At 73.5% G+C, this 56740-nt stretch carries 48 protein-coding genes and 1 pseudogene (1 of these 49 running past the window's edge); 19 read left to right on the top strand and 30 right to left on the bottom strand.

What is annotated here, in order from left to right; all coding sequences use genetic code 11:
- Window positions 1–400, top strand: partial view of a response regulator transcription factor gene (locus ACFCY1_RS17100; RefSeq protein WP_049654019.1) — the 3' portion only. It extends 224 nt beyond the left edge of the window; only the last 400 of its 624 coding nucleotides appear in the window; its start codon lies off the left edge, out of view; its stop codon occupies window positions 398–400.
- Between the two features lie 33 nt (window positions 401–433).
- Here the strand turns inward: ACFCY1_RS17100 and ACFCY1_RS17095 are convergent, their stop codons facing one another.
- From ACFCY1_RS17095 to purD, 4 genes are all read right to left on the bottom strand, one after another.
- The gene (locus tag ACFCY1_RS17095; protein ID WP_049654021.1) at window positions 434–1333 is read right to left on the bottom strand and encodes a phosphoribosylaminoimidazolesuccinocarboxamide synthase; all 900 of its coding nucleotides are present in this window, start codon (window positions 1331–1333) and stop codon (window positions 434–436) included.
- A gap of 125 nt (window positions 1334–1458) precedes the next feature.
- Window positions 1459–2997: a N,N-dimethylformamidase beta subunit family domain-containing protein gene (locus tag ACFCY1_RS17090; RefSeq protein WP_049654022.1), complete on the bottom strand. Its 1539-nt coding sequence runs from the start codon at window positions 2995–2997 to the stop codon at window positions 1459–1461.
- Window positions 2998–3224: 227 nt separating this feature from the next.
- On the bottom strand, window positions 3225–4811 hold the full coding sequence (locus ACFCY1_RS17085; protein ID WP_375875056.1) for a hypothetical protein: 1587 nt from the start codon (window positions 4809–4811) through the stop codon (window positions 3225–3227).
- A 625-nt stretch (window positions 4812–5436) separates the two neighbouring features.
- On the bottom strand, window positions 5437–6684 hold the full coding sequence (purD, locus tag ACFCY1_RS17080; protein ID WP_049659445.1) for a phosphoribosylamine--glycine ligase: 1248 nt from the start codon (window positions 6682–6684) through the stop codon (window positions 5437–5439).
- Between the two features lie 367 nt (window positions 6685–7051).
- Between purD and ACFCY1_RS17075 the strand changes: the two genes are divergently transcribed.
- Entirely contained in the window at window positions 7052–7837 is a 786-nt protein-coding gene (locus tag ACFCY1_RS17075; RefSeq protein ID WP_074001872.1) for an SLATT domain-containing protein, read from the top strand.
- 42 nt (window positions 7838–7879) lie between these two features.
- Here ACFCY1_RS17075 and ACFCY1_RS17070 read toward each other — a convergent pair whose 3' ends face one another.
- The 3 genes from ACFCY1_RS17070 to ACFCY1_RS17060 all read right to left on the bottom strand — a co-directional run bounded on the left by ACFCY1_RS17070 (window position 7880) and on the right by ACFCY1_RS17060 (window position 10645).
- On the bottom strand, window positions 7880–8527 hold the full coding sequence (locus ACFCY1_RS17070) for a hypothetical protein (protein ID WP_049659440.1): 648 nt from the start codon (window positions 8525–8527) through the stop codon (window positions 7880–7882).
- Window positions 8528–8644: 117 nt separating this feature from the next.
- Window positions 8645–9661 (bottom strand): GntR family transcriptional regulator, encoded by a 1017-nt coding sequence (locus ACFCY1_RS17065; RefSeq protein WP_074001873.1) that lies wholly within the window; start codon window positions 9659–9661, stop codon window positions 8645–8647.
- A 186-nt stretch (window positions 9662–9847) separates the two neighbouring features.
- On the bottom strand, window positions 9848–10645 hold the full coding sequence (locus ACFCY1_RS17060; protein WP_375875055.1) for a carbon-nitrogen family hydrolase: 798 nt from the start codon (window positions 10643–10645) through the stop codon (window positions 9848–9850).
- A 174-nt stretch (window positions 10646–10819) separates the two neighbouring features.
- Here ACFCY1_RS17060 and ACFCY1_RS17055 point away from each other — a divergent pair, with 174 nt between their 5' ends.
- Window positions 10820–11641 carry a maleylpyruvate isomerase family mycothiol-dependent enzyme gene (locus tag ACFCY1_RS17055; RefSeq protein ID WP_375875054.1) on the top strand — a complete coding sequence of 274 codons (822 nt, stop codon included), beginning with the start codon at window positions 10820–10822 and terminating at the stop codon, window positions 11639–11641.
- Window positions 11642–11680: 39 nt separating this feature from the next.
- On the opposite strand, the gene ACFCY1_RS17050 is transcribed toward ACFCY1_RS17055, so the two are convergent.
- Window positions 11681–13087: a nitrate/nitrite transporter gene (locus tag ACFCY1_RS17050; protein ID WP_375875053.1), complete on the bottom strand. Its 1407-nt coding sequence runs from the start codon at window positions 13085–13087 to the stop codon at window positions 11681–11683.
- A gap of 60 nt (window positions 13088–13147) precedes the next feature.
- Window positions 13148–14380 (bottom strand): M64 family metallopeptidase, encoded by a 1233-nt coding sequence (locus ACFCY1_RS17045; protein ID WP_079271989.1) that lies wholly within the window; start codon window positions 14378–14380, stop codon window positions 13148–13150.
- 365 nt (window positions 14381–14745) lie between these two features.
- Here ACFCY1_RS17045 and ACFCY1_RS17040 point away from each other — a divergent pair, with 365 nt between their 5' ends.
- From ACFCY1_RS17040 to ACFCY1_RS17030, 3 genes are all read left to right on the top strand, one after another.
- Window positions 14746–15672 (top strand): LAETG motif-containing sortase-dependent surface protein, encoded by a 927-nt coding sequence (locus tag ACFCY1_RS17040; protein WP_375875052.1) that lies wholly within the window; start codon window positions 14746–14748, stop codon window positions 15670–15672.
- 212 nt (window positions 15673–15884) lie between these two features.
- On the top strand, window positions 15885–16811 hold the full coding sequence (locus ACFCY1_RS17035) for an LAETG motif-containing sortase-dependent surface protein (protein ID WP_375875051.1): 927 nt from the start codon (window positions 15885–15887) through the stop codon (window positions 16809–16811).
- A 212-nt stretch (window positions 16812–17023) separates the two neighbouring features.
- Window positions 17024–17980 carry an LAETG motif-containing sortase-dependent surface protein gene (locus ACFCY1_RS17030; protein WP_375875050.1) on the top strand — a complete coding sequence of 319 codons (957 nt, stop codon included), beginning with the start codon at window positions 17024–17026 and terminating at the stop codon, window positions 17978–17980.
- Window positions 17981–18061: 81 nt separating this feature from the next.
- Here ACFCY1_RS17030 and ACFCY1_RS17025 read toward each other — a convergent pair whose 3' ends face one another.
- The 3 genes from ACFCY1_RS17025 to pdhA are packed head-to-tail and all read right to left on the bottom strand — an operon-like array spanning window position 18062 to window position 21654.
- Window positions 18062–19510 carry a dihydrolipoamide acetyltransferase family protein gene (locus tag ACFCY1_RS17025; RefSeq protein WP_375875049.1) on the bottom strand — a complete coding sequence of 483 codons (1449 nt, stop codon included), beginning with the start codon at window positions 19508–19510 and terminating at the stop codon, window positions 18062–18064.
- A gap of 15 nt (window positions 19511–19525) precedes the next feature.
- The gene (locus tag ACFCY1_RS17020) at window positions 19526–20500 is read right to left on the bottom strand and encodes an alpha-ketoacid dehydrogenase subunit beta (protein WP_049658928.1); all 975 of its coding nucleotides are present in this window, start codon (window positions 20498–20500) and stop codon (window positions 19526–19528) included.
- Window positions 20500–21654, bottom strand: coding sequence for a pyruvate dehydrogenase (acetyl-transferring) E1 component subunit alpha (gene pdhA, locus ACFCY1_RS17015; protein ID WP_049658931.1), 1155 nt, complete (start codon window positions 21652–21654; stop codon window positions 20500–20502). The genes ACFCY1_RS17020 and pdhA overlap by 1 nt, the downstream gene beginning before the upstream one ends.
- Before the next feature lie 426 nt (window positions 21655–22080).
- Between pdhA and ACFCY1_RS17010 the strand changes: the two genes are divergently transcribed.
- Together ACFCY1_RS17010 and ACFCY1_RS17005 are read left to right on the top strand one after the other, a co-directional pair.
- Entirely contained in the window at window positions 22081–22740 is a 660-nt protein-coding gene (locus tag ACFCY1_RS17010; RefSeq protein WP_074001879.1) for a response regulator transcription factor, read from the top strand.
- 64 nt (window positions 22741–22804) lie between these two features.
- Window positions 22805–23905, top strand: coding sequence for a phosphotransferase (locus tag ACFCY1_RS17005; protein WP_234348650.1), 1101 nt, complete (start codon window positions 22805–22807; stop codon window positions 23903–23905).
- A 19-nt stretch (window positions 23906–23924) separates the two neighbouring features.
- Here the strand turns inward: ACFCY1_RS17005 and ACFCY1_RS17000 are convergent, their stop codons facing one another.
- The 10 genes and pseudogenes from ACFCY1_RS17000 to ACFCY1_RS16955 form a co-directional block, all read right to left on the bottom strand.
- On the bottom strand, window positions 23925–25643 hold the full coding sequence (locus ACFCY1_RS17000) for a protein kinase (RefSeq protein ID WP_375875048.1): 1719 nt from the start codon (window positions 25641–25643) through the stop codon (window positions 23925–23927).
- Between the two features lie 112 nt (window positions 25644–25755).
- Window positions 25756–27189, bottom strand: a complete 1434-nt coding sequence (locus ACFCY1_RS16995) for a protein kinase (protein WP_375875047.1) — start codon at window positions 27187–27189, stop codon at window positions 25756–25758.
- Between the two features lie 302 nt (window positions 27190–27491).
- The gene (locus ACFCY1_RS16990; RefSeq protein ID WP_198959330.1) at window positions 27492–28106 is read right to left on the bottom strand and encodes a bacterial proteasome activator family protein; all 615 of its coding nucleotides are present in this window, start codon (window positions 28104–28106) and stop codon (window positions 27492–27494) included.
- A 283-nt stretch (window positions 28107–28389) separates the two neighbouring features.
- Window positions 28390–29190, bottom strand: a complete 801-nt coding sequence (locus ACFCY1_RS16985) for a hypothetical protein (protein ID WP_375875046.1) — start codon at window positions 29188–29190, stop codon at window positions 28390–28392.
- A gap of 149 nt (window positions 29191–29339) precedes the next feature.
- Complete coding sequence (locus tag ACFCY1_RS16980; protein ID WP_049659602.1) at window positions 29340–30317, bottom strand: NAD(P)H-quinone oxidoreductase; 978 nt, start codon at window positions 30315–30317, stop codon at window positions 29340–29342.
- 100 nt (window positions 30318–30417) lie between these two features.
- Complete coding sequence (locus ACFCY1_RS16975; protein ID WP_117488713.1) at window positions 30418–31479, bottom strand: TrkA family potassium uptake protein; 1062 nt, start codon at window positions 31477–31479, stop codon at window positions 30418–30420.
- Window positions 31480–31534: 55 nt separating this feature from the next.
- The gene (locus ACFCY1_RS16970; RefSeq protein WP_375875045.1) at window positions 31535–32743 is read right to left on the bottom strand and encodes a molybdopterin molybdotransferase MoeA; all 1209 of its coding nucleotides are present in this window, start codon (window positions 32741–32743) and stop codon (window positions 31535–31537) included.
- Window positions 32740–33681, bottom strand: a pseudogene (locus ACFCY1_RS16965) (NTP transferase domain-containing protein). Before ACFCY1_RS16965 ends, ACFCY1_RS16970 begins: the two are co-directional and overlap by 4 nt.
- Before the next feature lie 16 nt (window positions 33682–33697).
- The gene (locus ACFCY1_RS16960) at window positions 33698–34657 is read right to left on the bottom strand and encodes an MBL fold metallo-hydrolase (RefSeq protein ID WP_049651104.1); all 960 of its coding nucleotides are present in this window, start codon (window positions 34655–34657) and stop codon (window positions 33698–33700) included.
- Window positions 34658–34766: 109 nt separating this feature from the next.
- Window positions 34767–35414: an FMN-dependent NADH-azoreductase gene (locus ACFCY1_RS16955; RefSeq protein WP_049651105.1), complete on the bottom strand. Its 648-nt coding sequence runs from the start codon at window positions 35412–35414 to the stop codon at window positions 34767–34769.
- Between the two features lie 107 nt (window positions 35415–35521).
- On the opposite strand from ACFCY1_RS16955, the gene ACFCY1_RS16950 reads away from it, so the two are divergent.
- Entirely contained in the window at window positions 35522–35929 is a 408-nt protein-coding gene (locus ACFCY1_RS16950) for a helix-turn-helix domain-containing protein (protein WP_117488718.1), read from the top strand.
- 96 nt (window positions 35930–36025) lie between these two features.
- Here the strand turns inward: ACFCY1_RS16950 and ACFCY1_RS16945 are convergent, their stop codons facing one another.
- Complete coding sequence (locus tag ACFCY1_RS16945; protein WP_074001887.1) at window positions 36026–36793, bottom strand: polyprenol monophosphomannose synthase; 768 nt, start codon at window positions 36791–36793, stop codon at window positions 36026–36028.
- 336 nt (window positions 36794–37129) lie between these two features.
- Between ACFCY1_RS16945 and manA the strand changes: the two genes are divergently transcribed.
- Window positions 37130–38308, top strand: coding sequence for a mannose-6-phosphate isomerase, class I (gene manA, locus ACFCY1_RS16940; protein WP_375875044.1), 1179 nt, complete (start codon window positions 37130–37132; stop codon window positions 38306–38308).
- Window positions 38309–38330: 22 nt separating this feature from the next.
- Here the strand turns inward: manA and dnaB are convergent, their stop codons facing one another.
- Complete coding sequence (gene dnaB / locus ACFCY1_RS16935) at window positions 38331–39935, bottom strand: replicative DNA helicase (RefSeq protein ID WP_079271991.1); 1605 nt, start codon at window positions 39933–39935, stop codon at window positions 38331–38333.
- Window positions 39936–40386: 451 nt separating this feature from the next.
- On the opposite strand from dnaB, the gene ACFCY1_RS16930 reads away from it, so the two are divergent.
- Window positions 40387–41733 (top strand): MATE family efflux transporter, encoded by a 1347-nt coding sequence (locus ACFCY1_RS16930; protein ID WP_375875043.1) that lies wholly within the window; start codon window positions 40387–40389, stop codon window positions 41731–41733.
- Between the two features lie 83 nt (window positions 41734–41816).
- On the opposite strand, the gene rplI is transcribed toward ACFCY1_RS16930, so the two are convergent.
- From rplI to rpsF, 4 genes are all read right to left on the bottom strand, one after another.
- Window positions 41817–42263: a 50S ribosomal protein L9 gene (gene rplI / locus ACFCY1_RS16925; protein WP_049651109.1), complete on the bottom strand. Its 447-nt coding sequence runs from the start codon at window positions 42261–42263 to the stop codon at window positions 41817–41819.
- Between the two features lie 17 nt (window positions 42264–42280).
- A complete protein-coding gene (gene rpsR, locus ACFCY1_RS16920) occupies window positions 42281–42517 on the bottom strand; it encodes a 30S ribosomal protein S18 (protein ID WP_030059640.1) in 237 nt (78 codons plus the stop codon).
- Window positions 42518–42596: 79 nt separating this feature from the next.
- Window positions 42597–43214 (bottom strand): single-stranded DNA-binding protein, encoded by a 618-nt coding sequence (locus ACFCY1_RS16915; RefSeq protein WP_049651110.1) that lies wholly within the window; start codon window positions 43212–43214, stop codon window positions 42597–42599.
- A gap of 96 nt (window positions 43215–43310) precedes the next feature.
- On the bottom strand, window positions 43311–43601 hold the full coding sequence (gene rpsF / locus ACFCY1_RS16910) for a 30S ribosomal protein S6 (protein WP_049651111.1): 291 nt from the start codon (window positions 43599–43601) through the stop codon (window positions 43311–43313).
- Between the two features lie 321 nt (window positions 43602–43922).
- Here rpsF and ACFCY1_RS16905 point away from each other — a divergent pair, with 321 nt between their 5' ends.
- The 3 genes from ACFCY1_RS16905 (at window position 43923) to ACFCY1_RS16895 (ending at window position 46613) form a co-directional block, all read left to right on the top strand.
- Window positions 43923–44222: a hypothetical protein gene (locus ACFCY1_RS16905; protein ID WP_074001889.1), complete on the top strand. Its 300-nt coding sequence runs from the start codon at window positions 43923–43925 to the stop codon at window positions 44220–44222.
- A 224-nt stretch (window positions 44223–44446) separates the two neighbouring features.
- Complete coding sequence (locus ACFCY1_RS16900) at window positions 44447–45565, top strand: peptidoglycan bridge formation glycyltransferase FemA/FemB family protein (protein ID WP_074001890.1); 1119 nt, start codon at window positions 44447–44449, stop codon at window positions 45563–45565.
- A gap of 13 nt (window positions 45566–45578) precedes the next feature.
- Complete coding sequence (locus tag ACFCY1_RS16895) at window positions 45579–46613, top strand: alanine racemase (protein WP_049651114.1); 1035 nt, start codon at window positions 45579–45581, stop codon at window positions 46611–46613.
- Window positions 46614–46653: 40 nt separating this feature from the next.
- Here ACFCY1_RS16895 and ACFCY1_RS16890 read toward each other — a convergent pair whose 3' ends face one another.
- Window positions 46654–48231 (bottom strand): glycosyltransferase family 87 protein, encoded by a 1578-nt coding sequence (locus ACFCY1_RS16890; protein ID WP_049651115.1) that lies wholly within the window; start codon window positions 48229–48231, stop codon window positions 46654–46656.
- Window positions 48232–48400: 169 nt separating this feature from the next.
- Entirely contained in the window at window positions 48401–50887 is a 2487-nt protein-coding gene (locus ACFCY1_RS16885) for a transglycosylase domain-containing protein (RefSeq protein WP_375875042.1), read from the bottom strand.
- Between the two features lie 518 nt (window positions 50888–51405).
- On the opposite strand from ACFCY1_RS16885, the gene ACFCY1_RS16880 reads away from it, so the two are divergent.
- The 5 genes from ACFCY1_RS16880 (at window position 51406) to ACFCY1_RS16860 (ending at window position 56634) form a co-directional block, all read left to right on the top strand.
- Window positions 51406–52104 (top strand): PadR family transcriptional regulator, encoded by a 699-nt coding sequence (locus tag ACFCY1_RS16880; RefSeq protein ID WP_049651118.1) that lies wholly within the window; start codon window positions 51406–51408, stop codon window positions 52102–52104.
- A 126-nt stretch (window positions 52105–52230) separates the two neighbouring features.
- On the top strand, window positions 52231–53313 hold the full coding sequence (locus ACFCY1_RS16875) for an inositol-3-phosphate synthase (protein WP_049651119.1): 1083 nt from the start codon (window positions 52231–52233) through the stop codon (window positions 53311–53313).
- 178 nt (window positions 53314–53491) lie between these two features.
- Window positions 53492–54814: an MFS transporter gene (locus ACFCY1_RS16870; protein WP_369808287.1), complete on the top strand. Its 1323-nt coding sequence runs from the start codon at window positions 53492–53494 to the stop codon at window positions 54812–54814.
- A 108-nt stretch (window positions 54815–54922) separates the two neighbouring features.
- Window positions 54923–55588, top strand: coding sequence for a hypothetical protein (locus tag ACFCY1_RS16865; RefSeq protein ID WP_375875041.1), 666 nt, complete (start codon window positions 54923–54925; stop codon window positions 55586–55588).
- Window positions 55589–55620: 32 nt separating this feature from the next.
- Entirely contained in the window at window positions 55621–56634 is a 1014-nt protein-coding gene (locus tag ACFCY1_RS16860; RefSeq protein WP_159028681.1) for a hypothetical protein, read from the top strand.
- Window positions 56635–56740 lie beyond the last annotated feature (106 nt).

Below are 56740 nucleotides of genomic sequence, written 5' to 3'. Positions count from 1 at the left end.
GCGGCTGCTGCTGCCGGACTGCCGCTGCATGATCGTCACCGGCCACGGCCGCCCCGGCTACCTGAAGCGGGCGCTGGAGGTCGGGGTGCGCGGCTTCCTGCCGAAGACCGTCTCGGCGGCCGACCTGGCGGGCATCATCCGGACCGTGCGCTCCGGCGGCCGGTACGTGGACCCGGAGCTGGCGGCGGACGCGATCAGCGCCGGCGAGACCCCGCTGACCCCGCGCGAGACGGACGTCCTGGAGCTGGCCGCGGACGGCACCCCGATCGCCGAGATCGCCGAGCGCGCCTCGCTCTCCCAGGGCACCGTGCGCAACTACCTGTCCTCGGCGGCCACCAAGCTGGGCGCGGAGAACCGGCACGCGGCGGTGCGGATCGCCCGCGAGCACGGCTGGATCTGAGGGATCCGGCGCCCGCGGGCGATCGTCCCGGGCTCAGGCCCAGGTGGTGCCGGTCAGCCGCTCGTACACCTCGATGTACCGGGCCCGGGTCTGCTCGACGATCTCGGTCGGCAGCGCCGGCGGCGGCTGCTCGCCGTGGCGGTCCCAGCCGGAGGCCGGGGAGACCAGCCAGTCGCGGATCAGCTGCTTGTCGAAGGACGGCTGCGAGCGGCCCGGCTGCCACTGGTCGGCGGGCCAGTAGCGGGAGGAGTCCGGGGTGAGCACCTCGTCGCCGATCAGCAGCTCGCCGTCCAGCAGGCCGAACTCGAACTTGGTGTCGGCCAGGATGATGCCGCGCTCGCGGGCGATGTCCCGGGCCCGGGCGTAGACGTCCAGGGTGGTGCGGCGCAGCTGGGCGGCGAGCTCGGCGCCGATCCGGCGGGCGGTCTCCTCGTAGGAGACGTTCTCGTCGTGCTCGCCGACCTCGGCCTTGAGCGCCGGGGTGTAGATCGGGGCGGGCAGCTCGGAGCTGTTCTCCAGGCCCTCGGGCAGCGCGATGCCGCAGACCGTGCGGCTCTCCTGGTACTCGGCCAGGCCGGAGCCGGCCAGGTAGCCGCGGGCGACCGCCTCGACCGGGACCATCTCCAGGCTGCGGCAGACCAGCGTGCGGCCCTTCCAGTCGGCCGGGGCGCCGGCCGGGACCTCGGTGGAGATCACGTGGTTGGGGACGATGTCCGCGATCCGCTCGAACCACCACAGCGACAGCTGGGTGAGGATGCGGCCCTTGTCCGGGATCTCGTTCGGCAGCACCCAGTCGTGGGCGGACGTCCGGTCGCTGGCCACCATGACCAGCTCGCCCGATCCGGTGCGGTAGAGGTCGCGCACCTTGCCGGTGTGCAGGTGGACCAGGCCGGGTACCTGGACCGGCTCGGGCTTGGTGACAAATCCGCTCAAGGTGTTCAGTCCTCAGGGGTCGTTCGCGGGTGGGGCACCGCGAAAGGGGAGGTCACTGCCCCCGCAGTCTTTCACGACCGGGTTCGCCCGCCCCGACCCGTCCCCGGCCTCGGGGGACGGAGCGCCTAGTTCTTGCACAGTCGGTCCAGCAGGTTGGCGGTGGCCCGCTGGATCCGCTCGTCGGTCAGGCCCGGGCGGCCCAGCGCGGGCGACCAGGCGAAGGTGCCCGCCGCGAAGACGTACGCGCCGCTGGGCGCCCGGTACAGCGAGGTCTCCTGGTAGCGGGTGCGGCCGCCCAGGTCCTGGTACGGCGAGTGCGCCAGCAGCACCCGCTCGATGTGCTCGGGCAGCGCCACCTTGGGGTAGTAGCGGTCGGCCTCGCCGGCGACCAGCCCGGGCAGCTCGTCGCCCTCCTGGAGGCCGGTGCCGTCCCAGAGCCAGTGCGCGGTGTGCCGGGCGACCAGCGGGACGGGCGCGGCGACCCGCCCCGAGTACTGCACCCCGAGCAGCTGCTGCTCGGGCTCCCCGGCGTCCCGCCACAGCGCGCTGGCCGCGCCGGGCGCCCCGGCGGCCGGGCTGCCGGGGCGGACCTTCTGCCGCTTGCGGCAGTTGAGCAGCCGGTTGGGCTCGCCGGAGGCGGCGGCGCTCAGCTCGACCCGCCAGTACATGGTGTTGGCGGAGAGGAACACCAGCGAGGTGCCGCCGTCCCGGGCCCGCTCGGCGGCCCGGCGCATCGGCTCGGACCAGTACTCGTCGTGGCCGGGGAAGACCAGCGCCCGGTGCCGGGACGGGTCCACCAGGCCGGCGTGCAGGTCGGTGGCGGTGGCGTAGGAGAGGTCGTAGCCGAAGCGCTCGGCCCAGCGGATGAAGTCGTACGCGTGGCCGACGTGCAGCGGCAGTCCGGCGGTGGCGTGCGGGCGGTCGAAGGAGACGGTGACGGCCGCCTCCGGCTCGCCGACCAGACCGCCCAGGCCGTCCCAGGCGTGGTAGAGGCTGGCGCCGGTGCGGCCGTCCTCGGGGAACAGGTTGTACGCCTGCCAGGTCACGTCCGGGAGCACCAGGAGCAGCTCGGCGGTGCGCGCCCGCTCGTCGAAGTCCCGGACGGTGAAGGGGATGTGGCTGCGGTGCAGCATGTCCGCGGTGGTCAGCACGGCGACGTACGAGCCGGGCTTCCAGTGCGCCGGGATCTGGAGCCGCCAGGAGTGCCACCAGTGGTGGCAGGAGACCGTCCGGTCGACCACCAGCGGGGCGGGCTGGGCGAGGCCGGAGATCAGCGGGCTGGAGGTCATGTGGCGGGCGCCGTCGCCGCCGTAGTGGCCGATCCGGAAGACGTCCACGGTGAACTCGCGGGGCGGGTTGACGGTGACCCGGAAGTCCACCGAGCCGCCGGGGCGGATCACCCCGGCCGAGGCGAAGCCCTTGATCTGCTGGTCCACGTCGTTGGCGCCCTGCGGGCTGCCGACCGACGGCTTGGGCCGGGTGCCCGCGGCCAGCGGCTGCTGGCCGGGCGCGTCCACCGAGACGTACCAGGGGACGGCGCCCTCCGCCCCCGCCAGGTACTGGTCCGGGCTGCGCAGCCAGGGCAGCGGCCCCTGACCGAAGGGGTCGGAGACGCTGTAGGCGTGCGTCCCCGACTCCCAGCGGCGGTTGAGTTCGGTCCCCACGCGCCCCTCCCAGGTGCACTTCCGCCCGGTGGCACGTGCCCCCCGGATGTGCGTGCGGTCTAATACACCACAGAGTGCTGCCGTAACGTCACCCTCCGGTAGCAATTGGTGCAGGGAATCTCGCGCGCCTCCCGGGCAGGGCCTCCGGCCTGCGAAGACGCCGGGCGGCCAACCGATTTGGGGGCGCGCACCGGGGCACCGAGCGCCCTCCTGGAACGCCTGGGACGTCAGAGGCGGACGGGTTTCTCGAGACGGACGTCGGCCGCGTCCAGCCAGGCGCGCAGCGGGCCGTCCTGGCCCTGTTCGACGGCCTGGGCGACCGGGCCGGCCAGGTCGGTGCGGCGTACCCCGCCGAGCAGCAGCACCGGGCCGTCCAGCCAGTCCAGGCCGGGGGCGCCGCCGGCGGTGTCCACGGCGGCGCAGCAGACCATCGCGGTGACGTGGTCGACCAGCAGGTCGCGGCCGCTGCGGTCGGGTTCGAGCAGCGGGGCCGGGGCGGTGGTGCGGGCCAGCTGGGCGGCGAGCGCGGCGGCCAGCAGCTCGCCGTCGCCCTCGGCGAGCCGGCCCAGCAGCCGGGTGAGGGTCGGAGCGCCCGGGCGGGACTGCGGGGCGAGCCGGTCCAGGGCGGTCTGCAGGGCGGCGGCGCCCGCCCGCCAGCCGGCGTCCACCACCTCGGCCGGGTAGTCGGCCCACTCCAGCTCGTGCCAGCCGCCGGCCGCCGGGCGGCCGAAGAACAGGTCGGCGGCGAGCCGGGAGACCGCCCGGTCGACGGTGCCGGGCTCCTCCAGCAGGTCGCAGGCGGGGCGGTCGCCGAGCCTGCTGCCGTAGCCGTCGGCCAGCCGGTCGCGCCGGGACAGCTCGGTGAGCGCGGAGACCACGCCGGCGTTGAGGTGGGCCGGGTGGCGGCCGAGCCGCCAGGCGGGCAGCGCGACCCGGGTGAGCAGCCGGTCCCAGCCCGCGTAGGCCAGGCCGACCTGCTCCTGGGCGGCGATCCGCAGGCCGTAGTCGACCGCCCTGGCCTGCTCGGAGGCCCAGCCCGCGACCGAGCGCTCCAGCTCGGCGGAGTGGCCCCGGCAGGCGCCGAGCAGCCGGCGGACGACCCGGCGGACGACCCGGTCGGCGAGTGCGGCCGGACCGCGCCGGGGCGGCCGGGGCGGGGCGGCCAGGATGCCGCCGCCGAGGCCGGGGGCCGTGCCGCCGCCGGAGTCCAGGCAGGCGTCCAGGCGGCGCAGGAAGCGCCGGGCGGCGGCGATCTCCGGGTCGGCGGAGGCGGCGGTGCCGGCCACCACGGGGGCGAGCAGGGCCCGCAGCTCGCCGGCCCGCATCCACCAGAGGAAGGGCGAGCCGATCACCAGGACGGGGGCGGGCTCGGCCGGGTCCGGCTGCGGCGGCGCGGCCGTCGGCCGGGCGGACGGGACGTCCTCCAGCCAGCTGTCGCAGTCCGGGGTGAGGGCGACGGCGGAGGGCGCGGGCACGTCCAGCCGGTCCGCCAGTTCGTCGATCAGCCGGTACAGCTCGGGTGCCTCGGCGCGGTCCAGCGGGACGGCCGGGGTGGACGGCGGGACGGCCCGGCGCAGGGCCCGGGCGGTCAGCCCGGCCACCAGCAGGGTCAGCGCGGCGACCGCGCAGACCGCCCAGCGGGCGGCGTCCCAGCCGGCCGCGTCGGCGGCCCCGGGCGCGCCGATCCGGCCGGTGAACCGGCCCGCGAGCAGGACCACCGCGACGGCGGTGGGCAGGGCGGCGGCGGCCCGGGCGAGGCCTCGGACCCGCAGGACCGCCTGGGCGTGAGCGCGCGCGATGTCGACTGCTGCCATACGGTGCGGCACCCCCTTCGGAGCCCTCGGGCGCCCGGCTTCGGGCCCTGAGCCGACTCGAAATGATCAGTTCCGACCGGGAAGCGGAGGCGTCCGATCCCCGGTAGTGCATGCTGCGTGGCGCTACTGACATTTTCGACGCCCCGGTCCGGGTGGGCGTTCCGGATCACCCCGGTTTCCACTCGTCCCGGTGACACTGCCCGGATTCCGGACGCCGGCGGCCGGTCCGGTGCGAAGCACCCGACGACCGCCCGGCCGGACGCCGTCCAGCATCCCCCCGTGGGAGCACCGCTACCCGGCGGCGACCCCGGCGCACGGGCCCCGCGCACCGCGATCCAGCGCACCATAAGGCCGCGCAGCCGGTTGCGTCAGCCGGATGCGGGTGCTGTCACCCGATGGGCTGGAATCCGTCGGCCGAACGGTGAGTCCGCCCCGGTGGCCCCTCCAGCCCCGAAACGCCCGGGGCACTGCGCCCATGGGGGTTGACCGGCCAGCTCGGTAGTTCGAGCTTCGCTCGCCCCTGCCGGCGGTCCCCCGCCACGGGCCCGAGCGGGGCCGTCACACGCCGCGGCCCCCGTGCGAACGGTTCGCACGGGGGCCGCGGTCGGCACGGGCACAGGTGGCCTCAGGCGGTGGCCGCCTTCAGCGCGATGTCGGTGCGGTGCTGGCCGCCCTTGAGGGAGATCCGGTCCACCGCGGCGTACGCGCGCTCGCGCGCCTCGGCCAGGTCGGCGCCGGTCGCGGTGACCGACAGCACGCGGCCGCCGGCGCTCAGCACCTGGCCGTCCTCGCCCGCCGTCGTCCCGGCGTGCAGCACGAACGCGGTGCCGTCCGCCTCGGCCTCGGCCAGGCCGTCGATCGGGTCGCCGGTGCGCGGGGCGGCCGGGTAGCCCTCGGAGGCGACGACCACGGTGACGGCCGCGCCCTCGTCCCAGCGCAGCGGCTCCAGCTGGTCCAGGGTGCCGTTGGCGGAGGCCAGCAGCACGCCCGCCAGCGGGGTGCGCAGCCGGGCCAGCACGACCTGGGTCTCCGGGTCGCCGAAGCGGGCGTTGAACTCGATCACCCGGGTGCCGCGCGAGGTGAGCGCCAGGCCCGCGTACAGCAGGCCGGAGAACTCGGTGCCGCGGCGGCGCAGCTCGTCCACGGTCGGCTGGAGGACGGTCTCCAGGACCTCCTCGACCAGCCCGGCGGGCGCCCACGGCAGCGGCGAGTAGGCGCCCATGCCGCCGGTGTTGGGGCCCTCGTCGCCGTCCAGCGCGCGCTTGAAGTCCTGGGCGGGCTGGAGCGGGACGACGGTGGTGCCGTCGGTGATCGCGAACAGCGAGACCTCGGGGCCGTCCAGGTACTCCTCGATGACCACGCGCTCGCAGGCCGCGGCGTGCGCCAGCGCCTCCGCGCGGTCGGAGGTGACCACGACGCCCTTGCCGGCGGCCAGGCCGTCGTCCTTCACCACGTACGGGGCGCCGAAGGCGTCCAGCGCCTCGGCCGCCTCCGCGGCGGTGGTGCAGACGTAGGAGCGGGCGGTGGGCACGCCGGCCGCGGCCATCACGTCCTTGGCGAAGGCCTTCGAGCCCTCCAGTCGGGCGGCCGCCGCGGACGGGCCGAACACCGGGACGCCGGCCGCGCGCACGGCGTCCGCGACACCGGCCACCAGCGGGGCCTCCGGCCCGACCACCACCAGGGCGGCGCCCAGCCGGCCGGCCAGCGCGGCGACCTGCGCACCGTCCAGCTGGTCGACCGGGTGGACCGTCGCGACCTGCGCGATCCCGGCGTTGCCCGGGGCACAGTGCAGTTCGGACACAGCGGGATCTTGGGACAGAGAGCGGCACAGGGCGTGTTCGCGGGCGCCGCCGCCGATGACGAGGACCTTCACGCCTGGCAGCGTAGTCGGTGGCCTGTTCCGGCCGCTCTCCGGTCCCGTCGGATCCTCCAGGCGGAACGCTCCGTACGCCGAGCACACTGGAGGATCGTCCAAGCCCGACCGGGCCGATTCGGCGACGGGTGCCCGGGTCACGACGGCGGGTCACCGGACCCTCGCTCGGACGGGTGAAATCTCGCCGACCCCCGCAACCCGCCCACCTCGGGTTCCGTTGGCCGAAACCGGTAACGATCAGCGGAGAAGCGCCCCCACGGTCAGCCATTTGGCGGTAAGAAGTGCTGTTGGAGAACCACCGGCGGACACCACGTCAGCCGTTGCGCCGACAGACCCAGCAGTCCGCCCGCCACAGGGAGCCCCACAGGTGAGCCAGCCGGAAATGCAGCCCGAGGAGAGTGCCTGGGGCAAGGAGATCGGCGAGGAGGACCCGCCCGCCGCCGCCGTCGTCCGACGGGCCTCCACCCGACGCCGGGACGATCTGAGCACCCGACAGTTCCCGCTCGGGGACTGGGGCGAGCCCGCCGAACGGCTGGAGGAGCTCTACCGCTGGTCCGAGGAGCGGGCGGTCGAGGCCATCGAGTGGTACCGCCGGGACCGGATCTGGAAGCGCCGCTGGGCGCGCCTGCTGCGGTTCGGCGCGGCCGGCTTCGCGGTGGGCGGGGTGACCGCCCCGCTGGTCGACCTGGCCGGCGCCTTCGCGAACGGCACCGGCTGGGGCTACGTCGGCTTCGCGCTCTCCGCCGGCTGCCTGGCCGTCGACCGGGTCTTCGGCCTCACCTCCGGCTGGATGCGGGACGTCTCCACCGGACAGGCGCTGCAACGCCGCCTGGAGGCCTTCCAGTTCGACTGGGCGTCGGAGTGCGTGCGCGAGGTGCTCGGCCCGACCGAGGGCACCGCGGGCGAGGCCGCCGAGCGCTGCCTGGGCGTGCTGCGCCGGTTCTGCGAGGACGTCTCCGACATGGTCCGCTCCGAGACCTCGGAGTGGATGCTGGAGTTCCGCGCCTCGATGACCCAGCTGCCCACCCAGTCCGGCGGGGCCTGGGGCGGGCGCAGCGAGCCCGGGGTGGGCGCCCAGGTGCGGGTGCTGCCGCCGCCGGGCACCCGGCCCACCATGCCGCGTCAGCGGCCGCCGGAGGGGCCGCTGCGCTAGCGGTCGGGGCCGGGAGCCGGATCGCGACTCAGGGCTCAGGGCTCAGGCGAAGACGATCATCGAGCCCTGGGCGACGCTCCTGGTCGCCGCCGCGTACAGGCCCGACCAGGCGTGCCGCTCCCGGGCGAAGGGGTGGACGTCGTCGATCGGCGGCCCGAACGGCTGCTCCAGGCCGGTCGGGCCGAGCGGCCGGGTCGGGTCCGGCGGGTTGAGCGGGTCGATGCCCAGCGCCGGTGCGACGGCCTGGAGTTCGCGCAGCAGCCCGTGGCTGGAGCCGAGCGGGCCGCCGGAGGCGAGCAGCGTCTCGTCCACCAGCGGCACCGCGAACTCGACCGGCACGTACGCGCCGGCGTGGTCGAAGTGCCAGACCAGGTGCGACTGTTCGGCACCGCTCTCGAACATCTCCAGCAGCTGCTCGTAGTCGCCGCCGAGCGTGTCGACCGGGGTGATGTCCAGTCCGGTGAGGCCCAACAGGTAGGCGCGGCGCAGGAAGTGCAGCGAGTCGTAGTCGAAGGCGGCTATCGGCTCGACCGCACCGCTGATGCCCGGGACGAACTGGTAGACCGGCACCTCGGGCAGCCCGCGCGAGGCCAGCACCGCGTTGTAGAGCGCGAGGTCGTCCCGGAAGGGGTTGTCGGGACTGTGGCTCAGCACGTCCACCAGCGGGACGAGCCAGAGGTCGCAGGCCATGGCCGGCAGTTCCTCTCCGGAGGCGGGGATCGCCCGCGGAGACGGGGCGACGACGGGGGCTTGGGTCGGTACCCGGACGGCCCGTTGGCGGGGCGCCCGGTCCGACGCCCGCCCACCCTACCGGCCCGGCGCGGCGTGCGGGTCGGACCGCCCCCGCGGGGCCTCCGGGGGCGGCTCGGGCAGCCGCCGGCCGAACCGGCCGTACGGCGTCGCGCGCGGCTGCGGCACCAGGCCGAGGCCCAGTCCCAGTTCACGGCCGAGCTCCCGGCCGACCTCGTCGCTGCGGCGGCTCCGCTCGGCGCGGGCCGCGCCGGGCCCGGCGGCGGACTCGGCGGCCGGCTCCGGCGGGGCCGGCGGCGCGGGCGGCGGCTCGACCGGCACCGCGGGCGGCTCCTCCCCGGCGAACTCGGTGAGCAGCCCGAGGACCGTCACCGACTCCAGCGGCTGTCCGGCCAGCCCGGCCAGCAGCCGGACGGTGTACAGGTTGTACTCGCAGATGATCCGGTGTGCGGCGAGCGGGTCGCGGGCCTCGATCGCCTCGACCAGGTCCGGGTGGCGCTCCCAGCAGACCCCGCCCAGCGCGGGCAGCTCCCGCAGGTAGCGGGCGGCGAACATCCAGGACTGCACCCGCAGCCAGTCCAGGTAGTCGGCGATCCGGCGGTTGCCGAGCAGCGCGCCGACCTCCTGCCAGAACCGGCGGTCGCAGCCCACCATCACGTCCAGGTTCCCGGCCCGGGCGGCCCGCACCGCCGCGTCGGCCCGGCGGTGCAGCGAGGACAGCCGGCTGAGGTCGGGCAGCGCCCGGCGGGCGGTGTACTGGCGGTGGAAGCTGTCGGTGATCAGGACCCGGGACTCGAAGATCTCCAGGAAGTCGTCCCAGCCGAGCTCGGGCACGGTGAAGCCGCGGTGGTGCTCGGCCCGCAGCAGGCCCTGCGCGCCGAGGTCGACCAGGGCCTCGCGGGCCGGGGTCGCGGAGACGCCGTACAGCTCGGCGATCTCCTTGACGGTGAAGTTGCGGCCGGCCGCGAGTCGGCCGGCCATCATCTCCTCGCGCAGCGCGCCGGCGATCTGCTCGCGCAGGCTGTTGCGGTGGATGACGGGACGGGGGGTGTCGCCTGCGCCGTTGTCAGGCATGGGCGCGACCTCCTCGGGCGGGCCGACCGGGCAGGCCCTCGTACGGGCCGGCGGGGAACACGACGAGTGCTCATCTTCTCAAACCCGATCGACCCAGGTACGAACCAACCCTCCGGAACGCCGTCCGCGGCGCCCCGGCGCCGTCCCGTCCCCCGCTCCCGCCGCCGCGCCGGCCCCCGCTCCGGCTCAGCGCTGGACCGGCGCCGGGATCCCCAGCAGGCGGTCCCGCAGCACCGGGAACTCCTCGCGCGCCTTGGCCACCTCGGCCGGGTCGAACTCGACCGTCAGGACCTCCTCGTCCGCCCCCGCCTCGGCCAGCACCCGGCCCCACGGGTCCACCACGATGCTGTGCCCGGCCTGCTCGACCCCGGCGTGCGTCCCGGCGGTGTTGCAGGCCAGCACGAAGGCCTGCTCCTCCACCGCCCGGGCCCGGGCCAGCAGCGTCCAGTGCTCGCGCCGCCGGGCCGGCCAGGCCGCCGGGACCACCAGCAGCTGCGCGCCGGCGTCCAGCAGCGCCCGGAACAGCTCCGGGAAGCGCAGGTCGTAGCAGGTGGCCAGGCCCAGCGTGGCGAAATCGGTGGGCGCGGTGACGATCTCCTGCCCGGCGCCCATCACCACCGCCTCGCCGCTGTCGAAGCCGAAGCGGTGGATCTTGCGGTACGTGTGCACCAGCTCGCCGTCCGGGGAGAACAGCAGCGAGGTGTTGTAGATCGGACCGTCCGGATCGCGTTCGACGATCGAACCGGCGTGCAGCCAGACCCCGGCGGCCCGGGCGGCGGCCGACATCACGTCCGAGGTGGGCCCGTCCAGCGTCTCCGCGCCGTCCGACCAGAGGTCGTAGGCGAAGCCGCCGAGCGGCCACAGCTCCGGGAGGACCACCAGGTCGGCGCCGTGTTGCGCCCGCACCAGGGCGGCCGCCCGAGCCCTCCGCTCGGCGGGCGGCTCCGCGTCGGAGACCGCGAGTTGGATCAATGAAGCGCGCACAGTACCACCGTCCACGGCAAGAGACCTACGATCGTCACCCGAAAGCGCTGCCCAGCTGTCTCCCGGCAGCGTAACGTGCGGTTAGCGTGTGCGCCGGGAAAGCCGGACCATCCCGGTCGGCCGTGACGGCGGGGCACAGGCGGCAAGGAAGCTGACGGAGGGCCGGAGATTCCCGTGACGGACAACCAGACCGTGCAGGCTTACACCGAGGCGTGGACCCAGACCATCGAGTCCATATCGGAGCTGGTCGCCCCCCTTCCCGAGGGCTCCTGGAACCGGGCCACCGAGTGTCCGGGCTGGTCCGTCCGGGACGTCGTCTCGCACGTGATCGCGGTCGAGTCCGACCTGCTCGGCGACCCCCGCCCGATCCACTCGCTGCCGCGTGACCTCCGTCACGTGACCTCCGAGTTCGCCCGCTACGTCGAACTCCCGGTCGACAAGCGCCGCTGCCACACCGCGCTGGAGATGACCAGCGAGCTGGAGTACACGATCATCCGGCGCTCCCGGGCGCTGCGGAACGCCAAGCAGACGCCCGAGGAGCCGGTGCGCTGGCCGGCCGGGCCGCTGGCCAGGGACGTCCCGTACCACGAGCTGCTGCGGAGGCGGGCCTTCGACGTCTGGGTGCACGAGCAGGACCTGCGCCGGGCCCTGGAGGCCCCGGGCAACCTGGACGCCCCGGCCGCGCTGATCACCCGGGACGTGCTGCTGGAGCTGCTGCCCCAGGCCGTCGCCACCAAGGCCGGGGCCCCGGCCGGAACGGCCCTGGTGCTGGACGTCACCGGCCCGGTGGAGTTCCTGCGCACCGTCCGGGTGGACGCCACCGGCCACTGCACCGTGGACGAGTCGATCAGCCTGGCGCCCGACGTCCAGCTCACCATGGACTGGGAGACCTACCTGCGGCTCGCCTGCGGCCGCGGCCGGCCCGGCCCGGTCTCCGTCGAGGGCGACCAGGAGCTGGCCGAGCGGGTGCTGGCCAACTTCTCGGTCACCATCTGAGGCGGGCCGCCCGGGGCCCGGGGCCGGACGGCCCCGGGCTCAGCCCGCCGGCGCCGCGACCGCCTGCGCCGCGACCTTCCGGCGCAGCCGCAGGATCATCGCCGTGCCCACCGCCAGCGGGACGTACTGCCAGCAGAACGCCCAGCGGAAGGCGTCGGCCGAGTACCCGACGGCCCCGTCCGGGGAGAGCGCGTCCAGCAGCACGCCGATGCCGAAGAGGGTGATCATCGTGCCGATGAAGCCGCCCATGTTGACGATCCCGGAGGCGGTGCCGAGCCGCTCCGCGGGGTTGCGGGCGCGCGCGTAGTCGAGGCCGACCAGCGAGGCCGGGCCGTTGCTGCCCATCACCAGGATGATCCCGACCAGCAGCCAGGTCGGCGGGTGGCCGCCGGGCCAGGCCAGCACCAGCGCCCAGCCGAGCGCGGTGGTCACGACGACGGTCAGCACGATCGGCATCCGGGCCCGCGCCGAGGCGGAGAGCAGCCGGCCGAAGAGGAAGCCGAAGCTCATGTTGCTGAGCACCAGCAGGGTCAGCAGCCCGCCGGCCCCCGCCCGGGACATGCCCTGCGCCTGCACCAGGTAGGGCAGGCCCCAGAGCAGGCCGAAGGCGTTGCCGGGGAACTGGGTGGTGAAGTGGATCCAGAGCCCGAGCCGGGTGCCCGGCTCCCGCCAGCAGGCGAGGACCTGCTGGCCGACCTTCGGCCGCGCCCCGGGCGCCCCGCCCCTCCCGGCCTCCCCGGGCCGGGCGGCGGCCTCCTGCGGGGGCGTGTCCTTGAGGAAGAGCGCGACCAGCGCGAACACCGCCACGCCCAGCAGCGCGATCGCGGTGAAGGTGGGCGTCCAGCCCTCGCTGTGCAGCGCCTGGGCGAGCACCACGGTCGTGACCAGGTTGCCGCCCATCCCGGCCAGGCCGGTCAGCTGGGCGACGAACGGGTTCCGGGCCGCCGGGAACCACCGGGCGGCGATCCGCAGCACGCTGATGAAGGTCATCGCGTCGCCGCAGCCGAGCACCGCGCGGGAGGCCAGCGCGGGGCCGAAGGAGGAGCTGAACGCGAAGGCCAGCTGACCGGCGCTCAGCAGCAGGACGCCCAGCAGCAGCACCCGGCGCGGCCCGAACCGGTCGACCAGCAGGCCGACCGGGATCTGCATGGCCGCGTAGACCAGCACCTGGAGGATCGAGAAGGTGGAGAGCGCCGAGGCGCCGATGCCGAAGCGGTCGGCGGCGTCCAGTCCGGCCACGCCGAGGCTGGTGCGGTGGATGACGGCCAGGATGTAGACGCTGACGCCGACGGACCAGGCCAGCCAGGCCGCGCGGCCGCCGGGCGGCTCGAATACGGGTCCGGGCACCGGCGCTGACGCCGGCGCGGGGCCGGCCGGGGGCCCGGCGGCGGGTCGGGGAGCTGGGACGGACGGGGACGGGGCTGGACGGGCGGGCTCCACGGTCATAGTCCGACCAGATTAGTCATCCCATGATTGGACGCCCAGATCCGGGGCGCGCACCGCGCCTCAGCCGGTCAGCGTCCAGGACACCGAGCGGGTCATGTGGCGCTCCCGGAAGGCCTCGTCCCGCACCCAGTCGGTGGTGTCCTTGACGGTCGCCGTCACGGTGGCCGTCCGGCCCGGGGCCAGCTCCAGCGGGGCGGTGTCCAGCCAGGAGCCGTCGGGGGACTGCGGCGTCACCGGGACGCCGTTCACCTTCCACTCCACCTTCAGCTGCCGGGGGCCGGTCAGCGGCAGCGGCCGGACGTCGAGCCGCGGCCGCCCGGACACCTCGCCGGGGGCCGGCACCGGGGCGTCGGTCGGCCGGACCCTGCGGTACAGCTCCTCGATGATCGCCTCGCGCGAGGGCAGGTTGTACGCGCTGCCGAGGGTGCGCATCACCGAGTCCGGGGTGGGCCGGTAGAGGCCGTTGGCACTGCGGTACGCCCCGACCACCCCGGCCCCGTCCGGGGACTCGGCGCCCAGCCAGCGCCACCACTTGGTCTGCTTCCTGCGCATGTCGTCGGCGTTGAGGGTGGCGAGGTTCGGGTAGTCGGCGTCCTCCGGGGCGCTGTCGTACTCGTCGCCGAGGTCCCCCACGGTGTGCCCGATCTCGTGCTGGATGATCCGCCCGGCGTCCGGGCTGCCGCCCGCCAGGGTGGTCACCCCGGTGCCGCCGGCGCCGCCGTACTCGGTGGAGTTGGCCAGGGCTATCAGGTACTGCGGCCCGGCGCCGCCCCCCGCGTACCGGGCGGTGGCGGCCTCGTCGGCGCAGAGCAGCCGGGCGGTGCCCTCGCACCAGAAGTGCATGCCGAGCGGGGTGGCGGTCTTGCGCCCGCGACTCTCGGACTCCGCTATCCCGGAGACCGGGGAGACCACCTCGACCCGTCTGATGTTGAAGAAGCCCTGGTAGGTGCGGAAGGGCTCGATGTCCATCAGCGCGTGCCAGGCCTTGTCGGCCTGCTGCCGGAAGAGCTCCTGCTCGCCGGCCGTGTAGCCGTCGCCGAGCAGCACCAGGGTGATCCGGTTGGCCGGGTCCCCGGTGCGGCGTATGTCGACGGTGGGGGCGGCCGCGGGTATCCGCTGGTCGGCCTGGAGGGCCGCGTGCGGCGGCACCGCGCGGTCGGCGGCGGCCCCCGGCCCGATCACGCCGAACGGCGAGGGGCCGACCAGCTCCAGGGCGCCCGGGAGGGCGGCGGCGGACACCAGCACGAGTGCGGCCAGACTCCGGACGAGACGGCCAGGGTTGCCAGGCGGCATACGGGTGCGTCCTCCGGGTTCCGGTCACCCGGCGTCGCCCGGGTGGTGGAGCGGAGACGTACCCGGGCGGCCGGGACTCCCCTATCCGGCCGCGAAAAAGTCACCGACCTGGCCGAACGATCCGTACTTTCCGGATTATTCAGGTCATACCAACCATCACTCGGACGGTCTCCGAGGCCCGCCGAAGAACTCCGAAAAATTCTCGGAACCCACCTGCAACCCCTGACGGGGATGCGCGTCTATACGGATGAAGGCACGGAGAGCGAGACCGGCGGAGCCGGGGGGCGCTTCCGCTCGTGAAGCAGCGGGGCCGGTCGTCTTCGCCCACACACACCGTCAGACCCATGACCCTGGGGAGTCACGTCATGCGCACGTCCGTTATCACCCGTTTTGCGAAGAACGACCGCGCCTTCTCCGGCCGCCGCCGCATCGCCACCGTCGCCGCCACCGTCGTCCTCGCCGGCGGCGTCCAGTTCCTCGCCACCGACACCGCCTGGGCCTGCGGGGACCACCGGCTCAACGGCGCGTACGAGGCTCCGGCCAACGTGCCCGGACTGTCCCCGGACACCGCCATCGTCTCCGCCAAGTCCTCCGTGGTGGCGGACGGCAGCTGGAACGAGGTCTCCGTCAAGGTCACCAACAAGGCCGCCGAGGACGCCCACGGCATGGAGCCCTTCCTCGGCATCCACACCCCGGGCTCGGGCGCCGCGGCCCGCCTCAAGGACGTCAAGATCCAGTACGAGGACTACACCGGCGCCTGGAAGAACCTCCAGCTGCTCGACGGCTGCTCCCGCGTCGTCGACATCACCGGCTCCCAGCGCCAGCGGATGGCCGCCAACAGCTCGGCGACCTTCAAGTTCCGCTACTCGCTGGCCGCCGGCACCCCGGCCGGCGTGACCACGATCGACCTGCTGGCCTCGACCGAGATGGCCGGCTCCCAGGGCCCGGGCGACTCGGGCTTCAAGACGGTCAAGGTGACCCACCCCCAGGACACCGCCGGCACCAAGCCGACCACCCCGGCCAAGCCCAAGCCCACCCCCACCAAGGACACCAAGCCGGCCCCGGCCAAGCCCGCCGCCGAGCAGACCAAGGACACCACCCCCGCCGCCCCGGCCCCGAAGCCAACCACGCCCTCCGCCGCCCCGGCCACCACCGCCCCCGCCGGCACCCCCGAACTCGCCCAGACCGGCTCCTCCTCCACCAACACCTTCCTCGCCGCCTCCTCCGCCCTGCTCCTCGCCCTCGGGGCCGGCGCCCTGATCGCCGTGCGCCGCCTCCGCCGCCAGCACTGACCTGCGATCGTCAGGGCCGAGCGGGCCCCGGCGCCGACGGTCGAAAGATTCTCGGAACCCGCCTGCAACCCCCGGCGGGGATGCGCGTCCATACAGATGAAGGCACGGAGAGCGAGACCGGCGGAGCCGGGGGGCGCTTCCGCTCGTGAAGGAGCGGAGCCGGTCGTCTTCACCCACACACCACCAGCACGATGTCCCTGGGGAGTCACGTCATGCGCACGTCCGTTATCACCCGTTTCGCGAAGAACGACCGCGCCTTCTCCGGCCGCCGCCGCATCGCCACCCTCGCCGCCACCGTCGTCCTCGCCGGCGGCGTCCAGCTCCTCGCCACCGACACCGCCTGGGCCTGCGGGGCCCCCGACAAGGCCCCGGTCACCACCCCGGCGAAGCCGTCCGCCGCGGACGAGGAGGACCGGTCCGTCGAGTTGCACGGCCAGGGCACCAACGCCACCTTCCTCAAGGCCCCCGGCACGCTCACCGTCGGCGGCCCCAAGGCGGAGTTCGACGTCCAGTTCTTCAACGGGACCGGTGCCGACTACCACCGGATCTTCCCCGGCATCGCGTTCTTCAACACGAACGGGGCCACCCCGAAGCCCTCGCAGGTCACCGCCGAGGTCATGGCGAACGGCACCTGGCAGCGCGTGAAGCTGGCGAACGGCTGCGACCCGGCGATCGGCGGCTCCCTCCCGTCCGCGGGCGGGCCGCTCGCCGACGGCCACGCCGTCCGCTACCGCTTCCGGGTCGGGCTCTCCGCCGACGTGGCCAAGGGCATCGACGGGCTCCAGGTCACCGTCAAGCCCAGCGAGGGCCGGGGCGTGAGCACCGACGTCAAGGTGGTGCACCCGGCGGCGCCCGCCAAGCCGACCACCCCGGCCAAGCCCGCGCCCACCAAGGACACCAAGCCGGCCCCGGCCAAGCCCGCCGCCGAGCAGACCAAGGACACCGCCGCGGCCGCCCCGGCCCCGAAGCCGACCACCCCCTCCGCCGCCCCGGCCACCACCGCCCCCGCCGGCACCCCCGAACTCGCCCAGACCGGCTCCTCCTCCACCAACACCTTCCTCGCCGCCTCCTCCGCCCTCCTCCTCGCCCTCGGGGCCGGCGCCCTGATCGCCGTGCGCCGCCTCCGCCGCCAGCACTGACCTGCGATCGTCGGCGCCGAGCGGGCCCCGGCGCCGACGGTCGAAAGATTCTCGGAACCCGCCTGCAACCCCCGGCGGGGATGCGCGTCCATACAGATGAAGGCACGGAGAGCGAGACCGGCGGAGCCGGGGGGCGCTTCCGCTCGTGAAGGAGCGGAGCCGGTCGTCTTCACCCACACACCACCAGCACGATGTCCCTGGGGAGTCACGTCATGCGCACGTCCGCTATCACCCGTTTCGCGAAGAACGACCGCGCCTTCTCCGGCCGCCGCCGCATCGCCACCCTCGCCGCCACCGTCGTCCTCGCCGGCGGCGTCCAGCTCCTCACCACCGACACCGCCTGGGCCGCCGGGAACGGCGGCACCGCCGCCGCCGGCGCGCCCACCGCGACCGCTCGGCAGGCCACCGCGGACCACCACGGGTCGTACAAGGCCGGGTTCCACATGACCCCGGACGGCCAGACCATCATCGCGGGCGGCCCCAAGGTCGAGATCGGCGTCGCCGTCACCAACTTCACCGGCGCTCCCTACCAGAACGTCTCCGCGATGCTCGCGCTGTTCAACCCGAACTCCGGCACCGGCCTGCGGATCGAGGACCTGACGGTCGAGGTCGCCTCCGCCGGAGGCTGGAAGCCGGTCAAGCTGCGGCACTACGGCGACTCGACGCTGTTCACCGTCGAGTCCCCGGCGACGACCACCCCGCGCCTGGAGGACGGCCGGGCCGCGAACTTCATGTTCCGGGTGGGGCTCTCCGCGAAGGCGCCCAAGGACCTGACCGAGCTCGGGGTCGGCACCATCGCCAAGGCCCCCGGGTTCCCGGCCGACGGCACCGGCGACGCCAACCACACCTTCCAGGTAGCACGGTCCACCGCCCCCGGCACCAAGCCGACCACCCCGGCCAAGCCCAAGCCCACCCCCACCAAGGACGCCAAGCCGGCCCCGGCCAAGCCCGCCGCCGAGCAGACCAAGGACACCGCCCCCGCCACCCCGGCCCCGAAGCCGACCACGCCCTCCGCCGCCCCGGCCACCACCGCCCCCGCCGGCACCCCCGAACTCGCCCAGACCGGCTCCTCCTCCACCAACACCTTCCTCGCCGCCTCCTCCGCCCTGCTCCTCGCCCTCGGAGCGGGCGTCCTGATCGCCGTCCGTCGACTCCGTCCCCAGCGCTAGTCGAACGGGCGGTCACACCGAAGGGGCCCTCCTCCGCACGGCGGTGCGGAGGAGGGCCCCTTCTTCGGTGCTACCGGGCCGTCAGCCCCAGGTGATCAGGCGCTTCGGGCGCTCCAGCAGCGCGGCCACGTCGGCCAGCACCTTGGAGCCCAGCTCCCCGTCCACCAGGCGGTGGTCGAAGGAGAGCGCGAGCGTGGTCACCTGACGCGGGACCACCTTGCCCTTGTGCACCCACGGCAGTTCCCGGACCGCGCCGAAGGCCAGGATGGCGGCCTCGCCCGGGTTGAGGATCGGGGTGCCGGTGTCGACACCGAAGACGCCGACGTTGGTGATGGTGATCGTCCCGCCCTGCATGTCGGCCGGCGAGGTCTTGCCCTGACGGGCGGTCTCGACCAGCTCGCCGAGCGACGTGGCCAGCCCCGAGAGGGTCCTGGACCCGGCGTCCTTGATGTTCGGGACGATCAGGCCGCGCGGGGTGGCCGCGGCGATGCCGAGGTTCACCTGGCCCTTGAGGACGATCTCCTGGGCCGCCTCGTCCCACTGGGCGTTGATCCCGGGGTGCCGCTTGATCGCGGTGAGCAGCGCCTTGGCGACGATCAGCAGCGGGCTGACCCGGACGTCCCGGCCCAGCTCGCCGCTCTCCTTGAGCCGGCGGACGAACTTCATCGTGCGGGTCACGTCGACCTGCACGAACTCGGTGACGTGCGGGGCGGTGAAGGCCGAGGCCACCATCGCCTGCGCGGTCGCCTTGCGGACGCCCTTGATCGGCACCCGGACGTCGCCCGCGCCGGACACCGGCGCCTGCGGCGCGGCCGGCTCGGCCACGGCGGTCTCGGCCACCGGCGCCACCGGGGCCGCCGAAGCGGCCTGGGCGGCGGCGTGGGCGTGCACGTCCTCGCGGGTGATCACGCCGTCCCGGCCGGTCGGGGTGACCGCGCGCAGGTCGACGCCGAGGTCCTTGGCCAGCTTGCGCACCGGCGGCTTGGCCAACGGCCGCTCCCCGGCCGGTACTTCGGCGGCCGGGGCCGCGGGCGCCGGTGCGGCGACCGGGGCCGGGGCGGCGGCCGGGGCCGGGGCGGCGGCCGGAGCCGGCCTGGTCGCGGCGACCTTGGTGGTGGTCGTCCGCCGGGCCCGGCGCTGGCTGCCGCCGGTGCGCGGGCCGTACCCGACCAGCACCTCGCGCCGCTCGGGCTCGGGCTCCTCGGCGGGAGCCGGAACCGGCGCCTGGGCCGGTGCCGCGGCGGTGGCGGCCGGAGCCGCGGCACCCGCCTCCCCGGCGACCGCGATCGAGATGATCACGGTGCCGACGTCGACCGTCGCGCCCTCGGGGAAGTGCAGCGTCTCGACCACCCCGTTGAACGGGATGGGCAGCTCCACGGCCGCCTTGGCGGTCTCCACCTCGCAGACGACCTGCCCGTCGGTGACGGTGTCACCGGGCTTGACGTACCAGCTGAGGATCTCGGCCTCGGTGAGGCCCTCGCCCACATCGGGCATCTTGAACTCGCGGAGCGAGCGAACTTCGGTGGTCATCTTCGCTCCCCGGAGTCAGTACGCGAGCGCGCGGTCGACGGCGTCGAGCACGCGGTCCAGGTCGGGGAGGAAGGCCTCCTCGACCCGGGACGGCGGGTACGGCGCGTGGTAGCCGCCGACCCGCAGCACGGGTGCCTCCAGGTGGTAGAAGCACTTCTCGGTGAGCCGGGCGGCCAGTTCGGCGCCCATGCCCAGGAAGACCGGTGCCTCGTGCACCACGACGGCCCGACCGGTGCGCTTGACCGACGCCTCCAGGGCGGCGAAGTCCACCGGGGAGAGCGAGCGCAGGTCGACGACCTCCAGCCGGCGGCCGTCCTCCTCGGCGGCCGCGGCGGCCTCCAGGCAGACCTTGACCATCGGCCCGTACGCGATCAGCGTCAGGTCGGTGCCGGGCCGGACGACCCGGGCCTCGTGCAGGCCCAGGTCGGCGGCGTCGCCGACCTCGCCCTTGTCCCAGTAGCGGCGCTTGGGCTCCAGGAAGACGACCGGGTCGTCGGACTCGATCGACTGCCGCAGCATCCAGTGCGCGTCGTGCGCGCTGGACGGGGTGACCACGCGCAGACCGGCGGTGTGCGCGAAGTACGCCTCGTGCGACTCGCTGTGGTGCTCGACCGCGCCGATGCCGCCCGCGTAGGGGATGCGGATGGTGACCGGCATCTTGACGTGCCCGAGCGCGCGGGCGTGCATCTTCGCCAGCTGGGAGACGATCTGGTCGAAGGCCGGGTAGACGAAGCCGTCGAACTGGATCTCCACCACCGGGCGGTAGCCGCGCAGCGCCAGGCCGATCGCGGTGCCGACGATGCCGGACTCGGCCAGCGGGGAGTCGATCACCCGGTCCTCGCCGAAGTCCTTCTGCAGGCCGTCGGTGATCCGGAAGACGCCGCCGAGCTTGCCGATGTCCTCGCCCATGAGGAGGGTCTTCGGGTCGTTCTCCAGCGACTTGCGCAGCGCTCCGTTCAGCGCCTTGGCGATGCTCAGCTGACCGGCCATCAGTGGGTCTCCCCCGCCTCGAAGGAGGCCGCGTACTCGACGTACTCGGCCCGTTCCTCATCGACCAGCGTGTGCGGCTCGCTGTACACGTGGTCGAAGATCAGGGTCGGGTCCGGGTCCGGCATGCCGCGCACGCCCTCGCGCACCCGCAGCCCCAGCTGCTCGCTCTCGGCGTCGACGGCGGCGAAGAACTCCTCGTCGGCCAGGCCCTCCTTCTCCAGGTGGGCGCGGAGCCGGGAGATCGGGTCCTTGGCCTTCCAGGCCTCGGTCTCCTCGGTGTGCCGGTAGCGGGTGGGGTCGTCGGAGGTGGTGTGGGCGCCCATCCGGTAGGTGAACGCCTCGATCAGCACCGGGCCGTTGCCGTTGCGGGCGTGGTCGAGCGCCCAGCGGGTGACCGCGAGGCAGGCCAGCACGTCGTTGCCGTCGACCCGCACGCCGGGGAAGCCGAAGCCGGAGGCGCGGCGGTACAGCGGGATCTTGGTCTGGGTGGTGGTGGGCTCGGAGATCGCCCACTGGTTGTTCTGGCAGAAGAAGACCACCGGCGCGTTGTAGACCGAGGCGAAGGTGAAGGCCTCGTTGACGTCGCCCTGGCTGGAGGCGCCGTCGCCGAAGTACGCGATGACCGCGTCGTCGGCGCCGTCCTTGGTGATGCCCATCGCGTACCCGGTGGCGTGCAGGGTCTGCGCGCCGATCACGATGGTGTACAGGTGGAAGTTCTTCTCGTTCGGGTCCCAGCCGCCGTGGTTCACGCCGCGGAACATGCCGAGCAGGTTCAGCGGGTCGACGTCGCGGCACCAGGCCACGCCGTGCTCGCGGTAGGTGGGGAAGGCGTAGTCGCCGGGGCGCATGGCGCGGCCGGAGCCGACCTGGGCGGCCTCCTGGCCGAGCAGCGAGGCCCACAGGCCCAGCTCGCCCTGGCGCTGGAGCGCGGTGGCCTCGCCGTCGAACCGGCGCACCAGCACCAGGTCGCGGTAGAGGGCGCGCAGCTCCTCGGGAGTGGTGGTGAGGGGGTAGTCCGGGTGCTCGACCCGCTCGCCTTCCGGCGTGAGCAGCTGGACGAGCTCCGGCTGGGCGTCCTTGCCCGTGGCGCGGAGGGTGTCAGGGACGCCGGGGGCCGCCTTCTTGCGGGCCCTCGCCGTGCTTTTGACGGTCACGTTCACTCCTCGGTCTGTCCGGCCGCCCGGGGTCGCCGGTGACCGGTCCGGTCACCGCCTCGCGGGGCGCGCGTGGGTGTGCGCTCCCACTGCGGGGCAGGTGGTGATCCTGTTCCGACGGCGTCCCTCACGAGAACGTTACCCAGCGTCCGCCCTCGACGCGCTTGCGCTAGGACGTCCTACTTGTTCAGGGCCTACAACCCCGAGGGTGCCGCGTTCGGCTCGCCGTCGGAAGGGTGGGGGTGACGGTCGGCGTGACGCAGCTCTCAATTCGAGCGCCTTCAGGACACCAGCGCACGTTATCCGGGCAGACGCCCGTACGTAAGGGGGTTCTCGGTATCGGTTTCGGACGGCTGTGGCCGGATCGCGTTGGTATGGAGGTCCGGGCGATAGGTCTTTCGTACGGTGTTATGGGAGGCTTTGGACGTGACTGATAACGGACAAATCAGGGTATTCCTGCTCGACGATCACGAGGTCGTCCGGCGGGGCGTGCACGATCTGCTCTCGGTCGAGGACGACATCGAGGTCGTCGGCGAGGCCGGCACGGCCGCCGAGGCGCTCACCCGGATCCCCGCGGTCCACCCGGACGTGGCGGTGCTCGACGTCCGGCTGCCGGACGGCAACGGGGTCGAGGTCTGCCGCGAGATCCGGTCCAAGCTGCCGGAGATCAAGTGCCTGATGCTCACCTCGTTCTCGGACGACGAGGCGCTGTTCGACTCGATCATGGCCGGCGCCTCCGGCTACGTGCTGAAGGCGATCCGCGGCACCGACCTGATCACCGCCGTCCGGGACGTCGCGGCCGGCCGCTCGCTGCTCGACCCGGTCGCCACCAGCAGGGTGCTCGCCCGGCTGCGCGACGGCGGGGAGAAGGAGGACGAACGGCTCGCCCAACTCACCAAGCAGGAACGGCGGATCCTCGATCTGATCGGCGAAGGTATGACAAATCGTCAGATCGGCAACGAGTTGCACCTGGCGGAGAAGACGGTGAAGAACTACGTCTCCAGTCTGCTCGCCAAGATGGGCATGGAGCGGCGCACCCAGGCGGCCGCCTTCGTGGCGCGGCACCAGGCCGACCACCAGTACTGATCCGGCCCTTCACAGAACTGACGGTTTGTCAAGGGCCCCCACAAGGGGGCCATAACCTCTGCACGTGACTTTCAGCCAGACCCTCGCCTGCGCACCGGCCCGCCCCGATCTCTCCGCACCACCGATGGGGACCCTCAGTCCCCCCGTCCCGGGGGGTGCGCTCGCCGAGGTCCTGGCCCGCTACCGGGTCGGACGGCCGCTGACCACCGAACCCGTCGCCGAGGGCCTGTTGAACCGGGGGTACCTGGTCACCACCGAGGCCGGTCCGTACTTCCTGAAGTGCTACGTCGACTCCGCCACCGCCAGCCGTCCGAAGATCCTCGCCCACCACCGCGCGATGGCCGCGCTGAACACCCTCGGCCTGCCCGTCGCACCCCCGCTGGCCTGCGCCGAACGGTCCGGCACGGTGGCCGCCTGGGGCGGCCGGCTGTTCGCCCTGTTCCCCTGGGTCGAGGGCCGGCACCGGCACGGCGACGAGCTCGACCCGTCGCAGTGCGACGCGCTCGGCACGCTGCTCGGCCGGCTGCACGGCGCGCTCGACGACGTCTGCGCCCCCCTCGAACAACCCGCCGGGTACCGGAGCGCCGACCCCGTCGACAGCGCCGCACTCGCCCGCGACCTGCGGCGCCGCGCCCGGGAGCACCAGCCGGCCGGGGAGTTGGACGCCCTCGTGGTGGAACGGCTCACGGAACGGCTGGAACTGCTCGCCGAGCACGCCCACCGCCGCCCCGCCCCGGAGGCCGCGCCGCCCACCGGCTGGACCCACGGCGACTTCCACGGCCTCAACCTGCTGTACGAGGACGACCCGCGGGGCGGCCGGGTGGCGGCCGTCCTGGACTGGGACAAGCTCGGCCCGCAGCCACGCGCCGAGGAGGCGGTCCGGGCCGCCACGCTGCTCTTCAACGACCGCTCGTCCGGCGCCCTCGACCTGGTCCGGGTCCGCCGCTACTCCCAGGCCTACCGGGCCTCCGGGGCGGCCACCGCCGAGCACCTGGCCGCCGCCGTCCACCGGGTCTGGTGGGAGCGGCTGAACGACTTCTGGATGCTGCAGTGGCGCTACCAGCGGGCCGACCACCGGGCCGACCCGCTCTACCCCGCCTCCGCGGGCCAGCTGGCGTGGTGGTGCCAGGAGTACGAGCAGGTCCTGGACGCCTTCGCCAACTGACCCGCCGCCGCCGACCGGGTCAGGGGGTCGGCGGCACGACCGGGATGGACGGCTTCGGGTCCGTCGGCGGCTTCGGCGACCCGGTGCCGGGGCCCGCGGTCTGCGGCGGCGCCGTCGTGGCCGGCGCCGTCGTCGCGGGCGCCGTCCCGGTCGGCGTGTGGCTGGCCGTCCCGGTCGGCGTCGGGGTCGGGGTGTGCTTGCCCGTGTTCGGCGACGGCGACATGTTGTTGCCGCTGTTCCCGTTGTTGTTCCCGTTGTTGTTGCCGGGGTCGGTCGGCTGCTGCGGCTTCTTGCTGCCGGAGGCCGAGGCCGGCGGGGTCGCCAGGCCGCTCTGGGACGGGGGCGCGGTCGTCTCGGTGTTGGTGGCCGCCGGGGGCTGCGGCGAGATGTCCGAGTGGCCGGCGGGCTCGCTGCCGCTGAGCGCGAACGCGATGCCCGCACCGGCCGCGACCAGCACGGCGATCGCACCGGCCACCCAGGCCCAGGGCCCGCGCCGCCGGCCGGGGCCCTCGTCGTCCCCGCCCGCGCCGGGGCCGCCGCCGTACGGGCCGCCGGCCGCCGGGTAGGGCGAGGAGGGGGTGTGCGGGCCGCCCGTCGAGTACGGCAGCACGGAGGTCTGGTCGGCCGGGCCCACCGCGCCGAAGGCCGCGGTGGCCGCGGCCTGGTCCGGCCGGAGCACCTGGGTCGCGCCGGTGTCGACCGCGGCCCCGCCGGCCCAGGCGGCCCCGCCCGCGCCGTGCATCTCGCGCAGCGCGTGCTGCACGTGGGCGCGGAACTCGTCGGCGTCCTGGAAGCGGTCGTCCGGGTTCTTGGCGAGCGAGCGCAGCACCAGCGCGTCGAGGCCGGCCGGCACCCGGCCGTTGGCCTGCGAGGGCGGCACCGGCGGGTCCTGGACGTGCTGGTAGACCACCGACAGCGGGGTGTCGCCGGTGAACGGCGGTCGCACCGTGAGCAGTTCGTAGAGCATGCAGCCGGCCGCGTACAGGTCCGAGCGGTGGTCGACCGGCTTGCCGAGCGCCTGCTCGGGCGAGAGGTACTGCGGGGTGCCCATGACCATGCCGGTCTGGGTCATCGTGGTGGCCCCGCCGGTCAGCGCCCGGGCGATGCCGAAGTCCATCACCTTGACCGCGCCGGCGTTGGTGATGCTCACGTTGGCGGGCTTGATGTCGCGGTGGACGATGCCGCTGCGGTGGCTGTAGGCGAGCGCCTCCAGCACCCCGGCGATGATGATCAGCGCCTGGTCGACCGGCGGCGCCTCCTCGTCCGCCAGCAGCTCGCGGACGGTGCGGCCCTCGACCAGCTCCATCACGATGTACGGCGTGGACTCGTCCCCGTCGTACTCCTCGCCGGTGTCGTAGACCGCGACGATCGAGTGGTGGTTGAGCGCCGCGACGGCGTGTGCCTCGCGGGTGAAGCGCAGCCGGGCGACGTCGTCCTGGGCCAGCTCGCCACGCAGCAGCTTGACCGCGACGGTGCGGCCGAGCCGCACGTCCTCGGCGGCGAACACCTCGGCCATGCCGCCGCGCCCGAGCCGGTAGGTCAGCCGGTAACGGCCGTCCCCGACGGTGCTCAGCGGCACGGCGGTGCCGCGGCCCGGGGTGTGCGGGCCGCCCGTGGCGACCGGCGGCAGCGCCGAGGTCGGGGCCTCGCCGCCGGGCTCGGGAATCCTCGGGGTTCCGCCGGTCCGGCCGACCGCCCGGACACCCGCGTCGTCGTCCGGCTGCTGCGTCTGTGCCATCGCTCCTCGCCCCGGGCGTTCGCTCGGATCGCGGTGCCCTGTCGCTTACGTATCCCCGAACGCTACCGCCTCCGGCGGACGACCGTGGTACCCCCGAACCTGCCGGAAACCGTCAGAGCAGGCCATTCCGGTCGGCCGGGAGGTCGAGGACCAGCACGTCGGCGGGACGGTCCGCGTGGCTGAACTTGCCGCCCGTCTTCTCGTCCGCCTTGTTGACCACGATCGCGATGATGATGCCCGCGAGCACCAGCACGCCGACGATGATCCCGATCACGACCACGGCCGTCGAGCAGCCGCCGCCGCTGGTGGGCGCCTTCGGCTGCTGGTACGGCGGCATCGGCTGCGGCGGCGGGGTGTGCGCCCCCTGCTGGAGGTACTGCGGGTGCGGCGTGTGCGGGGCCTGCGGCCTCGGGGTCTGGTAGGCGGGCGGCGGGGTCTGGTACTGCTGCCCGCCCTGCTGGAGGTACTGCGGGTGCGGGGTGTGCGGGGCCTGCGGCTGCGGCGTCTGGTAGGCGGGCGGCGGCGTCCGGTACTGCTGGGCCCCCTGCTGGAGGTACTGCGGCTGGGGCGTCTGCGGGGCCTGCGGAGCGGCGTGCACCGAGCGCGGGCCCTCGTTGATCACCAGCGGGGTGCTGGCCTGCAGCCGGTGCCCGTTGTCGCCGCCCTTGGCGGCCGCGATCAGCCGCTCCGCCTCGTCCCGCATCGCCGCCGCGCTCTGGAACCGGTGCGCCGGGTCCTTGCGCAGCGCCTGGGCGACGAAGGCGTCCACCTCGGGCGTGATCGAGCGGTTGAGGGTGGAGGGGGCCGGCGGCTCCTCCTGGACGTGCTTGTAGGCGATCGAGAACGCCGAGTCCCCGTCGAAGACCAGCTGCCCGGTGATCATCTCGAAGAGCATCACGCCGACCGAGTAGAGGTCGGAGCGGGCGTCCACCGGCTTGCCGAGCGCCTGCTCGGGCGAGAGGTACTGCGGGGTGCCGACCACCATGCCGGTCTGCGTCATCGACGTGACGCCGGATTCCAGCGCACGGGCGATGCCGAAGTCCATGACCTTGACGTTGCCCTTGCGGTCGAACATGACGTTGCCGGGCTTGATGTCGCGGTGCACCAGGCCCATGTCGTGCGAGGCCTCCAGCGCGTTCAGCACGCCGACGGTGACCTTCAGGGCCTCCTCGGCCGGCATCGCGCCGTACTGGCCGACCGCCTCGTTGATCGCCTCGCGCAGGCCGTTGCCGTCGATCAGCTGCATCACGATGTACGGCGTGCTGGAGCCGTCCGGGGCGATGTCCTCGCCGCTGTCGTACACGGTGACGATGTTCGGGTGCTCCAGCCGGGCCACCGCCTGGGCCTCGCGGCGGAACCGCTCCTTGAACGAGTCGTCCCGGCCCAGCTCGCTGTGCATGCTCTTCAGCGCGACCTGCCGGTCCAGCACGCGGTCGTGGGCGAGGTGCACGGAGGCCATGCCGCCCTCGCCCAGCAGCCGCTGCAGCACATAGCGGCCGTTGCCCAGGGAGAAGCCCTCGACCGCCGCGTTGCCGTGCTCGCTCATGGTCCTCTGCTCCCCCTCGGCGCGGCCGTGCTCGCCGCAACCTGACGTTCGGTCTCGTCCGTGCGTGGTGGGCCCGGCCCGCTGGCCTGGCGGGCCCCTGCCGCGGCGGTTCCACCGGCCGGCGACAGGGGCCAGGGTATCGGCTCGCGCCGACGGTGATCGGTCCAGGGCCGGGGCCGGTCCCGGCCCGGGGGCCGCCCGGCCCGGCGGCCCGGGGCCGGGGAGGATCGTCGTGGTACGTCCGGTCCGACCGCGGTCCGGGCGGCCCGGACGCGCCTACCGGCGGGTACCGCCGGGTGCGGCTACAGGTAGGGGCCGGAGCGGATGCCGCGGCCCTGGCCCGGCTCGTCCTCGTCCGGCTCGCCGCTGTGCAGCCCGGGCGGCAGCGCCCGCCGCATCTGCTCCAGCTGCGCCCGCGCCGCCATCTGCTGCGCGAACAGGGCGGTCTGGATGCCGTGGAACAGGCCCTCCAGCCAGCCGACCAGCTGGGCCTGGGCGATCCGCAGCTCGGCCTCGGTCGGGATGGTGTCGTCGGTGAACGGCAGCGACAGCCGCTCCAGCTCGGCGACCAGCTCCGGGGCCAGCCCCAGTTCGAGCTCCTTGATCGAGCTCGCGTGGATGTCCTTCAGCCGGACCCGGCTCGCCTCGTCGAGAGGCGCCGCCCGGACCTCCTCCAACAGCTGCTTGATCATGCTGCCGATGCGCATGACCTTGGCGGGCTGCTCGACCATCTCGGTCACCGGGAGCTCGCGCGGCACGTCGCCCTCGTCGTCCCCGTCCCCAGCCGCACCGGCGAACCCCTGGCCCACGGGCAGCCCGTCCGGTCCGACGATCAGCACCTTCTGGCCGTCCTGCGACTGCCCGCCGCCGGCCCGGAAGGGCTCCTGCGACGGGCGCTCGTTCATCGGATTCGTCATGAACAACATTCTCTCTCACTGGGGTTGGTCGGGCGGAAGCCCCCGGTCGTCCCGCCGTCCTGCGCCACCCGTGACGACGCTACGCCTCCGGACGCCCTGCGGGAATCCGTACGGATACTCAGTTCCCGCACCCGGTCCGCCGACCGGCCACCGGCCGCCCGGCGACGGCACCCCGGCCCCGCGCACGGCGGTCCGCCGCTCCGTGGCCGCCGAAACCCCGGGCCCGCTCCGGGCGCGCCGCGCCCCCAGCCCTTGCACTACCGCAGCCCCGGCCCTGCGAGGCTCAGTCCTTGCGCAGCCGCAGGCCGACCAGTCCCAGGCCGCAGCCGATCAGGCCCAGGCCGACGCCCAGCGGGAGCTGGGTGGTGGAGGCGTCCTGCCAGCGGGCGGGGAAGAGCGTGGGCACCCCGGCCACGGCCGCGACCGGCTGTCCGGCGACCGCCTCGGCCGTGTTCGCCGCGGCCGGGTCCGGGACGGCGGCCGCGCCGGGGGCCTCGGCCTCCGCGGCGTCCCCGTCCGCCTCCGGCTGCTCGGCCCCGACGGCCTGGTCCGGGGCCTCTTCCGGGGTCTGCTCGGCAGCCTGGTCGGGAGCCTGCTCCGGGGCCTGCTCGACGGCCTGCTCGACGGCCTGGTCGGCGGCCTGGTCCGGCAGCTGCTCGGGGGCCTGGTCGGGAGCCTGCTCCACGGCGGCGTCGGAGCGCTCGGGCAGCGAGGCCAGGTGGTGCCGGTGGGCCTGCGGGGCGTTGCCGGCCGGGTGCGGACGCGGCAGCGGTCGCCGCGGCGGCGCGGCCACCGGCCCGGGGACGCCCGGTTCGTCGTCGGCTTCGTCGTCCTGCTCGGCGGCCGGCCCACCGCCCGGCTCGGCACGCGTCCCCGCGTCCGGCGAGGGATACGCCGCCGGCAGGGGGAGCGCCCCCGGCGAGGGCAGCGCCACCGCCGCCGAGGCGGCGGCCAGCGGGAGCGTGAGCCCCAGCACGGCCGCCGCGAACAGCCGCTGGGCGCGGCCCGGAGAACGGCGGGACGGACGACGGTGGTGCGGCGCGACGGGCAGCGGCCCGAGGGATGCGTGCGGAGATGCGGCCACGGTCGGAGTCCTTCCGACGGCCGACGGCGCCCGGGGGCGGGATCGGCGGCGGGACTGCTCCGGACCAGATTCGCACGCGCCCGCCGTTACGGCATTTCGGGCAATTCACACCCGTCCGGCCGCCGCCCCGCCACCGGGGTCCCCCGTGCTCAGGCCCGCAGCACGACCTTCCCGACCTGCTCCCCGCGCTCCAGCACCCGGTGCGCCTCGGCCACCTCGGCCAGCGGCAGCACCCGGTCCACCACCGGCTTCACCACCCCGGACTCGACCAGCGGCCACACGTGCTCCCGCACCGCCGCCACGATCGCCGCCTTCTCCGCCAGCGGCCGCCCGCGCAGGTTGGTGGCGATCACCGCCCCGCGTTTGCGCAGCAGCGTGTTGAGGTCGAGCTCGCCCTTCACCCCGCCCTGGAGTCCGATGATCACCAGCCGCCCGTTGACCGCCAGCGCGTCCACGTTCCGCTGGAGGTACTTGGCGCCCATGATGTCCAGGATCACGTCCGCCCCGGCCCCGTCGGTCGCCTCCCGGAGCACCTCGACGAAGTCCTGCTCGCGGTAGTCGATCAGGATGTCCGCGCCCAGCTCGGCGCAGCGCGCCAGCTTCTCCGGGCCGCCCGCGGTGACCGCGACCCGGGCGCCGACCGCCTTGGCCAGCTGGATCGCCATCGTCCCGATCCCGCTCGCGCCGCCGTGCAGCAGCACCGTCTCGCCGGGCCGCAGGTGCGCGGTGAGGAAGACGTTGGACCACACCGTGCAGGCGACCTCGGGCAGTGCCGCGGCCTGCTCGGCGGACAGCCCCGCGGGCAGCGGCAGCAGCTGCCCGGTCGGCACCGCGACCCGCTGCGCGTAGCCGCCGCCGGCCAGCAGAGCGCACACCTCGTCGCCGACCGCCCAGCCGGCCACCCCGGGCCCGAGCGCGACGATCCGCCCGGCGCACTCCAGCCCCGGGTAGGGCGGGGCGCCGGGCGGCGGGTTGTAGAAGCCCTGCCGCTGGAGCAGGTCGGCGCGGTTGACGGCGGTGGCCGCCACCTCGACCAGGACCTCGCCCTCGGCGGGGACCGGGTCGGGCACCTCGGCCCAGACCAGTGCCTCGGGACCGCCGGGTACGGGAATCGTCATCGCATGCATGCCCCGAACCTACTGCGGGCGGGGGCGGTTCCACGGCGCGGCTCAACCGGTCGGCGCGGCTCGACCCGTGGGCGACGCTCGACCCGCCCGTGGGCGCGGCTCAGCCCGTCGGCGCGGCCGCGCTGGACTTGATGACGATCACCCGGTCGGTGAGCTGGAGCACGGCGGCCTCCGGCTCGGTGTAGTTGAGCACCCGTCGGCCCCGGACCACCGCGACCACCAGGTCCGCGCACTCGCGCGGGCTGTGCCCGGCCTCGGCCCGGGTGACCGGGCGCTCCACCACGTCCAGCCCGTTGCCGTACGTCAGCAGGTCCTCCATCACCGCCCCGGCGTGCGGGCTGAGCATCGACAGCCCGAGCAGCCGCCCGGCCGAACTGGAGCTGGTCACCACGACGTCGGCGCCGCTCTGCCGCAGCAGCGGCGCGTTCTCGTCCTCCCGTACGGCGGCGACCACGGTGGCGGCCTTGTTCAACTGGCGGGCCGTCAGCGTGATCAGCACGGCGGTGTCGTCCCGCTCCGGCGCGACCACCACCCGCGCGGCGGTGGGCAGCCCGGCGCGCACCAGGGTGTCGGTGCGGGTGGCGTCGCCGACCACCCCGACCAGGCCGTGCTGGGCGGCGGCGTCGACCACCTTGCGCTGCGGGTCGACGACGACGATCTCCTCCTTCTTCACCCCCTGCCCGATCAGGGTGTCGACGGCGCTGCGGCCCTTCGTCCCGTAGCCGATGACGACGGTGTGCTCGCGCACGGTGGACCTCCAGCGGTTCAACCGCCATTGCAGGCGGGTCCGTTCGGTGAGCACCTCCAGGGTGGTGCCGACCAGGATGATCAGGAACACCACGCGCAGCGGGGTGATCACGAAGATGTTGGTGAGCCGGGCGCCGTCGCTGAACGGGGTGATGTCGCCGTACCCGGTGGTGGAGAGCGTCACGGTGGCGTAGTACGCCGCGTCCAGGAAGCTCAGCCCGCCGCCGGCGTTGTCGTTGTAGCCGTCCCGGTCGAGATAGACGATGAACGTGGTGGCGACCAGGACGGCGAGCGCCAGCAGCAGCCGGGAGCCGACCTGCCGCACGGCGGGCTCGGCCCGTCGGGCGGGCAGCACGATCCCGGCGTCCGCCCACGGCTCGGTGCCGGGCGCGAGGTTGCGTCGGATCCGGCTCATGCGCCCACCCCGGCGGCCCCCGCGCCGGACGCGCGGCTCTTGACGGTTCCCTCGTTCACGGCACCTCCAGCAGTTCGACCGTCTCCCCCGCCGCCGCCCCGCCGGGCGGCACCACGGCGAGCGCCTCGGCCCTGGCCAGCCCGCGCAGCATCGCCGGGCCGTCGAAGGCCAGCGGCAGGACGCCCTCGGCGGTCCGCCGGACCGGCTGGAGCCGGGTGTCCGTCCGGTGCCCGGCCAGCGGGGCCGCGGCCGGGGCGAGGGCGGGCGGGCCGACGGTCCGTCCGCTGCGGGCGTGCAGCAGCGGCAGGACGAGGGTGACCATCCCGGCGACGGCGGCCAGCGGGTTGCCCGGCAGGCCCACCAGGTGGCGGCCGCCGGGGAGTTCGGCCAGCAGCATGGGGTGCCCCGGCCGGACGGCGACGCCGTCCACCAGCAGTCGGGCGCCGGCCTCGGCGAGCGCCCGGTGCAGGAAGTCGACCGGTCCGGCGGCCGTTCCGCCGGTGGTGACCACCAGATCGGCGGTGGAGTGCCGCAGCGCGTCCCGGAGCAGCCCGAAGTCGTCCCGGACGTACCCGACCTCGGGCGTCCCGGCGCCGGCGGCCCGCAGCCAGGGCGGCAGCAGCGGCCCGAGCGCGTCCCGGACCAGGCCCGACCCGGGCACCCCGGAGGTGAGCAACTCGTCCCCCAGGACGAGCAGTCGGACCTCCGGACGGCGGCGGACCGGCAGCCGGTCGTGGCCGCAGGCGGCGGCCAGGCCGAGCACGGCCGGCCCGACCGGGGTGCCGGACGGCAGCAACTCCTCGCCCAGGCGGCACTCCTGGCCGCGCGGGCGGACGTCCTGGCCGGTGGTCAGCGGCCGCGGGCCGCGGTCGTGCAGCAGCGCGGCGTCCGTCCACCCGTGCTCACGGCGCAGTACGGCGATGGCGCCGGGCGGCAGTTGGGCGCCGGTGGCGATCTCCACGGCGGTGCCGTCGGCCAGCGGCGCCGGCTCGGCCCGTCCGGCCAGCACCCGGCCGGCGACCCGCCACGGGCCGGGACCGGCGACCGCCCAGCCGTCCATCGCGGAGGTGTCGAAGGCGGGCAGGTCGGTCAGCGCGCCGAGCGGCTCGGCGAGGGTGCGGCCGAGCGCCTCGGCCAGCGGGACGGGGACCCCGGGCAGCGGGCGCAGCCCGGCCCGGCGCGCGGTCTCCCGGGCGCCGGGCCAGCTCAGCACGCCGGGACCGGTGGACGGTGCGGCCACGGTCGGCTGTCCGACCGCGCTCACGACTCGCCCGGCCGGTCGGCGGGGCCCCAGCCCTCGGCGAGGGCCTCGGTCCGCCGGGCCGCCTCGGCGACGGCCTCCGCCCCGCCGCCCCGCTGGGCGGCCGCGTACCCGATCAGGAAGGCGGTCAGCGGCGCGGCCGGCCGGGCCACCCCGTGCGCGACCACCCGGGCCGTGTCGAGCAGACCGTGGACGTCGACGTCCAGGTCGATGCCCAGGTCGGCCTTGACCTCGGCGATCCAGTCATCCAGCGTGCGCTCCATGCGCCCATGCTGCCTGATCGGTGGTTTCCCGAAGTGTTCGCCCCGTGTGCGGGGCGCGTCGTTTCGCTCACACGTCGGTGGCCGGGACGGTGCGCTTCAGGTCCGGTCGCGCTCGCGGGCCTGCTCCAGGTCCTCCCAGGTGTCGCAGTCGTAGGCGACGTTGTCGGTGTCGGCCACCCGCAGCCGGGGCAGTCCGCCGACCAGGCGGCGCAGCGGCTGGTCGGCGGGATCGCCGAGGGCGGCCAGCGCGGCGCGCAGCGGGGCGGTGCGGTAGGCGGCGGCGAGCGGCTGGTCGCGGCCGCCCGCGTCGACCAGCACGGCGGCGTCCCCGTGCGCCCCGGCCCGGTCGAGGGCGGCGACCAGCCGGTCCACCGTCCGCCGGTCCAGGAAGGGCAGGTCGGCGGCGAGCAGCAGCACGGTGTCCGCGGTGACCAGGTCGAGCCCGGCCGCGACGGCGGCGACCGGCCCGCCGCCGGGCGGCCGCTCCCTGGTCCAGTGGACGCCGCCGCGCGCGGTCGGCCGGACCGGGCCGACCACGACGGTGGTGCGGGCGCCCGCGCAGGCGGCGAGCACCCGGTCGAGCAGGGTGGTCCCGCCGACCGTCAGCCCGGGCTTGTCGGCCCCGCCGAGGCGCCGGGCGGCCCCGCCCGCCGGGACGATCACGTCGTACGGCGTCATGCGGCCAGTATCCGCCCTACGCCTGCTCGGGCCCGCCGTCCTCCTCGGACTCCCGGTCCTCCCCCGCTGCCTCGGCCCCGGCCGCGCGGGCGGTGTTGGCCGCCGCGCCCAGCTGCAGGAAGGACGGCAGGGTCAGCTCCCCGTACCGCTCGTTCATCGCCGTGACCAGCGCCTCCGGGTCGTCCGGGTGCTCGGCCAGCAGCCGGTCGAAGTCCTGGAGGTACTCGCCGGTGAAGGCCAGCACCCGGGCGGCGTCGTCGCCCTGGTCCGGGGCCCGGTGGCCGGCGATCACCCGGTCCGCGCCGAGGTCGGCGATCCGGCCGAGGTTGTGCCCCCAGGTGGTGCGCTGGGCCGGGGTGGTGTCGGCGGTCCAGACGTGGGTGCCGTTGTGGACGAAGTCCCCGGCGATCACGGTGCGGATGCTCGGCACGTGGACGACCGTGGAGTCCCCGCAGTCGGCCTGGCCGAGCAGCAGCACGGGGATCACCTGGCGGTCCAGCATCAGCGGCTGCGGCAGCAGCGGGGCGGGGATCAGCGGGTGGTCCGGGATGTCGTCGCCGTACACCGGCTTCCACTGCGCGACCTTGGCGGCGACGGTGCGCCGGATGCCCTCGACCACGGCCGGGGCGGCCAGCAGCTGCGCGTCGGGGAAGAGCCGCAGCACCTCCTCGGCGCCGAAGTAGTGGTCCGGGTGCTGGTGGGTGACGACGACGGCGAGCAGGCGTCTGCCCTTGCCGGCGACCCACTCGGCCAGCTCGCGCCCGGCGCTGCGGGTCAGCTGGGCGTCCACCAGGATCGCGGTCCGCTCGCCGAGGATCAGTGTCGAGGTGGCGAAGAAGGCCGACTCGGGGCCGGTGAAGACGGCGACCTCCAGCGGCCGGGCCGGCTGCCCGGGCTCGGGCGGCACCGCGCCCGCGGCCGGGCGGGCCTGGGCACGCTCCGCGCCGGCGCTCTCCTCGGACGGGGACGTCGTCACGGGCTGCTCCCTCTGGTCGGCGGTCGGATTCCCTGCGCCCTACAGCATGGGAGCACCGACGGCCGATTGCGCGGAAGGCGCGCCCGGTGGGGCGCGCCTCCGGTGCACGTCACACCGCGGCTCGGGCGGCCGCTTCCTTGGCCCGGCGGGCGGCCTGCTCCAGGGCCTGGGCCTTGGACTCGACGGCCTTCGGGACGAAGTCGGCCATCGCCGGGACGGCGGCCGCCAGGGTGAACTCCGGGACGATGAAGTCGACCTCCAGCCCGAGCATGCCGGTCAGCACCTTCTCCAGGTAGGTGGTGACGAACTCGAACGGCTCGCGCGGGGCGCCGGGCGCGTACGAGCCGCCGCGGGAGGCGACCACGGTGACCGGGGTGCCCTTGGCGGAGGGCGTCTCGCCGGCGGTGCGGCCGACCAGGATCACGTGGTCCAGCCAGGTCTTGAGGGTCGACGGGATCGTGAAGTTGTACATCGGGCTGCCGATCAGCACGGCGTCGGCCTGCTCCAGCTCGGCCATCACCTGCTCGCGCAGCGCGAAGGCGGCGGCCTGCTCGGCGCTGTGGGCCTCGGCGGGGGCGAATCCGGCGCTGATGCCGTGCACGTCGAGGTGCGGGAGGGGGTCGGCGGCGAGGTCCCGGTAGATCACCGTGCCCTCGGGGTGCTCGGCCTGCCAGGCGGCGCGGAAGGCGGCGGTGACCTCGCGGGAGACGGAGCCGTCGGCGATCGCGGAGGAGTCGAGGTGCAGGAGCGTGGGCATGGCAGTGCCTCCAGATAATAAGTAGCTGCTGATTTCGCTGCGACTGCAATTACGGTAGCAGCTTACTTTTCTACAGTCACTAGTAGGGGTTCGAGTAGGCTGGACCCATGGCCGAGCACGAGGCAGTGACCGACGGAGTCCCGATCGCCACCGACGCGTGCGGCGCCGAGGGCCCCGGCCCGTGCCGCAACGTCGACCTGGCCCTCACCCGGGTGTTCACCCTGCTCGGCAAGCGCTGGACCGGCATGCTGCTGGGCGTCCTCACCAACGGCGGCCCCGCGTACTTCTCCGAGCTGCGCCGCGCCGTCCCGGGCATCAGCGAGCGGATGCTCTCCGACCGGCTGACCGAGCTGGCCGAGGCCGGGCTGGTCGTCCGCGAGGTCGACGCCGGCCCGCCGCTGCGGGTCAGCTACCGGCTCACCGAGGCCGGCTTCGCGCTCAAGCCCGCGCTCACCGAACTGGCCGTCTGGGCCGACCGCTACCTGCCGGAGGGCGTGCTCAGGAGCGGCTGCTGAGCCCCCCGGGCGCCCGGCGCACCTCCCCCGGACATGCGGAAGGGCCCGTCCACCGGTTCGGTGGACGGGCCCTTCGGCCAGGAACGGTTCGGTCGGTCAGCGCTTCGCGGTGGCCCCGCGCAGCTTGGCCAGCCGGTCGGTGACACCCCAGGTGGTCACCCGCCACAGCGCCTCGACCACGATGCCGCGGCTCATCTTGGACGCCCCCAGCTCGCGCTCGACGAAGGTGATCGGCACCTCGGCGACCTTGAACCCGGCCTTCACCGTGCGCCAGGCCAGGTCGACCTGGAAGCAGTACCCGGCCGAGGCGACCTCGTCCATGCCCAGGCCCAGCAGGGTCTCCTTGCGGAACGCCCGGTAGCCGCCGGTGACGTCCCGGATCGGCACGCCCAGCATCAGCCGCGAGTAGGTCGAGCCGCCGCGCGAGAGCAGCAGCCGGGACTTCGGCCAGTTCACCACCCGGCCGCCCGGCACCCAGCGCGAGCCCAGCACCAGGTCGGCGCCGCGCAGCGCGCCCAGCAGCCGGTCCAGCTCCTCGGGCTGGTGCGAGCCGTCCGCGTCCATCTCGACCAGGACGTCGTAGCCGTTGTCGATGCCCCAGCGGAAGCCCGCGAGGTAGGCGGCCCCGAGGCCCTCCTTGCCCTTGCGGTGCATGACGTGGACGTGCTCGTCCTCGACGGCCAGCTTGTCGGCCAGCTCGCCGGTGCCGTCGGGGCTGTTGTCGTCGGCGACCAGGACGTGCGCCTCGGGGACGGCGGCACGGACCCGGCCGACGATCCGCTCGACGTTCTCCGCCTCGTTGTAGGTCGGGATGATCACCAGGACCTTGCCGAGATCAGCAAAACTCTGCTGGTTCACGGTCACGTACAAACCTCTCGGCCGATGACGGGGGGTCTCGGAACACCGGCGCCCGCACTCTGGAACGCGGCTCCGCCGGCAGCCCGCCGGGAGGACCTCGGTGGCGAACTGCGCGCAGGGCGGAGGCTACTGCGTCCTGGCATCCTACTACCGCGCCGGGAACCGCAGGTCCGGCCGTGGCACTCCCACCCGGTGGCCACCGTTTCCCCGTGGGTGACACCGTTCGGCTAGGGTCGTTTCCCTTGCCCGTGCCCGGACCGCCCGCACCGCCGGGCCCGCCCCGGCGATCCGGACTCGGGACATCCGGGGCCGCCCAGACTGCGAAGGAGTAGGACCGCGCGCATGGACAGGCTCGTCAACACCGTCCGCCCGTACGCCTGGGGGTCGCTCACCGCCCTGCCCGAGCTGCTCGGGCAGCGGCCGACCGGTGAACCGCAGGCCGAGCTGTGGATGGGCGCCCACCCCGGCGCCCCGTCCCGCGCCGACCGCGGCGAGGGCCCGCGCCGGCTGGACGAGCTGATCGCGGCCGACCCCGAGGGCGAGCTGGGCGCCGCGAGCGTGGCCAGGTTCGGCCCGACCCTGCCGTTCCTCTTCAAGGTGCTGGCCGCGGGCATCCCGCTGTCCATCCAGGCCCACCCCACGCTCGACCAGGCCCGGGCCGGCTTCGCCGCCGAGAACGCCCTCGGGATCCCCCTGGACGCCCCCGAGCGCAACTACCGGGACGCCAACCACAAGCCCGAAATGGTCTGCGCGCTGGGCGACTTCGACGGCCTGTGCGGCTTCCGGCGGCCCACCGACGCGGCCCGGCTGCTGACCGGGCTCGGGGTGCCCGGGCTCGCCCCGGTGATCGGGCGGCTGGCCGCCGAGGACACCTCCGAGGCGCTGCGCGGCGCCCTGACCGCCGCCCTCGCGCTGGACCCGGAGACCGTCCGGCGGACCGTCGAGGTGCTGGCGGCGACCGACCCGGACGGGGAGTACGCCCCGTACGCCCGGATCGCCGAGGACTTCCCGGACGACCGCGGCGTGGTCGCCGGCATGCTGCTCAACCACGTCCGGCTGCGGGCCGGCCAGGCGCTCTACCTGGGCGCCGGTGTCCCGCACGGCTACCTGTCCGGCGTCTGCGTCGAGCTCCAGGCCAACTCCGACAACGTGCTGCGGGCCGGCCTCACCCCCAAGCACATCGACGTGCCGGAGCTGCTGAAGGTCGTGGTCTTCGAGGCCGGCGCCCCCGAGCCGCTGGAGCCGGCCCCGGTCGAGGGCACCCCGGGCGAGGAGCTCTACCCCGTCCCGATCGACGAGTTCCGGCTCTCCCGCTTCGTCCTGGACGGCACCGGGCGCGAGATCGACGGCCGCACCCCGCAGATCCTGCTCTGCACCGAGGGCGCCACCCGGCTGACCGCCGCCGACGGCGCCGTCCTGGACCTGGCCCGCGGCCAGGCCGCCTTCCTCCCCGCCACCGGCACCCCGACCCGCCTCTCCGGCACCGGCGGCACGCTCTTCCGCGCCACCGTCACCGTCTGACCGCTCCGGACGGGGCCCGGGCTCAGTCCCGGGTCATGTCGACGAAGCGCGAGTAGTGGCCCTGGAAGGCCACCGTGATCGTCGCGGTCGGACCGTTACGGTGCTTGGCGACGATCAGGTCGGCCTCGCCCGCACGCGGGGACTCCTTCTCGTAGGCGTCCTCGCGGTGCAGCAGGATGACCATGTCGGCGTCCTGCTCGATCGAGCCGGACTCGCGGAGGTCCGAGACCATCGGCCGCTTGTCGGTGCGCTGCTCGGGACCACGGTTCAGCTGGGACAGCGCGATGACCGGGACTTCCAGCTCCTTGGCCAGCAGCTTGAGGTTACGGGACATGTCCGAGACCTCCTGCTGACGGTTCTCGGCCCGCCGGGAGCCGCCGGACTGCATCAGCTGGAGGTAGTCGATGACGACCAGCTTGATGTCGTTGCGCTGCTTCAGCCGGCGGCACTTGGCGCGGATCTCCATCATCGACAGGTTCGGCGAGTCGTCGATGAACAGCGGCGCCTCGCTGACGTCGGGCATCCGGCGGGCCACCCGCGTCCAGTCGTCGTCCGTCATGTTCCCGGAGCGCATGTGGTGCAGCGCCACCCGGGCCTCGGCGGAGAGCAGGCGCATGGCGATCTCGTTGCGGCCCATTTCGAGCGAGAAGATCACGCTCGGCAGCTTGTGGTGGATCGAGCAGGCCCGGGCGAAGTCCAGCGCCAGGGTGGACTTGCCCATCGCGGGACGGGCCGCGATGACGATCATCTGGCCGGGGTGGAGGCCGTTGGTGAGCTGGTCGAAGTCGGCGAAGCCGGTGGGGACGCCGGACATCTCGCCGTTGCGGGAGCCGATCGCCTCGATCTCGTCGAGGGCGCCCTCCATGATGTCGGAGAGCGGGGCGTAGTCCTCGTTGGTGCGCTGCTCGGTGACGGCGTAGATCTCCGCCTGGGCGGCGTTGACGATCTCGTCCACGTCGCCCTCGGCCGCGTAGCCCATGCCGGCGATCCGGGTGCCCGCCTCGACCAGCCGGCGCAGCACCGCGCGCTCGTGCACGATCTGGGCGTAGTACTCGGCGTTGGCCGCGGTCGGGACGGAGTTGACCAGGGTGTGCAGGTAGGAGGCGCCGCCGACGCGCTGGAGCTCGCCGCGCTTGGTCAGCTCGCCGGCCACGGTGATCGGGTCGGCCGGCTCGCCGCGGGCGTAGAGGTCGAGGATCGCGCCGTGGACCATCTCGTGCGCGGGCCGGTAGTAGTCGACCGGCTTGAGCACCTCGACCACGTCGGCGATGGCGTCCTTGGAGAGCAGCATGCCGCCGAGGACGGACTTCTCGGCGTCCAGGTCCTGCGGCGGGACGCGCTCGAAGCCGTCCACGCCCCCGCCCCCGTCGCCGCCGCCCTCGTCCCGGCGCTGCCAGCCGCCGTCCTTCCGGTCGCCCTTGCCGCCCTTCTGGAAGCCGCCCTTCTGGCCGTCACGGCCACCGCCCTGACCGCCCTGGCCACGGCCGCGCGAGACCGGCAGCCGGTCCCCCGGGCCGTCCGGGAAGGGGGCGTCGTCGAAGGCGCCGGCCGGGAAGGGGTCCTCGGCGGGCTGCCAGTCCTCCTCCGGCGGCGGGGCGTCGTGGTCGTCGTACTGGGGGCCGGTCACGCGTGTTCCCCGATCAGCGAGTGGTGCGAAGGTGGAGCGGGCTTGCCGGTGGCTGGGTGGAGCGGAGCCGCTCCTCTTTGTACGCCACGGTCCCGACAAAACGGACGCCGGGGCGGCGGGAGTGTCGGGCGGAGGGCCCACGCTAAGGCGCCGGACGCCGTTGCGCCAAGGCGGTTATCCACAGGGGGTGTGGATGACCGGCCCCGTCCTGTGGAGAACTGCCGCAAAGCTGTGGACACCCCTGTGGACGTCCCTGTGGATAACCGAACAATCGATCCACCGTCAACCTGTTGACCTGGGATTACCTCTTCCCGGTCCTGTGCATGAGAAATTCTTCACACACCTCCGAACGGCTGTGGGCGCAGAGCGGACGAACCGCGCCGCTCAAGATTTCGAGTAATAGTCACTAGGCCCTTACATCTATTACCTGTGGATGAGTAGCCTGGAGCCCATGACCGCCTCGCCCCCGACCCCGGCCCCGAAGCCCTCACGACGCCGGCACGACCGGGAGATCCTCGCCCTGGCCGTCCCGGCCTTCGGCGCGCTCGTCGCCGAACCGCTCTTCCTGATGGCCGACTCGGCGATCGTCGGCCACCTCGGCACCCCCCAGCTGGCCGGGGTGGGCGTCGCCTCCGCCGCGCTCTCCACCGCGACCGGCGTGTTCGTCTTCCTCGCCTACGCCACCACCGCGGCGGTCGCCCGCCGGATCGGCGCCGGGGACCGCCGGGGCGCCGTGCAGCAGGGCATCGACGGCATCTGGCTCGCCCTGGGCCTGGCCGTCCCGGTGGTCCTCCTCACCCTGGTGCTGGCGCCCTGGGCGGCCGACACGCTGGGCGCCTCGGCGACCGCCGCGCCGCACGCGGTGACGTACCTGCGGATCAGCTCGCTGGGCATCCCGGCGATGCTCATGGTGCTGGCCGCCACCGGGGTGCTGCGCGGCCTCCAGGACACCCGCACGCCGCTGGTGGTGGCCGTCGCGGGCTTCGCCGCCAACATCGGCCTGAACGCCGGCCTGGTGTACGGCGCCGGGCTCGGGGTGGCCGGCTCGGCCTGGGGCACCGTGCTCGCCCAGACCGGGATGGCCGCCGCCTACCTGGTCGTGGTGGTCCGCGGCGCCCGCCGGGAAGGGGCCTCGCTGCGGCCGGACACCGCGGGCATCCGGGCCAGTGCCAGGGCCGGCGGCCCGCTGCTGGTCCGGACGATCAGCCTGCGCGCGGTGCTGATGACCGCCACCGCGGTCGCCGCCAGGCTCGGCGACGACCAGGTCGCCGCCCACCAGATCACCATGGCGCTGTTCAACTTCCTGGCCTTCGCGCTGGACGCGATCGCGATCGCCGGCCAGGCCATCATCGGCCGTTACCTGGGCGCCTCGGACGTCCCCGGCGCCAGGGCCGCCACCCGGCGGATGGTCGAGTGGGGCGTCGTCTCCGGGCTGGTGCTCGGCCTGCTGGTGGTGGTCGCCCGCCCGCTGTACGTCCCGCTCTTCACACCCGATCCGGCCGTCCGGGCCCAGCTGGACACCGCCCTGCTGCTGCTCGCGCTCACCCAGCCGGTGGCCGGCCCGGTCTTCGTGCTGGACGGCGTGCTGATGGGCGCCGGGGACGGCCGCTACCTGGCCTGGGCCGGGCTCGCCACCCTGGCGGTGTTCGTCCCGGTGGCCCTGGCGGTGCCGGCCACCGGCACCGGACTGGCCGGGCTCTGGTGGGCGATGAACCTGTTCATGCTGCTGCGGGCCGGCTTCCTGGCCTGGCGCGCCCGCGGCGGCAAGTGGCTGGTCACCGGAGCGGTGCGCGGCTGAGACCCGAAGAGAACCGGGCCGGAAAAGACCGAGGGCCGGACTCCCGGAGGAGTCCGGCCCTCAGGCCTTGTGCTCTACGGAGCTCAGGCAGCCACGACGGCGACGTCGAGGTTGGCCACGACGTCCGAGTGCAGCTTGACCGAGACCTTGTGGGAGCCCACGGTCTTGATCGGCGAGGCGATCGCGACGGCGCGCTTGTCCACGGCCGGGCCGCCGGCGGCCTTGATGGCCTCGACGACGTCGGCCTGGGTCACCGAGCCGAACAGACGGCCGGCGTCGCCCGAGCGGACGGCCAGCTTGACCTGGACGCCCTCGAGCTGACCCTTGACCGCGGTGGCGGCCTCGAGGGTCTGGATCTCGTGGATCTTCCGGGCGCGACGGATGGCGTCGACGTCCTTCTGACCACCCTTGGTCCAGCGGATGGCGAAGCCACGCGGGACCAGGTAGTTGCGGGCGTAGCCGTCCTTGACCTCGACGACCTCGCCGGCGGAGCCGAGACCCGGCACCTCGTGAGTGAGGATGATCTTCATTACTTGGTCACCCTCTCTTAGCGCGCGGTGCTGGTGTAGGGCAGCAGCGCCATCTCACGGCTGTTCTTCACGGCCGTGGCGACGTCACGCTGGTGCTGGGTGCAGTTGCCGGTCACCCGACGGGCACGGATCTTGCCGCGGTCGGAGATGTACTTCCGCAGCAGGTTCGTGTCCTTGTAGTCAACGTAGTTGACCTTGTCCTTGCAGAAGACGCAAACCTTCTTCTTCGGCTTGCGAGCAGGCGGCTTCGCCATTGTGTGCTCCATTTGGGGTTCACGGCCCGGCGGGCGTCCGGGGACGCCGACGGCCGGGCCGCACGAAATCTGTCAGCTCTTAGAACGGGGGCTCTTCCGAGTAGCCGCCACCGCCGCCGGCCGGGGCACCCCAGCCGCCGCCCTGGTTTCCACCGGACGGGGCGCTGGAGGCCCAGGGGTCGTCGGAGGGGCCGGACTGGCCGCCGCCGGAGTTTCCACCCCAGCTGCCGCCGCCCTGCTGGCCGCCGCCGCCGGAGTTCCCACCCCAGCTGCCGCCGCCGCCCTGGCCGCCACCCTGCTGGCCGCCGAAGCCGCCACCGGGGGCGCCGGACCGGTTGGCCCGGGTGACCTTGGCGGTCGCCGAGCGCAGGCTCGGACCGACCTCGTCGACCTCGACCTCGAAGACCGTCCGCTTCTCGCCTTCCTTGGTCTCGTAAGACCGCTGGCGCAGTCGGCCCTGCACGATGACGCGCATGCCGCGCTGCAGCGACTCGGCCACGTTCTCCGCCGGCTGCCGCCAGACGTTGCACGTGAGGAAGAGGCTCTCGCCGTCCTTCCACTCGTTCGTCTGACGGTCGAAGGTGCGGGGGGTGGACGCGATGCGGAACTTCGCGACCGCCGCACCCGACGGGGTGAAGCGCAGCTCGGGGTCGTCGACGAGATTGCCGACGAGGGTGATGACGGTCTCGCCTGCCATGGTGGTGATGACCTCTCGGGAAGATGTCCGTTCACCGCTGTTTCACGTGAAACAGCGGACGCGAGCTACCCGAGACCCGAAGGCCTCAGAGGTGGCTCAGTGGGTGTCCGGGCGCAGGACCTTGGTCCGCAGAACCGACTCGCTCAGGCCCAGCTGGCGGTCGAGCTCCTTGACGACCTCAGGCGTGGCCTTGAGGTCGATGACCGAGTAGATGCCCTCGGACTGCTTGTTGATCTCGTAAGCCAGACGGCGGCGACCCCAGGTGTCGACCTTCTCCACCTTGCCACCCGCGTTGCGGACGACGGTGAGGAAGTTCTCGATCAGGGGGGAGACAGCGCGCTCCTCGACCGAGGGGTCGAGGATGACCATCAGCTCGTAGTGACGCATGAGTAACCCACCTCCTTTGGACTCAGCGGCCACGGTCTCTCCGTGGCAGGAGGGTTGTGCGTAGCGTCGGCACCGGAGCAGTGACGACTCCGGCCCACCGTAGCGGCCGGGTCGGACAATCGGCCCCCGCTCCGCCCGGAGGCGGATCCCACCCGGTAGAGGGTGCAAAGGGGGCACAACTACACCAGTGCAGACGGCACAGCCTACCTGCACCCGGACGGCCGAACAAAACGCATAGGGGTTGTGAGAGCGGCCCAAGCGCCGCAATCTGGACGGAACGGGATTCCTGCCCGTTCGTCTCCACGCCAGGAGGTGGGACCCATGGCACAGTCCGTCCACCGCATGCCCGCCCTCACCCTGAACACCGACGGCCACCCGCACCCCCGCGAGAACGCCCTGGTGGGCGTCACCGCCGTGCTGGGCGTGATCGCCTTCACCACCTCGTTCTTCCACAACCTGCACCTGCTGACCTCGTGGACCGGCCTGTTCGGCATCGTCACGGGCCTGTGGGGCATGTTCGTCTCGGTCACCACCGCCGAGCGCTTCGTCCTGATGATCACACTCGGCGCCGCCGCGATCGGCTTCTACCTCGGCATCGCCCGCGGCGGTCTCTGGGGCTGAACCGGGCCCCCGCGCCCCCTCGCACGCCCCCGGACCGCACCGCTGGGACCGAGCCCACAGGCCCCGCCCGGAACCCTCGCCGCCCCCGTCGCGTATCTGCAGAGGAGACAGGTACCCGACGGGGGCGCCGCCGTGCCCGCAGCGACGGGCGCCCGGACCCCGGACGATAAGGTCAGCCCGAGAACCTGGGCCACCGCAGCCCGACGACGAGGAGCACCGAGCACATGAGCCTGCGCCTGAGGACGATCACCCGCGAGGAGCACCTCGCCTTCATCAGGAGCCGCGCCTCGGCCAGCCACATGCAGGTGCCGTCGTGGGGCGACGTGAAGGCCGAGTGGCGCTCCGAGTCGATCGGCTGGTTCGACGAGACCGACCAGCTCGTCGGCGCCGGCCTGGTCCTCTACCGCCAGCTGCCCAAGCTCAAGCGCTACCTCGCCTACCTGCCCGAGGGACCGGTCATCGACTGGTTCGACCGCGACCTCGACCGCTGGCTCTCCCCGATGCTGGCGCACCTCAAGTCGCAGGGCGCGTTCTCGGTGAAGATGGGCCCGCCGATCGTCATCCGCCGCTGGAACGCCCCCACCATCAAGGAGGCCATCGCCGGCAAGCAGGCCAAGCGCCTGCGCGACGTCGAGGCCGACTGGTACGAGGCCCGCGCCTTCGAGGTGGCCGACCGGCTGCGCAAGGCCGGCTGGCTGCAGGGCGAGGACGGCGGCGCCGGCTTCGGCGACGTCCAGCCCCGCTACGTCTTCCAGGTGCCGCTGGCCAACCGCTCGCTGGACGACATCCACAAGAACTTCAACCAGCTCTGGCGCCGCAACATCAAGAAGGCCGAGAAGAGCGGCGTCGAGGTCTACCAGGGCGGCTACGACGACCTGCCGATCTTCCACCAGCTCTACCTGGTCACCGCCGAGCGCGACAAGTTCACCCCGCGCCCGCTGGCCTACTTCCAGCGGATGTGGAAGGCCCTGGTGGCCGAGGACCCGAACCGCATGCGGCTCTACATCGCCTACCACGAGGGCGAGCCGCTGGCCGCCACCACGATGCTGGTGGTCGGCGAGCACGTCTGGTACTCCTACGGCGCCTCGGCCAACCACAAGCGCGAGGTCAAGCCGTCCAACGCCATCCAGTGGCGGATGATGCGCGACTCCTACGCCCTCGGCGGCGGGGTGTACGACCTGCGCGGCATCAGTGACACCCTGGACGAGAACGACCACCTGTTCGGCCTGATCCAGTTCAAGGTCGGCACCGGCGGCCAGGCGGCCGAGTACCTCGGCGAGTGGGACTTCCCGCTCAACAAGCTGCTGCACAAGGCCCTCGACCTCTACATGTCCCGCCGCTGAGGAGGCTGACCCGATGACGCTGTCGCTCTACCTCGAGACCGAACGCTGGCGCACCCACCAGCGCTCCGTCCTCGCCGAGTTCCCCGGCCTGGTGCCCGTCGCCAAGGGGAACGGCTACGGCCTGGGCAACCACCGGCTGGCCGAGGAGGCGACGCTGCTGGGCACCGGGGTGCTCGCCGTCGGTACCGCGTACGAGGCGGCCGACGCCGCCGAGTGGTACGGCGGCGAGCTGCTGGTGCTCACCCCGTACCGGGTCGGCGAGGAGGTGCTCCCACTGCCGCACGCCCGGGTGATCCGGACGGTGGCCAGCGTGGAGGCGCTGCGCTCGCTGCACGGTGCCCGGGTGGTGCTGGAATGCATGACCACCATGCGCCGGCACGGCGTGAGCGCGGCCGACCTGCGCACCGTCGCCAACGAGCTGGAGGGCGTCGCCTTCGAGGGCCTGGCGCTGCACCTGCCGATGGACCGGCCGGACGGCTCCAGCCCGATCGAGGAGGTCGCGTACTGGGTGGACACCGCCCGGGCGGCCGGCATCCCGGTGCACACCGTGTTCGTCAGCCACCTCGGCGCGGCCGGCATGGACCAGCTGGCCCAGCGCTACCCGGAGACGGTCTTCCGCGCCCGGATCGGCACCCGGCTCTGGCTCGGCGACCACGCCGCACTGGAGGTCCGGGCCACCGTCCTGGACGTCACCCCGCTGCAGAAGGGCGACCGCTACGGCTACCGCCAGCACCCGGCGCCCTCCGACGGCCACATCCTGGTGGTCGCCGGCGGCACCGCGCACGGCATCGGCCTGGAGGCGCCCAAGTACCTCCAGAGCATGGGGGCGCGGGCCAAGGGCATCGCCCGGGCCGGCCTGGCGACCGTCAACAAGACCAAGTCGCCGTTCCACTGGGCCGGCAAGCAGCTGTGGTTCGCCGAGCCGCCGCACATGCAGGTCTCGCTGCTCTTCCTGGACGGGGAGACCAAGCCCCCGGCGATCGGCGAGGAGCTCGGTCTCCAGGTCCGGCACACCACCACGCACTTCGACCGCGTGGTGGACCGCTGACCCGCCAGGCCTTTCCGACCCGCCAGGCCTTTCCGACCGGCTAGGCCTTTTCGGCCGGCTCCGGCAGCTCGGGCTCGTTGAGCCACTGCTCGGGGCCGGCCGGCGCGTACCCGGCGTAGCTCTCCTCCTCGCGCAGCCGGCGGGCGGTGCCCAGCACGGACACGTCCGGGGCGTGGTCCAGCACCCCGCCGGAGGGGTCGTCGCTGCCGTCCCAGCGGACCGGGTCGCGGTCCGGGTGGAGGACGTCGCGGACCACCAGGGCGACCAGGTACAGCGTGCCCAGCAGGTGCAGCCCGATCGCGAAGTGGTACCAGCCCTCGCCGATCCCGTGCTGCTTGGAGCCGGTGACCAGGCCCAGGTGGGACCAGATGCCCAGGGTGTAGAGCACCTCGCAGGCCTGCCAGACCAGGAAGTCCCGCCAGCGCGGCCGGGCCAGCACCGCGAGCGGCAGCAGCCAGAGCGCGTACTGCGGCGAGTACACCTTGTTGACCAGCACGAACAGCGCGACCACCAGGAAGGCCAGCTGGGCGAAGCGCGGCCGGCGCGGGGCCGAGAAGCCGAGCCACGCTATGGCCAGGCAGCCCAGCACCATCAGCACGCCGATGTAGACGTCGAGGTCGGCCAGCCCGGCGCCCCGGCGCTGCATCAGGATCAGCCAGAACGAGCCGTAGTCCTCGCCGCGGTGCTTGCTGAACACGTAGAAGGTCGACCAGCCCCGCCAGTTGGCCAGCATGATCGGCAGGTTGACCACCAGCCAGGAGCCGACCGCGCCGCCCAGCATCACCCGGAACTCGCGCCACCGGCCGGCCCGCCAGCAGAGCACCAGCAGCGGGCCGATCAGCAGCAGCGGGTAGAGCTTGGCCGCGGTGGCCAGGCCGATGAAGACACCGGCCCAGCCCGGGCGGGCACCGCTCCACCAGGCCATCGCCACGGCGGCCAGGGCGACCGCGAGCAGGTCCCAGTTGACGGTGCCGTTGAGCAGCAGGACGGGGGCGAGCGCGAACAGCAGCGCGTCCCACGGACGGCGCCGGTGGGTGCGGGAGAGCGCCACCGCGGCGACCACCGCGCAGGCCATCAGCATCCCGGCGTTGATCGCCCAGAACCACTGCTCCTGGCTCTGCTGGTCCCCGCCGCCCGGCGTCAGCCAGGCCGCGACCTGCATGAACAGGCCGGTCAGCACCGGGTACTCCAGGTACTGGAGGTCCCCTGAGGAGCCCGGGACGCGGTCCACGTACGGGTGCAGCCCGGCCGCGAAGCCGCGTCCGGAGAACAGGTGCGGGATGTCGCTGTAGCAGGCGTGGATGTACTGCGGCGAGCCCGGCTGGAACCAGGCCTGCTCGTAACAGGGCAGCTTCTGCACCATCCCGAGCACCGACACCACGATCACCGCGAGCGCCAGGAAGCGCGCCGGGACCCACCAGGAGACGCCGAGCAGCGCCCGGCGGCCCGGGGGCCCGCCGAACACCTCGCTGCCGGCCGCCGCCACCGGGTCCTCGTCGGCTGGCACGACCACGGTGTTGGCCGGCGGCGCGGCCGTGGCGACGGCTGCCGGGAGGGGCCCTGCGGCGGCGCCGGACCCGTCCGGCCCGGCGGTTTCGTCACGATCGCTCGACGTCATGCCGGACATCCTGCCGCACCCGTCCCGCCGGGACGAGGAGGACCCCGCAACGGTCTGTACCTCTGCGCCGCCGGCGGGCGCGGCGGTCGCGACGGAAACGGCGGTGGCGGCCCTCCGAGGAGGACCGCCACCGCCGTGGTTCCGGGTTCCGGGTTCCGCCCGGCCGGGGCTACTGCCCGGCCGCCCCGCCGCCCTGGAGACCGCCCGTGCTGCTCGGCGTCGGCTTGCCGCCGCCGGTCGGGCGTCCGCCACCGCCACCGTTGCCGCCGCCCGGCGGCGTGGTGTCCGTCGGTCCCGGCGGCTGCGTCGGGCAGCCGATCACCGGCAGACAGGTGTTGCCCGGGTTCGGCCTGGTGTGCGAGGGGGTCGGCTGGTCGCCGGGGCAGTCCACGCCGGGCACGCAGGTCTGGGTGGGCTGCGGCTGCACGGGCGGCTGCGGCGCCTGCGTCTGGGCGGCCGGCGGGGCCGTCGGGCTGTCGGTCGTGGTCGGGGTCGTCGTCGCGCTGGCCGTGGACGGCGCGCCGGAGGAGTCGACCTCGGTGCCGACCGGCTGCGGGGTCGGGAAGTCCATCTTCTTCTCGTTGGCCAGTGCGGCCTTCATGTACCGGGTGAAGACATCGGTCGGGATGTCACCACCGTGGATGGACTCCTTGCCGCCGGTGCCGTTGAGCGACTGCCGCTCGTGCTTGGTCGGGTCCTCGCGCCACATCGCGACGCTGGTCGCCAGCTGCGGGGTGTAGCCGACCCACCAGGCCGACTTGTTCTGGTCGGTGGTACCGGTCTTGCCGGCCACCGGGCGGCCCAGATCCTTCGTCTTCTTACCGGTACCGTTCACCGCCACGTTCACCAGCGTGTCGGTGACGTTGTCGGCGACGGCCGGCTCCAGCGCGACCTTGGGCTCCTTCTTGCCGAAGCCCGGCCGCTCCACGCCGCTCACCTCGACCTTGGTGACCGAGTACGGCTCGGCCTCCTTGCCGCTGGCCGCCAGGGTGCCGTAGGCGGTGGCCATCCGGATCGGGCTGATGGTGGAGGTGCCGAGCGGGAAGGTCGCCGTCTTCGGGTCGGCGAGGCTCTCCTTCTTGATGCCCATCTGCACCGCGATGTCGGCCACGTTCTGGCCGCCGACGTCCTGGTTCAGCTGGACGAAGGGCACGTTGTACGAGTACTGCATGGCCATCCGCAGCGAGACGTAGCCGCGCTTGCCGGCGTCCTCGTTCTTCTGCCGGTACGGCTTGCCGTCGTCGCCGATCACCAGCGAGCCGTCCGCCTTGCGGATCTCGGACATGTCGTCGGCCAGGTAGCGGCTGTCGGCGTTGATCCGCTTCGGCTTGCCCTTGTCGTCCTTCGCGGTCTGCACGCCGGTCTGCATCGCGGTGGCCAGCACGAAGGGCTTGAAGGTCGAGCCGACCTGGACGCCGGTGGCGTCGGCGTTGTTGTCGAAGTGGCCGTTCTCCACGCCGTCGCCGCCGTAGAGGGCGACGATCGCGCCGTCGCCGGGGCGGATGCTGGCGGAGCCGAACTGGATGTTGGTGTCGTTGTCCGGCCGCTTCTGCGGGTTGAGGTTCTCCGCCTTGACGGCGTCGACGGCGCTCTTCAGCGCGTCGACCTTGTCCTTCTCGAAGGTGGTGTAGATCTTCAGGCCGCCCCGGTCGATCATCTGCTGGGTGATCGTCTTGTCGGTGGCCATCACGTACTTGTTGGCGGTGTCGACCAGGTAGCTGATCTCACCGTTCATGTTGGAGTTGGGCTTCTGCGCGATCGGGTCCGGGAACGCGGTGCACTTGGCGCGCTCCTCCGGGGTGATGGCCTTGGTGTCCACCATCTGGTCCAGGATCCAGTTCCACCGGCCCTGGGCCCGGTCCTTGTTGGCCGGGTTGGTGGGGTCGTAGTACGCCGCACCCTTGAGCAGACCGGCCAGCATGGCGCTCTGACAGACGTTGAGGTCCTTGGCGTCCACCCCGTAGTACGCCTGGGCGGCCGCCTGGGCACCGTTCGCACCGCGGCCGAACCAGCTGGTGTTCAGGTAGCCGGTGAGGATCTCCGGCTTCTCCTTCTCCTGGTTGATCTTCAGCGTGATGAAGAACTCCCTCACCTTGCGGCTGAGGGTCTGCTCCTGGCTCAGGTAGGCGTTCTTCACGTACTGCTGGGTGATCGTCGAGGCGCCCTGGGTCTCACCGCCCTTCGCCATGTTCCAGACCGCGCGGAGCATGCCCTTGGGGTCGATGCCGCTGTCGGTCTTGAAGCTCTTGTTCTCCGCGGCGATGACGGCGTCCTGGAGGTGCGGACTGATGTCCTTGAGCTCGACGATCTGACGGTTGGTCTGGCCCTTGCGGGTCATCTCCGTGTTGTCGGCCCAGTAGTAGATCGTGTTCTGGTCCTTCACCAGATCGTTCAGCTTGGGGACCTCGGTGGTCTGGTACAGGTAGAACACCAGGCCCACGAAGCAGCCGAAGACCAGTACGAAGGCGCTCAGCCACTGCTTCCAGGACGGCAGCCAGCGCCGGACGCCGGTCTTGCCGAACCGCGGGTAGTCGATGAAGCGCTTCTTGCCGGGGCCGGCGGCCGCGGCAGCGGAGGCGGCCGCGGCGTCACCACGCCGGCCACCCCCCTTGGCGCCCTTCTTCTGGGCGGCCTTGCGCATCTCCGCACGGGTCATCCGGGGCTGCTGTGCGGTCTCCCTGACCCCCGAGGGGCGTCGCCGACCGGCGCCGTCCGAGCGCAGCTCGTCGGGTCCCGGCCCCTCGCCCTGACGGCCACCGCCTCCCGGGGGCTGCTGCCCCTCACCGCCCGGGTTGGGCGTCCTTCGCCGTCGCTCGCTCATCTTCCAGCCACTCCTCGCCAGGCGTTTCCAGCCTGAAGGCAGGGTTCACGTCCGATGCCCGCCAACCGCCCTGATCCCGGAGGTGGTCCTCGTGCACACGCGACAGCGTACGCAGCACGGATTTACAACTAATCGGACATCAGTTGCCAATGCCCGCAAAACGGCAACAGATCATTACAAGCCCGTTGCCAACACCAGCCGCGCGTCGGCTTGTGATCACATTCACGCGCGCCCCTCTTGCCCGTTCCGGGGGTCGGGTTTACTGTTCTCGATATATCGAGCCGATACATCGAAGCGGTATACCGCCGGATGCAGCGGCCGATCGGACACCGAGCGGGAGGAGGGCGGCGACATTGGGCAGGCGCTCAGGAGTGCTGGAGTTCGCCGTCCTCGGGCTGCTCCACGACGCCCCGATGCACGGCTACGAGCTGCGCAAGCGGCTGAACATCCTGCTCGGGACGTTCCGGGCGCTCTCCTACGGGACGCTCTACCCCTGCCTGAAGAGCCTGGTCGCCCAGGGCTTCCTGGTCGAGGACAACCCCGACGTCGAGTACGTCCCGGCCACCGCGCTCAACGGCAAGCGGTCCAAGATCGTCTACCGGCTCTCCGCCGAGGGGAAGCAGCGCTTCGAGGAGCTGCTCGCCGACTCCGGCCCGGACGCCTGGGAGGACGAGCACTTCGGCGTGCACTTCGCCTTCTTCGGCCAGACCGACCGGGCCGTGCGGATGCGCGTCCTGGAGGGGCGCCGCAGCCGGCTGGAGGAGCGGCTGGAGCGGATGCGCAACTCGCTGGCCCGCGCCCGCGAGCGGTTCGACGACTACACCGTCGAACTCCAGCGGCACGGACTGGAGTCGGTGGAGCGCGAGGTCCGCTGGCTCAACGAGCTGATCGAGACCGAGCGGTCCAACCGCACCGGAAAGACCGGCCCCGACGCCGGCGGCAGCGCCGCCGGACCCCGCAAGACTTCGGACGGCCGTGGCCAGGAGACCGGGTCTCCGGACCCGTCCGGGCCACCGTACGACCGCCCGGGGCGCTCCGCCCAGGAGCGCTGACACCGCGCCAGCCCTGTGCCGCGCGGCAGGAATGGGCGCCTCGCGCCCGTGCACGCAGTCATCGAAGAAGCAGGACGAGTTCCGCCTACCCCGGCGGGCCTCATGAGATCACAGGGAGCAACCGGAATGGGTTCGGTTCGCGTAGCCATCGTGGGCGTGGGCAACTGCGCCGCGTCGCTGGTGCAGGGTGTCGAGTACTACAAGGACGCCGACCCGGCCGGCAAGGTCCCCGGGCTGATGCACGTCCAGTTCGGTGAGTACCACGTCCGCGACGTGGAGTTCGTCGCCGCCTTCGACGTCGACGCCAAGAAGGTCGGCTTCGACCTGGCCGACGCCATCGGCAACAGCGAGAACAACACCATCAAGATCTGCGACGTGCCGCCGACCGGCGTGACCGTCCAGCGCGGCCACACCCTCGACGGCCTGGGCAAGTACTACCTGGAGACCATCGAGGAGTCGGACGAGGCGCCGGTCGACGTCGTCCAGGTCCTCAAGGACCAGCAGGTCGACGTCCTCGTCTGCTACCTGCCCGTCGGTTCCGAGGACGCGGCCAAGTTCTACGCCCAGTGCGCCATCGACGCCAAGGTCGCCTTCGTGAACGCCCTGCCGGTGTTCATCGCGGGCACCAAGGAGTGGGCGGACAAGTTCACCGAGGCCGGCGTGCCGATCGTCGGTGACGACATCAAGTCCCAGGTCGGCGCGACCATCACGCACCGCGTGATGGCCAAGCTGTTCGAGGACCGCGGTGTCATCCTCGAGCGCACCATGCAGCTGAACGTCGGCGGCAACATGGACTTCAAGAACATGCTCGAGCGCGAGCGCCTGGAGTCCAAGAAGATCTCCAAGACCCAGGCCGTCACCTCGCAGATCCGCGACCGCGAGCTGGGCGCCAAGAACGTCCACATCGGTCCCTCGGACTACGTGGCCTGGCTGGACGACCGCAAGTGGGCGTACGTCCGCCTCGAGGGTCGCGCGTTCGGCGACGTCCCGCTGAACCTGGAGTACAAGCTCGAGGTCTGGGACTCCCCGAACTCCGCCGGTGTCATCATCGACGCCGTGCGCGCCGCGAAGATCGCCAAGGACCGCGGCATCGGCGGCCCGATCCTGTCGGCCTCCTCGTACTTCATGAAGTCCCCGCCGGTGCAGTACTTCGACGACGAGGCCCGCGAGAACGTCGAGAAGTTCATCCGCGGCGAGGTCGAGCGCTGAGCGCAGCGAGGTTCGCGACTGTTGAGCGCTGAGCGCTGAGCCTTGAGCTCTGAGCTCTGAGCGCTGAGCGCCGCCAGCTCGCAGGAAGGGCCCGTGGTCTCCGGATCGCGGGCCCTTCACGTTCTCGCGGCCAATGTTTCACGTGAAACAGCGGCCGGTTCCATGGCACTCTGGGCGGGTGGCGATCACCGAGAACGGCAGCACCCACCAGTCCGCGCACCGCGCCACGCTCCTCGACCTGATGAAGGGCCGCGACTTCCGGCGGCTGCTGACCGCCCGGGTGCTCTCCCAGCTCTCGGACGGCGTCTTCCAGGTCTCGCTCGCCGCGTACGTGGTCTTCTCCCCCGAGAAGCAGTCCTCCCCCGCCGACATCGCCTCGGTGCTGGCCGTGATGCTGCTGCCGTTCTCGGTGATCGGCCCGTTCGCCGGTGTGCTGCTGGACCGCTGGCGCCGCCGCCAGGTGCTCTACTTCGGCAACCTGGCCCGCTTCGGACTGGGCCTGGGCACCGGCGCGCTGCTGCTGGCACAGGCCCCGACCTGGCTGTTCTTCGCCTCGGCCCTGCTGGTCACCGCGCTCAACCGGTTCATCCTGGCCGGCCTGTCCGCCGCCCTGCCCCGGGTGGTGGAGCAGGACCAGCTGGTCACCGCCAACGCCCTCTCCCCCACCCTCGGGACGGTCGCCGCCGCCTCCGGCGGGGGCATCGGCTTCGCGCTGCACCAGCTGATGGCCCCCGGGCCGAAGGCCGACGCCGCCCTGGTCACGGTGGCCGCGCTGCTCTACCTGTCGGCCGCGCTGGCCGCCCGGCGGATGGACCGCGACCTGCTCGGCCCGGAGCAGCACCGGGACCGTCCTGGGCTCGGCCAGGCGCTGGTCCGGGCCGCCGTCGAACTCGGCGCCGCGGTGCGCCACCTGGTCCGGGACTGCCGGCCCGCCGTGCACGCGCTGGCCGCCGTCACCGCGGCCCGGTTCTGCTACGGCGTGCTGATCGTGGTGGTGGTGATGCTCGCCCGGTACACCTTCAACGACCCGACCGACAGCGCGGCCGGGCTGGTCACCCTCGGCCAGGCGGTCGGCCTGTCCGCCGCCGGGTTCTTCGTCGCCGCGCTGGTCAGCCCCTGGTGCACCCGCCGGCTGGGCCTGGCCGGGTGGATGACGGCCTGCCTGGTCGCCCCGGTGGTCTTCGTCCCGGCGCTGGGCCTGAGCTTCACCCTGGTGCCCTGCCTGCTCGCCGCCCTGCTGCTCGGGGTGGTCACCCAGGGCACCAAGATCTGCGCCGACACGGCGGTCCAGGAGTCGGTCGAGGACGAGTACCGCGGCCGGGTCTTCGCCATCTACGACGTGCTGTTCAACGTCGCCTTCGTGGCCGCCGCCCTGGTCACCGCGCTGGTGCTGCCGCTGTCCGGCCGCTCGGTCGCGGTGGTGCTCGGGGTCGCCGGGGTATACGCGCTGACGGCGGTCCTCTACCTGCGCTCCGCCCGCCGGAGTCCCCTCCCCCGCTGACCAGGCCTCCTGAAAACCCGCGGGGCTCGGGGCCGACGGCGTCCGACCGACTCGCTAAGGTACTCGAACCTGTCGTAGCGACAGAACTCTGTCTCGGGGGACGAACTGATGAGCACACCGCCCAATCCGTACGGGCCGCCCTCGTCGGCCCCGGTGGGCCCGCCCGCAGCACCGCCGTACGGGGCACCCGTCCCCCCGCCGGCCGCGCCGTACGGGCCGCCGCCGGCCTACGGACAGCCCACGCCGCCGCCCCCGCCCGGCTTCGGCCCGCCGCCCGCCTACGGGCAGCAGCCGAACGGCCAACCGCCGTACGGGCAGCAGCCGTACGGGCAGCAGCCGCCCCCCGGGCCGTACGGCTACCCGCAGCCCGCGCCGCCGGTGCAGCCCGCGCCGCCGGTGCAGCCCGCGCCGGCCGCCAAGCGCGGCATCCGCTCCAAGCTTCGGATCGTCGGGGTGGTCGGCGGCTGCCTGGCGCTGGCGGTGGGCTACTTCGTGGCCGGGCCGAGCGTCAGCAGCGCCAAGGCCGGCGACTGTGTGCACGCCAGCGGCTCCCGAGACGTCGAGATCGTCAAGTGCACTGACACCAAGGCGAATTACCGAGTGCTGTCGAAGTTCGAGGGCACCACGGACGTGACCCGCTGCCAGCAGACGCCGCAGACCACGACCGCCGTCTCGGGCAAGAGCGGCCGCCGCTGGAACAAGAAGCGGTACGTGCTCTGCCTCGGCCCGCTGGCGCCCGCCACCACCGGCGTCCCGCCGGTGAAGAAGTCCTGAACTCTTCCGCCCTTCCTTTCCCGGGGGACCCCTTGTCCGTTCCGCCTCCGCCCCAGATGCCGTACGGCCCGCCACCGGGCGACGGCAACCCGTACGCCTCCGGCGGTTCCTACGGCGCCCCGCCGCCGCCCCCGCCGCCGCCCGGGTACGGCTACCCGAGCGCGCCGCCGCCGCCCGAGCAGCCGTACGGCGTCCAGCCCCCGCCCGGCGGTTACGGCTACGGGTACCCGCCGCCGCCCCCGATGGACGGGACCACCTGCCGGTTCTGCGGCGGCTACCCCGCGGTCAACGCCACCGTCCGCGGCCACCAGGGCCTGATCATCGCCTACCGGATGCTGCGGATGACCGGCCCGTTCTGCCGCACCTGCGGAACGGCGACGGTGCGCGACATGTCGGCCCGGACGCTGGTCCAGGGCTGGTGGAGCCTGGTGTCCTGGCTGCTGACCCCGATCACGCTGCTGCTGAACCTCGGCCCGCACAACAAGTTCAAGCGGCTGCAGCCGCCCGTCCCGGGCAGCCACGGCCCGCAGCTGAACCCGGGCGTCCCGCTGACCAGCCGGCCGCACATCGCGATGCTGCTGGTGCCGGTCTCGCTGGTGGCCGCGGTGACCCTGGCCGCCACCGGCGTGCTCGGCCCCGGGAAGACCGACCCGGCCGCCGACCCGACGCCGACCCCGACCCGGCTGACCCTCTCGCCCACGCCGCCGCCGGTCATCCCCTCGCCGACCTACACGCTGCCGGCGCCGACGCTCACCCTCCCGCCGGTCAGCACCCCGACCGACTCGGACAGCAAGGTGGACGCGGCCGGGGTCGGCGACTGCCTCTACAACGCGAACGGCACCAACCAGACCAACGACACCCACCCGAAGATCACCGTGGTGCCCTGCACCGACGCCAAGGCGCAGTACAAGGTCGTCTACAAGTACCTCGCCACCTCCGACGAGAAGTCCTGCGAGAAGCAGCCGAAGTCGGACAGCTGGTACACCAGCAAGCACCCGAGCTTCCCGGCCCTGGACTACGTGCTCTGCATGAAGCAGATCAAGTAGCCCGGTACGGAGGAGGGGTGGGGGGCGCGCGCGCGCCGGGCGCCCCCCCCCCCCGCGGGCCCCGCGCCCCCCGCCGCCGCGCGCCCCCCCCGCCCCCGCGGGCGCC

Origin of the sequence: Kitasatospora sp. NPDC056273, assembly GCF_042268845.1 — a bacterium.
GTDB lineage: Bacteria > Actinomycetota > Actinomycetes > Streptomycetales > Streptomycetaceae > Kitasatospora.
The sequence above is the reverse complement of the archived record's forward strand: the minus strand, read 5'-3'. Positions and strand labels throughout refer to the sequence as shown.

Excerpts from the sequence above, each read along its gene's own strand:
- ACFCY1_RS17085 (WP_375875056.1), bottom strand. The coding sequence starts at position 4,811 with ATGGCAGCAGTCGACATCGCGCGCGCTCACGCCCAGGCGGTCCTGCGG.
- ACFCY1_RS17070 (WP_049659440.1), bottom strand. The coding sequence starts at position 8,527 with ATGGCCTGCGACCTCTGGCTCGTCCCGCTGGTGGACGTGCTGAGCCAC.
- ACFCY1_RS17065 (WP_074001873.1), bottom strand. The coding sequence starts at position 9,661 with ATGCCTGACAACGGCGCAGGCGACACCCCCCGTCCCGTCATCCACCGC.
- ACFCY1_RS17050 (WP_375875053.1), bottom strand. The coding sequence starts at position 13,087 with ATGACCGTGGAGCCCGCCCGTCCAGCCCCGTCCCCGTCCGTCCCAGCT.
- ACFCY1_RS17045 (WP_079271989.1), bottom strand. The coding sequence starts at position 14,380 with ATGCCGCCTGGCAACCCTGGCCGTCTCGTCCGGAGTCTGGCCGCACTC.
- ACFCY1_RS17040 (WP_375875052.1), top strand. The coding sequence starts at position 14,746 with ATGCGCACGTCCGTTATCACCCGTTTTGCGAAGAACGACCGCGCCTTC.
- ACFCY1_RS17035 (WP_375875051.1), top strand. The coding sequence starts at position 15,885 with ATGCGCACGTCCGTTATCACCCGTTTCGCGAAGAACGACCGCGCCTTC.
- ACFCY1_RS17030 (WP_375875050.1), top strand. The coding sequence starts at position 17,024 with ATGCGCACGTCCGCTATCACCCGTTTCGCGAAGAACGACCGCGCCTTC.
- ACFCY1_RS17025 (WP_375875049.1), bottom strand. The coding sequence starts at position 19,510 with ATGACCACCGAAGTTCGCTCGCTCCGCGAGTTCAAGATGCCCGATGTG.
- ACFCY1_RS17020 (WP_049658928.1), bottom strand. The coding sequence starts at position 20,500 with ATGGCCGGTCAGCTGAGCATCGCCAAGGCGCTGAACGGAGCGCTGCGC.
- ACFCY1_RS17000 (WP_375875048.1), bottom strand. The coding sequence starts at position 25,643 with ATGGCACAGACGCAGCAGCCGGACGACGACGCGGGTGTCCGGGCGGTC.
- ACFCY1_RS16995 (WP_375875047.1), bottom strand. The coding sequence starts at position 27,189 with ATGAGCGAGCACGGCAACGCGGCGGTCGAGGGCTTCTCCCTGGGCAAC.
- ACFCY1_RS16990 (WP_198959330.1), bottom strand. The coding sequence starts at position 28,106 with ATGACGAATCCGATGAACGAGCGCCCGTCGCAGGAGCCCTTCCGGGCC.
- ACFCY1_RS16980 (WP_049659602.1), bottom strand. The coding sequence starts at position 30,317 with ATGCATGCGATGACGATTCCCGTACCCGGCGGTCCCGAGGCACTGGTC.
- ACFCY1_RS16975 (WP_117488713.1), bottom strand. The coding sequence starts at position 31,479 with ATGAGCCGGATCCGACGCAACCTCGCGCCCGGCACCGAGCCGTGGGCG.
- ACFCY1_RS16955 (WP_049651105.1), bottom strand. The coding sequence starts at position 35,414 with ATGCCCACGCTCCTGCACCTCGACTCCTCCGCGATCGCCGACGGCTCC.
- ACFCY1_RS16950 (WP_117488718.1), top strand. The coding sequence starts at position 35,522 with ATGGCCGAGCACGAGGCAGTGACCGACGGAGTCCCGATCGCCACCGAC.
- manA (WP_375875044.1), top strand. The coding sequence starts at position 37,130 with ATGGACAGGCTCGTCAACACCGTCCGCCCGTACGCCTGGGGGTCGCTC.
- ACFCY1_RS16930 (WP_375875043.1), top strand. The coding sequence starts at position 40,387 with ATGACCGCCTCGCCCCCGACCCCGGCCCCGAAGCCCTCACGACGCCGG.
- rplI (WP_049651109.1), bottom strand. The coding sequence starts at position 42,263 with ATGAAGATCATCCTCACTCACGAGGTGCCGGGTCTCGGCTCCGCCGGC.
- rpsR (WP_030059640.1), bottom strand. The coding sequence starts at position 42,517 with ATGGCGAAGCCGCCTGCTCGCAAGCCGAAGAAGAAGGTTTGCGTCTTC.
- ACFCY1_RS16915 (WP_049651110.1), bottom strand. The coding sequence starts at position 43,214 with ATGGCAGGCGAGACCGTCATCACCCTCGTCGGCAATCTCGTCGACGAC.
- rpsF (WP_049651111.1), bottom strand. The coding sequence starts at position 43,601 with ATGCGTCACTACGAGCTGATGGTCATCCTCGACCCCTCGGTCGAGGAG.
- ACFCY1_RS16905 (WP_074001889.1), top strand. The coding sequence starts at position 43,923 with ATGGCACAGTCCGTCCACCGCATGCCCGCCCTCACCCTGAACACCGAC.
- ACFCY1_RS16900 (WP_074001890.1), top strand. The coding sequence starts at position 44,447 with ATGAGCCTGCGCCTGAGGACGATCACCCGCGAGGAGCACCTCGCCTTC.
- ACFCY1_RS16895 (WP_049651114.1), top strand. The coding sequence starts at position 45,579 with ATGACGCTGTCGCTCTACCTCGAGACCGAACGCTGGCGCACCCACCAG.
- ACFCY1_RS16890 (WP_049651115.1), bottom strand. The coding sequence starts at position 48,231 with ATGACGTCGAGCGATCGTGACGAAACCGCCGGGCCGGACGGGTCCGGC.
- ACFCY1_RS16885 (WP_375875042.1), bottom strand. The coding sequence starts at position 50,887 with ATGACCCGTGCGGAGATGCGCAAGGCCGCCCAGAAGAAGGGCGCCAAG.
- ACFCY1_RS16875 (WP_049651119.1), top strand. The coding sequence starts at position 52,231 with ATGGGTTCGGTTCGCGTAGCCATCGTGGGCGTGGGCAACTGCGCCGCG.
- ACFCY1_RS16865 (WP_375875041.1), top strand. The coding sequence starts at position 54,923 with ATGAGCACACCGCCCAATCCGTACGGGCCGCCCTCGTCGGCCCCGGTG.